This is a genomic window from Pseudovibrio denitrificans JCM 12308 (assembly GCF_001310815.1).
Classification (GTDB): Bacteria; Pseudomonadota; Alphaproteobacteria; order Rhizobiales; family Stappiaceae; genus Pseudovibrio; species Pseudovibrio denitrificans.
Genome location: NZ_BAZK01000002.1, coordinates 346029 through 389342, shown reverse-complemented (window position 1 = coordinate 389342; position 43314 = coordinate 346029). Strand labels below are relative to the sequence as shown.

Sequence of the window (43314 nt, the reverse complement as noted above, 5' to 3'; positions counted from 1 at the left end):
CACCACAGCAGCACATTCTCACACTCGCAAGACTGGAGCCGCCCCGCTGCAACTCCCCCACAACTACAAGACATGCGCCAACCACCACAGCGCCGCACTTAAATCCGAAAGACTTGATCCGACCATCACAGCAACGCCCCAACTCCAATCAAACGATACTCCCTACCAAACGACGACCTCACCCAAACGCTGTTCCCAGCTAAACGGCAGTCTCATCTGAACGACAATCTCATCTAAACGACAATCTTGTCTAAGCGGCAATCTTGTCTAAGCGGCAATCTCACTTAATCGATCCGGCAGTGCGATGTCGCATATGCATGCTTCCTGCTCTTCAGAGGCAATAGTCGGCACCGATCACTGACACCGCTCCACTTGCACCACAGGGGGATAAGTGCACAGCTCCCCTCAAGCAAACTACTCCCTCCAGCCTCAGCCGAACACACACCAAAATTCAGAGATCTCTCACACACGAACGCAGAAAAATCGCAATCAACGCAAACAAACGCACAAAACAACGCAAACGCGTATCCCACTAATTTTTCTATCAATATCAATAGGCTGCACCCGCCACATGTGGAAAAGAACCCTCAAAACCACCAGATCAAGCCCAAATTGACCCGAAAAATTCCCTCCCCTGTGAATTCTTCCAAATTTTTGCATTTTTGGGATTTACAAACCCCGCCAGCGCCCGTAAATACCCCTCCAACGAAGGCGACGCCGGTATAGCTCAGATGGTAGAGCACCTGACTTGTAATCAGGGGGTCGCGGGTTCGATCCCTGCTGCCGGCACCACCTTCGGTTCAATTCTTTCAAGCGCTTAGCTCACTTCCCTTACAGAACGCATTAAGAACGTACGATGCTTTGCGATAGTCGCAAATCGCACGTGCGATTTTTTCTGTTCTCCTCCCGTTCACTCAGGCTTTGTTCGTTCGATTCGCTCGATTGCATTCCTGAGGTATTTTATGTCTGAGCGGATCTCGGCAACAAAACGCACAGTTTCAATTTTGTCATTGTCGGCCTTCAGGCTTTTTGCCTCCAGCGCCACGATCCTCCGCCCATGATCTTCCTGGCTTGAACGCAGCTCTTGCCAGCCTATGGCCAAACTCACAATCAATCCAATGATCGTGACTATATTTCCAACGGAGATCTCTGAGCGGATCCACTTATTGCGAACTTCTTGAGCCATAGCCGCGCCCTTAAGTTACCTGCCGGATCTTCTCATCCGTGCGCTTCCACACGTAGACCCCAAGCACAGATGCACCCGTCAGTAGGTAGGTTACCAGGAAGCCAGATAGAACGCCAAGCACAGCCAAAGGATCTGCAGCTGTTACCAGAACGTAGATCAAAGCAAGCCCGAGTAAGAAATACACGACAGAGAAGAGAATGCCGAATATTGGCCGCCAGATCCGCGTGAGCAAACCTCTGGCCTTTGCTTCAGCTCGCATAGTGGTGTTGATGCTGCTCAGCATTTCAACCAGGTACGATTTATCTTCCTCTTCAACTGCCCGGATCACTGGGGCAACACCCTCCGGATCTCGTTCAAACTCAGTGACGATCGCTTCAGGCGTTGGATCAACGCCGATGCCTTCAGCGATTTTGCTCACAACATTGGTTGCAATCTTGCCGGCAGGATCTCCGGCAACCTGAGAAACGAGCTCACCCAGAAGTGGAGCACCAACGCTTATCAGGATTGGAACAAGTGCATGTAGAGCCATAGTGCCCCCTTATAGAGTTTCTGCGATGGAATGGAGTTTGCGGCGATACGCCTCCAAGCGCTCCCCGGAAACATGTCGTTTGTAGAGATAGAACAGAGCCCCACAGACCAGGACACCAGCAACGAGCCAGAGGAGCTCGGGCTGCAGAGCAAAGGACGGATCTAACTGATCGGCACTTACACCAGAGGCGGCACCTGCAGATCCAGTTGCTTTCGCAGCTTTGTCCTGGCGCTTCTTCTCCTGGTTCGCCGCATCAGCAGTGGCGCTTAGTTTCTTGCTCTGATCTTCTGGCTGGTATCCCAAATTCTCCAAAGCCATCTGAGTTGCATCCACCTCGACCTCTGCGACACGCCGCGTCCAACCGCGACCAAACGTGGAGAAGGTCCGGAGCCGCTGCAGGAAGCCCAGGCGATAAGCACACATACGGCGAATAACGGCTGTACGCTCCACTGAGCGCCGCGCTTTATCAACGGTCTCATTACCAGCAACACCATCAACACCCGCGCCGATCGCCTTCTGCAGCCACTTCACACCCCGCTTAGGGCCAGAGTTCACTGCACCGTCAAAGGTTGCGTAGTCGATACCCCATGGCAGGTCATCAGCGCGGCATTTATTCCAATACTGCTCGCGGTAGATCTCAGCCACTTCAGCATCAGTAATGTGCCGCACAGACCGGCGCGGAAGACCCGCAAGTTTTAACCACCAGTCATAGGTTGCTTGAGTGATGCCTTTGTTGGTTGCACCACCTGGATCATCTGGGTGGTTTACAAAGCCGCCCTCGTGCCGGCGCAGCTTGGGATAGCAGTTCTTAAAATTCGCTTGGGCCATAAAGAAACCTCCAGCCATTTCACATGACTGGAGGTTAAAGCCGTTCAGGCCCTGTCAACTGAGCTGAGCAAATCCCCGCGATTTATTGAGGCGAGGAGTTCATGATAGCCCAAGCGAAAAAAGGCCAACCAATGAGGAACATCAAGAAACGCCCGATCGCTTTTAGCCAGGCAAAGACAATGATGTGAAAGGGCGCATTCAGGGGCTTTTCAACACGAGCAGTCCAGCAGCCGGCAATCAGTCCAACAATCAGATAAAGGCCGGCAGCTATCCAGAGTAGCCAATACAACCAATCCATAAGAAAACCTCCAGTCATTTCCACAACTAGAGGCTAACCCTGTTTAAGCTTGGTCAACTACGTACTCACTGGTTTAATCTAAGACAGTTGATTTCCATTCGTGTCATAACAAGCAAAAAATTCCGATATGGCTTCAGGCTCTATCACTTGAATCTTTGCAGCATCTCCATATTGAACCCCCAAACTTACAACAACAGAAGAGGAACCATTGATGTCTAGATGCTTATCCGTGATCCCATCAGCATCACCTATTTTTCCACCAATAATCGTGACGTTACTATTGTCTATAACGACATCATAGTTAGTCGGCCCCTCAATAAATCCAGTTCCTGCTATCCTCGGGTTCTTAATGGTAACAATGCTATCACTCAAATTGATCCCATATCTGCTAGCATCCAGGATCAAAGCATTTTCAAATCCAACATGTCCATTCACCACGCGAACGCCGGTGGTTGCCCCCTCAACAAAAGGCGATACCTCAACATTAACAGCCCGCAAATCGTGCATTACTTCGACACCACTCACTATCGTTTTCCTGCTAGCTATGATTGGAATTGTGGTAACCCCACTTTCTACAAACTCACTCGCCGTAAAAGCAAAGCTACCTATTAGAAAACGATCTCCACGAAGAATATCATAAGGAAAACCCTGAACTACAGAAATAGATGTGTCACCAAAGGATATATCTGCGCTCAATGTGGACGTTGGCATCTCACCATAAATATAAAACCCATACGATCCATCACCACTCTCTGAAATTTTACCACTAAACTTACAATTTGCAGACCTTAATGCCCTAACTTCCCCAATATGGTCCATGTTTAGGAAACGCGTGGTTGCAAGCGATCTGAGTAAAAAAACCGAATATCGCTTAAATCCGCGAATAACGCTGTTCTCTACAACTATTGAACCAGTTGCATTAAGTGTTTCAAAACAATCATTTATGTTATCTGACCCATGAACAATGAGATTTCCAATTTTTAAGCCTATGGGCAGGTTTTTTTGTAATGGGTTGCCCAAGCCATCAACTCTAAACTTAGAAGCCCCATGTCCAAGACATTCGATAAAATAGCTTTGGCCTGCTGAAGTTCCCTCAAAAACGGCATGGCCAATTTCGACACCACGTCCAACTAGGCCGCTCTGCTCAACATCAAAGTCGTTTGTCTCATCACCAGCAAGCCAATAGAAACCTTTTTCTAACTGTTCACCATAAATCTTATCAATTGTGATGTTATAAACACTTGAGAGAACAACCCCAAAATTACAACTGCTGAGTGCTTCGATTTTGCGGATATGAATGTCATGCGGATGATAGCTTTCAGTAACAGCCTGCCCCACTTCTGTGATGTTCCCTGACCAATGGGCCTGAAAGGCTAATGAAACATTCCCTGAAACAGTTACATCCCCAGCCGAAACGCTCGACACCCGTCCAAATATCGTAAGTCCTTGTCCCTGCTCCGATCCATCAACACTGACCAAGTTAAGATTTCCAAACCTAAGGTTTTGCATGGGCTCTTGAGCTCCATCCAGGTAATTTCCTAGTCTAACAATATTTCCAAAGTTCCCCGCATTCTTCCCTACAATTGGTTCTTTGAGATTTCGGCTAATCGTTAAATCTCCAATGATTACATTCGAGCTTTCAACAACTAGCCCACTCTCCTCATTACCAATTTCGATAACAAACCCATTCTCTTGCGCACTATCTGTTTTGATTTCTATATTAGAGGGGATACTTAACTGCCCAACATACTTATACTTACCGTCCAACCGACAAACACCACTAGTCAATGAGGTAAAGGCAAGCCATTGATCAATCGCTGCTGTGCTGTCGGTCCCTTCTCCCGTTTTAAAGTTTGCGTCAGAAACCGCTCCAAACTGCTTGGGTGTTGCGAGCGCGTCAGACAACTCCCACCACCGCCCATCTTTCGACAAGAACTTTCCTGCATGTGGCGGCTCATGAGTGGCGCATTTGTATAAGGATTTACCACCATCACCTGCTTCCCTAAATCCTGTGAGTTTCACAGACTGAATAGCCATGTGTAATTCAGCCGCTGCAGCACCTGCCAACGAGTTGTAACGGCCAACCACAACGGTCTCAGCAGCTCCTTCCGCCGCATCTTGAGCATTTCTTGCTGCTTGCATCGCGTCGACAGCAAACGAGGCTGATGATTGGGCAGCCTCAGCATTTGCTTGTGCATTAGAAATTTCGACAAATCTTGGCCCGCTAATTGGGTTTCCATCGCCATCAAATGCGCTCACCCGCCCTGCTCGTTCTTCTGCAGATGGAAGAGGCCCAATCTCCTCATCGAACGGAACTTGCATCGATCGCCGTGTAGTGTCCTGATTATCGCGCTGAAGCTCCTGCAAGGTCATCCAGGCGCGATCTAGCTCAGTATCTAAGTTCCGGGAGTTAAGCCTGCCTGATTGAACAACACTTAATTTTCGCGCTAGAACCGTGGTTCCCTTCACACGCAAGACCGTAGCAGCTGCCAGGCCAACATTGAGGATCACTTGTTGCTCATTCAGGGAGTAATCAGCTCCAAGGCTCAGCTTTCGGAAGTCATCCCCCTCCAAAACCAGCACGGAAACATCAGCATCCTCCTGATACGGAAAGGCAACCGGGAAATGCTTTTGGCCAGCTGCAGCGGAGTAATCATATATTCGCGGATTGTATGGGAGCCGATCAGTCATAAAAAAACCCGTCAGGATAGAATTTTGCTGCTCTATCCTGACGGGTTCAAACAAAGGTCAACCGTGCTTATCCCTTGCCTTTGGCTACGCCCTTGACCTTAGGTTTCTCTTTGCGCGGGATCTTGAAACCTCCGAGCTCATAGCCTGCAGCTTCTGCGCTAGCTTCCAGATCGACAGTTACCGCGCCAGATCCATCCATCAACACACGCTCTCGCAGCTCTGGCCATCTCTCAAGAACAACGCCAAGCGGCAACACTTTGCGCGTTGCAAATCGATCCGCCAAAGCTTGAGCCAGGACTGGCGACAGCTCCTGCAGCTCATGATGATACGTGCGAGTATCAATCGCTTTTTGATGAGCCCAGCCAGGCGCACCAAGAGCAATCAAAGCATTGCGGGTTTCCGCCATAGCAAGATCTGAAAGAATATCATCTGCAGATCCACGATCGCTGGCCGAGATCTCGCGCATGTTCTTTTGAGCAAAAGCATTCGTGATGTACGGCCCTGTAAGCTCTCGACGCAGAGCACCGATCGCCCGCACAGCTGAACGGGCACGCTCTAAAGGATGCAGCCTGCGAGTGCTTGCAGGCATCATGGCAAGCGTGACATAAGCCCGCCGCTCACTATCCAGGGAGTTCAGGTACTCATCTGCAGCAACGTCGTCTCCCCCGTCTGCAAGGGCGCGATAACTCAGAGCAGCTCGCTCAAACTGCCCTGTACTTGGAGAAACCAGTTTCCAGAAACTGGAGATCGACCTGGAGCCCTTGCTGGCGTCTTTAACAAACCGGCGCAAAAACGGCGCATCATCCGGGCTCTGTCCCAAGGCCGCCTCATCCGTGTAATCGTAAAGCGCTGCCAGGTTGCGCCCCCATCCACCAGCAAAGTTGGAAAAGACTTTCTCTGTTACCAGCGGCGAAATGTTGAGAGCGTCTCCAAGCTGCTTGGAAAAGGCCCGGGTTCTGGCAGTGTACTGCAAAGCAGGCTCCAGCGCCTGCAGATGATCAGGCACAATCTGTTGCCCCGTGAAGAAATCCTGATTGCTCTTCAGCTCAAAGTAAGTCTTCACGATCGGGTTGCCTTCCATCACAGAAGGCGGCATCAGAACAGTTGAGAGGTTAGCCAGGTATCGCTCTGCAGAAAGCGGATCTCCCTTAGCAAAAGCATCGTAGGCCGCCTCTCCGATATTGACAAACACCGCGAGCTCGTAAGGCTTGGGGACCGCCAACCACTTATCGCCGGTCTTCACCATCCAGTGAGTTGCTCTGGTAGTGTCGCTAATCTCCTCATATTCGGAGTGTTGGCTCATTAAGGCATGCAGCCCCATACCAGCCAGGACAACACCGGAAAGTTTCATCCAGGCCTTTTGGGCAGTTCCCAGGGCAGCTTCATCGGCAGATGTTAAAACATCGCCCTGCAGTTTTTTGACGTAGGGCAACACCATGTGCCGGCTGAACTTATCAAGCCCCTGCAAGGACGCATTGAAAAACGGGATCAAGCGATTGAGCGCCACCATCTGAGAGCCACGCCGATCAAAGTTGATATGGTCCCGCGAACGCCAAACAGCCTCATAGGCCGCCTCGATCTCTGAAAGCCCCCGCGCTTGCGCCTGGTCTTTAAAGGTTCGCATCAAGCCCACACGCACGCCCGTTTCTGACAGCTCAGTAAACTCCAAGACGCTCTGCAATCTGAGGACGCGCCGCCCCTTCCAGCCCTTTTTTCTGAGCGCTTCAAGATCGCGCTTCAGCGCCCCTTCGCGCACAGAAGCAGCGTTAGCCCCTCCCATGATACCGCCCAGGCTGTTGTACTCTTTTGCAGCCTGGCGGTTGAAGATCTCATCATTGATACCCTTGCCGATATTCTTCAAAGCCTTAAACGGTTCGTCGTAATAAACAAACGAGGTCATGAGATCGCGGGCACCGTTGGCCAGAATAAACTCAGGCGTTGTCGTGATGCCGGCACGCAGCACAGAAGCAGAAGCCCCCATCATCCGGATAAGCATGTGATGCTCTACAGGAGCAAGCATGCCAAAGCTGGCCATCAGCTGATTACCAAACTCTCCATCAGCAAGGCGCAGCGCTTGGATCTGCCCACCACTACGGAAAAACAGAATCGGCTCGCCCTTGGTGTTCGTCACCGTAGGACGGAAAAGCGTGGCCTTTGTGTCTCCAAGCAATCCCTCAAAATTATCCATCATCAATGTCAATTCTTCAGGCATCAATCCAACGCTACGCCCCGCACTCTTCAAAGCTTCCAGCGGATCGATGATCATTGCTTTCAGGTCATGCGCCGGCACAATCTCAGCGATCCGGCCTGCACCATTCCCAACGCGCCGCGCCAGTTTCGCCAGCGCTTTAATCGGCTCATTACGTGCTATAGCTGCATTGGTTTCATAGGCATCTGCCATCAACGTTTCCAGCGGATTGATCACGTCTCGCGTAGAGCCCTTAAAATGCTGGCTCCCCATGGAGTTCCCTGCTGCAGACTTTCCGCCTCGTGCATTCGCTTTAGCTGCAGGATCTCCGTCATAATCAAAGGCGCGAAGACCAGGAACATAATCACGGATCTTCAAGCCGGCCTGATAAGTTTCCTGAGCAATCAATCCAGCATCGAGCTTCTTTTTCCATAGAGCCTGGTTAAATTCATAAACCTTCGCTGCAGCTGAAGGCCATTGCGGATTAGCCGCCTCGGCTTCCTGAATGTTCTGCAGGTGATCACCATGGCTCAGCTTGTCCGGAGGATTGGGGATCTCGCCTTTTTTGTAGCGCTCCCATTCAAAGACAGCGCGGCGGCTCCACAGGTAAGCGCCAAACTTTTTCATCACAGCTTCATCAAAGGATGAAAAAGCATTACGGCCAGGCCCATGAGCTTCAACGATCGCATCTCGCAAGCTTACGCTTTCAGGCCTCAGGCTCTCATAACCATGCACGCCGTACATGAGATCCATGTGGCCAGACTGCTGAGAACCTCGCGCCATGTCGGCAAGCTTGCCAGCATCATCCTTCACTTTCAGATCCAGAACCTGGCCAGTACGCGCCTTGTGAATTTTCGCAAGCTCTCGTACAGCTCTATGGATAGGGTGAAAATCGTCTAGGAGCGCCGTGTAAGCGTTGTGCAGCTTGTCGGCTATCGTTGCACCCAAACCATGCCGTTTGGCGTCACTGGCGAACTTCTGGCCCGTCCCGAGCGCTTTATTGGAGACTATCGTGCTTTCTACAGCCAGTTGTGATGGCAGCTGCAGATATTCGCCGTATGCGTCAATAACTTCATCCAGGCCTTTCAGGAGTTCTGGATCATCTTTCTGGAGCAATCCCCGAAAGGCCCTAAAGAACTTGGGAGCCTTGCTTTCCGCATAGAGCGGGTTCGTCATAGCCAGGCGAAAAAACTCTGCAAAGCCCTCGGTGAGTTTGTTGTCTGGGGCAACACCTGGATAAGCAAGCGCCTCAACCTCAACAAAATGGCGTTTCATCAAAGCGACGACAGGCTTTCCCAAACGCTCCTCGATGTGGTGGCCAACCTCATGCGAGAACGTGTCGAAGTCGTCTTGTGATCTAATGCGAACAACACCGGATCGCACACCATACGTCCCCATAATGCGGGAGTTCTTGGAGCCTTTCAGAGAAAACCGCTTCTGCCGTGCTGCCGCAATCCCGGCAAGATCCGCCAGGCGATTAGAAACGTCACGCAAACGCGTAAACGGTGCAGCTTCTTTTCCGGGTTGAGGTTGAGCGATGCCATTTGCCGGCCTTGCACGTTGCCCCGTTGCACCTTGCAATCTGGCTTCACATCATCGCCAGCGCTCCCCTCAATATCCGGCTGTTCTTTCTGAGAGCCTGAAGAGATTTCATCTTGCTGCTCAGAGAGATTTCCCTTCCTGCCTTGCTCCGCCCGTTTTTCCTGAAGTAAGCCCGCATCTCGCGAAAGCCTATCACCTAACGCTTCAACCTCTTCGGTAACATTAGAAACCAAGTCAGACTTTGCAGCATCTTCGAGCGGCTCAGCTCCGTCAGTTCGGCTCACCATTCCTTTGACTTCATCACCGGAAGCTAGCGGCAAGTTGCTCGCGATCTCCTCAGAGCCTGGCTCTCGATCAAAAACCTCAAACGCTTGAGAGATCCGCTGCTCTGCAGACTGCTCCACAAGCGCCTCAGAGGCTTCCATATTGACGCCTCGCGAAACTGGTTTTGCAGGAGCTTCATTCTTTTCAAATGCTGAAAATCCACCCTCAATACGCTCATTCGCGACTTCAGCACCTTCAGCTGCAGGCTGGTTGTCAATAACATCTTGCCTGTAAATCGTGAGCTCCAAAGGCTCCTGCCCGCTTGGGTTATCACCAACGGGCTCTCGGATCGCATTATCAAGCGGCGCTTGAGGTTTGAGCTCTGCAGTCTCAACACCTTCCTCTAATGTCCGTGCAAGATCGGCCCCGCGGTCTGCGTGCGTCAAAGGACCAGCAGCACCACCAACCGCGGCTCCAAGTGCCGTGGACGCTGCCAGCTGAACAGGATCAAACTGCTCTCGAAAGCCAGCCCCCATCTCAATCCCTTGGATCGCACTATCTACCACCAGGTTAGAAGCACCAGCATCAACAGCACCCGCAAAGACTTTTGCGCGAACCCCTGTAAGTCCGAGCTGCTGGATAGCTTTGGCACCAATCCCCAATCCAATAAAGTTCTCGACTGCGACTGCCGTTCCAGCAAGCTGCCCGGTTAATGCGGTCGCCCCATGCAAGAACCCATCCCACTCCTCAAAATCTTCATATTCCTGATTGAACGCCATGCGATCTGCAGGCCGCGTCGTATCTTTCAGCGCCCCGTGCAAAGTGTTGTAACGCTGTGCGGCTTCATAGTTGATAGAAAAGCGCTCAGACAAAGACCGTCCTGGACCTTGCATCAAAGCAGAGCCATCAACTCCAGGAGCATCAGCCAGGGCCGCAAAGGGGTTTTCTGTAACGGTTTCAGGGGAAACGTTTTCATCGGCCACGGCGATACTCCCTGGCAAGTTCTGAGGTAGGAATGAAGCTTTCCAGCCCGTTGGCATCTTTTGTCGTGATGCCATCAGCTGGCTTTCTGCGGTTGTCCAGGATCTGCGCGGCTGAACCTTTTCCAAAGTACTCATCAAACTGAGGAGCCAAAGACGGATCAGACAAAAGGAGATCGACCTGCTTTTTGTTCATGGGCAGAGGGTTTTGTTCCATCGCTCTTTGAGCCGCTCCCTCTCCAAAGACCTCATCAAACATCGCTGCCTTTTGCGGATCACGCCGCATCATTTCAATTGTAGCCGGATTGGTGTCTCTAAAATCAAACAGCTCAGGCATGTTGACCGGCGTGAAGGCCTTATCCGCCTTAGTTGTTTCGAGAGCCTTGTTCATGGCTTCAACGTCACTGCGAAGGGGAGCGCCACCCTCTTTCACATGCCGCATAATACCCTGAGCGAACTTTCGAGCAGTCGTATCCAGGCCCTGGCTTTCCATCATTTGTTCCAGGACATCCTCAGCATGTTCGCCATACTGCTCATGGAGTGTTTCAGCGTAGCCTTTCAGATCAGGTTGATCTGAAGCGACAAAATCAACGAACCCGTAGAGCACGCTTTTGACCTCTGCCTTAGTCAGCGGCGCTCTAGCAGCCTCGGGCAATCCCATGGCCTCTTGAGCATTCATCCGCTCTGAGATCAGGTTCTGAACACTTCCAGGATCATCCTCGATCACACTGGCTTTAAGATCTTGCAGCTCCTCAAAAGCTTGCTCAGCAGCAAGTGCAGGATCAGTGGATCGCAGTTTCACAAGTGCCTTGGCCGCCTTGGCAACAGATCCGTAGAGCGCTTCCTGGCGAGCATAATCAGCAGCACCGGCAACAGGCTCAAGATCCTCAAGTCGTCCCATGATATCGGAGGTAGGAAGCTGAGCCATGCCCGTTGTGGCTTCAAAATACTTGCGGGCATCTTCGCGGCCATTCAGCCATTTTTCAGCAGCAACCTCGCCAACCACAGAAGAGACTTGCTCCAAAGACAGCTCCTCTCCCCCGTATTGGATACCAACGCCCTCAGCCTCCATGCTTGCCAGATCACTTTTGATCAGGCCTTTAAACTTCGCCTTCTCAACGGAGCTCTCACTATTAAGCTTTGCGGCCTCGGATCTGGCAGCACCGCCAATCTCTCTGGAAAGCGCCTGGACGGTTTTGTAATCCAGATCCGCAAGCGGCCCTTCTCCGGAGCCCCACGCATCAACCAGGCCATTTGCATATTCTTCACGGGATTTGGCATCCGGTAGATCTGCAGCGATACCACGCACACGAGAGATCGCGGTTGTCTCGACAATTCTTTCACGGTGGCGAGAGGCAACTTTTGCACTTAACGCGCCATTGGCCTCCGCGCTATCGATGATCCCTGCAAGCGCAACAACCCGCTCCTGCAGGTTCTTATCAGCTTCCTCATCGTCACCCGCGATGTAAGCTTGGCGCTCTAATGATCGGAAACCCTCTGCAATACCATCCTCTGCAGCCGTTGCTCGTTGTGTGAGCTCTCTCTTAGCTTGCTCCTTGTTGGCCTTTCGCTCATAAATCGCCCGCCTGGTCAAAAAGGTTTTTTGCGCGAGCTCCTGAACCTCTTCCGGAAGCGCGGCCAGCGTTTGCTTTTGGATCTCATCAATCTCAGTCGTGAGAGCTGCAGGATCATTCTCATGCTCATCATAGGCGGCATTTAGAGATTGATCGATCTCAGCTGATAGGCGCCAGGAAAACGCAGAAAGAGCAGCGCGATCATGGGCGTCACCTTTCCGCGTTCCATTCCGTTTAAGCTCTAATGCTGGCCCCTGCTCTGTTTTGGTCTGCAGGCCCATTTTCTTCCAGGCCCACTGGCGCACCTGTCCAGCAGTCTTGCCAGGCAAAACACTCGGATTTGCCTGCAGCATTGCATTAGCTTTTTTCTCACCAACTACGCTGGTAAGCACATCAAGGATCGGAGCATCTGGCGAAGCACCAAGAACCCCCTTTGCACCTGCAGGTCCAAGAAAGTATCCAAGATAAACATCGCCATCGGTGGGGCTAAACCCTGCAGCCTTTAAACCGTTCTGGATCTTGGAGAGATACCCGCCAGCCAGTTGCCGGCTCAAGTTTCCATCAGTGCGGAGCTCCAGCAGCTGCGCATCGGTTTTCCCTGCAGCAAGATCCGGCCTCTGGCTTTTGATCTCTTCAAGCCAGGTTCCCTCAATGAACTGGCCGGCACCGGTTGCAGTAGAAAGCTTGTTTTTGGCGTTTGGATTGCCGCCGCTTTCACGGCCAATCACGCGATCAATCAGAGAAGCATTGACAATCGCCTCCGGACTATCAGGAAGCGCAACACTTGTTCCAGCGCTCAGGCCAGCTTTGCGCCCTTCCTCAGTCCCCTCCCTGATCTGTGCTTTGGCTTTGATCTCTCCAAGCGCGCCGGCCAAACTGGCAGCACTGCTCGCCGCCCGTAGCCAGGCTTTTTCGTTGCCAGGAACAGCAGAGCCAGGCTTCATCGAAACCCGGCCTCGACCTTCCAGATCCTGCAAACGTCCTACGGATTGTCCTCGCCTATTCGTCATAGCTTAACTCGCCAGTTTCAAACCAAGATTTGCGCCTTGAGCAAACGCCGCCAGCCTGCCAGCTTTGCGCGTAGATTTTGCAAGGCTTCGATAACCAGCAGCACGAGATCTATGCAGCCCCATCCTCGCGCTGGTATCAGCCCGATCAATGGAGATCTCTTGTGCTGAATCGCTCTCCAGGTTTTGCCTGGTGTCTTCTGCAACACCGCCAGAAAGATCGATGCCAGCTGCAGCAAACTTCACATCATTCTCACCAAGTGCGGCGGCCAGTTCTTTTTTAAGAGCCGTGGTTCTCGCCATGCCTTGTGAGCGTTCATCGACCTCCGCAAAATCTGCATCAGCCGCTTTCATCTCATAAGCATCTGCCTGAGAGTTGCTTGCCGCTAATCCCGAGAGGATCGACGTTGCACCGGCAATCCCTTGCAAAATCATTGCAGCGGGAGATCCAAGGCCAGCAATGGCCGCACCGCCAGCCGCGCCAGCTGCAGCAGCTCCAGCGCCGGCACCTGCTGCAGCTCCACCACCTCCCAACAAGCTGCTAAATGCAGCAACTGCCATTTGCATTTGAGTATCTCCTTAAAGATCTGCTTCAATGGTGATAGAGCGCACGGTTAGCCGTCCTGGACGAACTTGCGTAATCGTCACCGTTGGTTCATCGAAATATCCGGTAAAGCCCTGCAGCGGGATCACACCCGTAAAACCTTGCTCAAGCTCAGGCAGGTCAACCCGAGCTCCAAAGTGCTGCAGAGGCACATCGTAGACTTTGCCGCACACAGACACGGCAAGCGAAGTTGTATCGACCACGGAGATCCGGACGGTATGAATACGAGCCGGACGCTTGAGAACAACATCCGGCCCAATGTCACGAGGTGGAGGCAATGTCTCAACGACCGGAGGTGTCCAGCGCCCCACCGTGATCTCAGTGGCCTCAATTGGAAGGGTGATCGCATTGTTTTCAACGGCAAACGGCCCAAGCACATCACCATCAGCAAGCGCCCAGACCTCCGCTCCCTCATGAACATCAAGGCCACCAACAACGCTGATCGGCTGAGCAGACTGCACCTGGATCGCACCATCCAGGATCAAATCAGGCTCAAACTTCTCAAGAGAACGACGCGCTTGTCCGCCAACCTCACGCTCGACAATAGCAACCAGCTCATTGCGCCCATTGCAGGATACAGCCTTGTATCGTGATCCCATGATCCGGGTGAAAGCTGTTACATCCTGCTCTCGGAGCAAATGACCAAACCGCAGATCTCCATCGTCCTCGACCACGGCCAGCAGGTTTGCATCAGAGGAGTACCGTTGCTTGCGCAGAGCAATATCCTTGATGCTCTCGAACATGTGAGCAGCGAGCAACGAAATAGGCAGGGCAACAAAGTTGCCCTCAACATCCGTATATCGAAACTCGGAGATAACCCCGCGATCCTTATGCACGAAGATCGCAGCGCCCTCATTCTCAACGATCGGCACGCCTGCAGCGCAGCCATGGCTTGACGACTTCACATGGATTGGCGGTTTCTTCTTGGAGATCTCACGATCAGAAAGCCAATACTCACCCTCACTCGTGAAAACGAGGACGTTACGCCCTTCAACTATTCGCTCAATGCGCTCACCACCAGGAACATCCATCGGCACAACAAACGCGCCGTTTGCTTCGTCCTGGTCCTCATCAAAATTGAAGTAATCGCCAGAGACAGAAGCCATCCAAACGTTGGGCAGTTTCGCCAGGCCACCAGGAATAAGCCGCTGCTGAATGAAAACACCGCAACCAGGCCAGCCGCGCTCTGCAGAAACAATGTCCTCACCAGGCGCAACACCAACGGTTGTTTTGTAAGCAACGATCGCAGCATCAGCTTTGTTGATCACCGTTCCGGAAACGGCCCACCCGTCCCCCTCGTTCCCCTCACCAGAGAACTTGATTGAGATCTTGTTGCTTCCTGGAGAGGAAACCTGAATGCCATCTCGAATCGTGCTCAGTTCCAGGATAGCTGACTGGATCTCGTTCACGGCTGCAGCTGTACTCGTATACGTCATGGAGCGCGTTTCCTGGCCAGAAACAACCAGCTGGAAAACAGTAGTCGCAGCCAAGCCAACAAACTCCAGCTCCCAAACTGCCGGTTTATTGTTGGTGTATTCAGCGCCATAATCCCAGGTTGCGTATTCTCGTAGGCCAGCTCCTCAATCCGCCAGTCATCATCAGCAAACTGGCGAATGCGCCGCGTTGGCACATTTCGGTGAAACAGCAAAAGCGTATCCAGCGATTGAACGTGGTTGAGCTCTGAGATCTGCTGCAGAGAATGAGGCAGCTGCAGATCCTTAAAGTGAGCTCCATCTTTCCAAATGCTCAAAAGCCCTGCAGCAATCACCAGATCAAAGGACTTTCCGTCCGAGTTCACAAAGGAAATCATACGTTCAGCATCATCACGAACAACGCTGAGATGCCGCATACGTCCAGCAACGGAAAATCCACCCTGAGGGTGGATATGAACGTTTTCCATCCGCTTCGCGCCGGAAGAGAAGTATTTCAGCTGAGTTCGATCGATGAGCATCACATCGAGTTCACCGCTCGTAAACGTGGCCTGCATCTTCCCAGGTGAGGAAACCATGGCTTAGCCCCCCTGAAAATGTTGCGTGAGCGGATTGCCCTTAAGCTTCAGCTTTTTGCTTGGAGTTCCCTGAGCCTCTGCCTGGATCGCCGCACCGATCAAACCACCGCGCATGTTTTCCTGAGGCGTGCCGTAAACATCCCGGCGCAAGGCTTCACGCTTTTTCTCTCTGGAGCGATCGCCATAACCAGCTCAGCAGAAAGCGCCAGCGTTGCAGCTTCCATAAAGGCTGAAGACCACATGTCCGGACGAGCAGAATAAGGAATGAGCGCATAAAGCTCAGGCACATCAGCGTGAACCTTATCCTCCTCAGGCGTAAAATCTGTGAAGGTGCTTTCAGGATCTCGCGGCGATGTGGTGAGTTTTTTTGGTGGCCCAAGGCGATCCGGAGGAAGTTGGAAAACATTGCTGTAGCCGGCAAAGGCTTGAACACCATGCAAAATGGAAAGCTGCCTGGTTGTCAGCGCAAAACTCCAGGGATAGTGGCCGAGCAAGAAACTGATCACACCCTGATAAACCAGGTTTGCACTTTGGCCACCAGGAAGATCATCAGTGAGGCTCTGCAGCGGCTCTAAACCGACACGCGCACAAGCGCGGTTGATAATAGCTTCAGGGGAATAATAGCTCATGAGGACACCGGAAGAGAAACAAAGAGCGGCCCGGAGCCGCCAGCACTCCGAGCCGTGAACAGCGAGACAGGCTTAAGCCGTTGTCTGCGCTGCAATCTGCACAACACCGCCAGTAACCGAAGTCACCACGTAGCATTTGAGACTAGCAGTCGCGTCTACATCCAATGACGCGTCAATCTGATCACCTACGCTTAGGCGGTCTGCAACAGAATTGAAGTAACCATTGGCCTCAACTGCAGCTGCATCATCAACAGTTACATACCCGTACTTGTTTCGCACGGAGCCTTTGCCAAAGCCGACAGAACCAATCTCATTGATCTTGTTAAGGCCGTTCGATTTAAAGGACATTTCATCACCCTGATGTGGTCGGAAAGATTAATCCGGCGCCGAAGCGCCAGATCAGACTTGCAATGCGTTATGGAGAAACTGTCAGATCACTGAGCGCCTTAAAGCGCCCACGAACGAGACCTTCTTGAAGAATGCCTGCCGCAGCACCTTCACTTTCAAGACGCATGGAGTGAGCGCCCTTCTTGTTCTCCCAATCCCACCAGCTTTTGAGGGTTTCATTGTTTGCCCAGCCAACGGCAGCCTTGTGCCACATGATGATATCTAGGGAAGTGCCGCCGCCTGGCTGGCGGAAGTAACTGGCAGGAGCACGGAACCAATTCACATCGTTCCAGAACTTGCCCTTTTTCTTACCTTTGGCAGTGAATGAAAGATCTGCGCCCACCCATTCAGCAGAGTTAAACTGCTTGTAGGTCATCAGAATATTCCAGAACAACGGAGGCACTGCGCAGTAAATCTCACCATCTGCAGGCACATCAGCCTCCATAAGACCAGTGGTCATTTTCATAGCAGCGCCGAGATCGAAGTTCACATTCGCGCCACCAACCATTCCAGGTCGCCCCTCAGCGTCCAGGTGTGGTGTAAGCGCAGAACCTGTGGCTGCAGCAGAGGATGCTGTGGCATGGAACATATCAACGATCTCGCCATCAGTCGCACGGCCCAGAGCTTTCGCTCCGATCATTGCGATGTTCTCACGCTCGTTCACGTTCGTGCGTGAAAGATCCTGATGGTAGATGTAGTCAAATGCTTCCCAGGTTTCCAAGCTCGCTTCAGGGCGGCTTCTGTCCGGTTCATAGGGGTTGCATCATGTCCCCGGCGCTTCTTATTCGCCTCCCCTTTTCCAAACACAGGGAAGTAAGCTTTTGTACCTTCGATCCGCTCGGCAGCGGACACGCAATCACGGAGAAGGAAACCTTCAGCCTGGTACTTGTGATGTGCTCGGGAGTTAAACTGCTCAATAAAATGAGCGTCTGCAGATTGCGACATTGTCGGCGGTCCTTTCTAATCTCCAATGAGAAAACAAACAAACGCCATCTCATCTGAAGGGCCGCCAGGGAGCACAGGTCTTTTGAAAAGAGGGCCGCACTCCAAATGGCAGGTTCTGATTTCTGGCTGAGCTTACGCTAAACCCAGCCAGCAACCGTCAACCGTTAAGGATAGTGCCGCTTGTATCCTTCGTCGTACTCGGCTCTCAGCTTTGGATCATACTTTGGCGAGCTCGGATCAATCCGATCATCACTGTCCAGCTTCTTCAGATCTTCTTTGGTAAGTGATCCATTAGAACGCCCGCCATCATTTTCGGAAATAGTAATGCCGCGACTACTCAGCAGATTGGAAATGCCATTCAAGAAGGCATTGCCGCCAGCAAGATCGGTCAGGCTTTCAACAAACTCGGCTGCAGGTTCTGGGAGCTTCATCTGCGCAGCAAGGTTTTTAGCAAAGGCCTCATTGTCAACGACAACCTGGCTCACCGCCTTGCTATCGGTAATCCCTAGGAATTCACCGGTTTTCTTAAGCTCCACTTCTGGATCATAAGGCGGTTCGATCTGACCTGACTTAACCAGCTCAGTGAAGGTTTTGTCGATCAGAGAGCCGAACTGTTCATTCGACATTCCAGCATCATGGGCTGCAACGGTAGCCGCCTGATAAACCGGATCTTCTGCGGTGTTCTTAAAATAGGGAGCCAGGGTTTCATTAGGCTCAAACGAATAGCCCGATGGATCTTCCGGAGCTTGCGGCTTTTCTTCAGACCGTAACCCCTTATAGGCACCATAAATCTTGTCGATTGTGCCCTGGTTGTTCTCGCCTAGAAAGTGCTCCGGAAACCCCTCAGGAACATAGCGCTCCGTATTGTTGCCATCACCAGAACCACCATCTCCGTTTCCTTGGTTTTCTGAGTTGTTCTGATCCTGCTCGAACTCTTGATCTCCAGCCATCGTCATTCTCCTTTTCTGGCGCGACCCCGCCACCAACTTCGGCAAGGTCTTTTAAAATCATTGCAACCACGCTGTTTTGCCCTTCGCGATAACAGCCGTAGGCGTGGGATTGCCAAGGATCGATCCCCAGCTGAGTGTGAAATTTGATCCGGCGAACTGTGCCATTCAGCAGCTCATCAAGAACAAGCTGCCCCTCCTCGCTAGAAAACACCGTGGCAAGCGCGGCCAGGTACTGAGTACGGCGGCGCTGGTTCTCTCTGTTTTCCTGACTGGCTTTTTCTTTCGCTTTGGGATCTGCAGAAAACTTGTTCATCAAGCCATCGACAGAACCCCAATCATCACCTTGCAGATTGCCCATGAGCTCTGCGATCGATTGTCCATTCATGATCAACCTGCCTCTGCTTCTGTTGGAACTGCAGCTGCAGCACCAGGCACGAGCCCGGATTGAGCAGCCATCTGCGCGGCGAGCATTGCTCGATCGTCCTCTTCCATCTTCTTCCGTTCGTCCGCATTCACTTTGAGGCTCTCTGGAACTCCCATCTCGCTGCCGATATGCAAAAGAGCTTCAACCATCTTGACCACCTTGCGGGCGTCTTGCGCCAGCAAGGCCTGGCACATTTCAATCCATTGGATGATTTTCTGCATTTTCTCAGCAGCTCTGGCGGTTGCCATTGGAGAGGAAACTTGAATTTTCACGAGGATCTGATCGATATCTGGCGCATCCGTGATCATGCCCTTGTCATAGGCGATCTCAATCAGTCGCTCGGCAAGCGGAACAATGATCTCTTTAACCAGGCGGCCAAATGCACCAACGTGATCCTCTGCAAGCCGCTTCATGCGCTCAAGGATCTCTGTCGCGGAACGCACCGCGCCACTGTCCGGAGGCAAGGCTTGATCCATCATGGTTGTTTTCACACCCATACGCAGATCATTCAAAACGATATTGTTGAGATCCAGGCGAGGCTCAGGGAACTTTTGAACAGAAGGCCCCAGCACGCCACCATTTCGCGCGACCTTCCAAAACTCACCAGGCTCAACTGAGGCCATGTCAGGGTTAAACACCCCATCATCAACAGCCGTATAGATCCCCAAAAGAGAGATTGCAGCTGCTTGCAATGTCAGCCGTTGCGCTGTGTTGAGCGTCTTGATTGAGGGCATTGCCAGGTTAATCGGACCACGGCCATAAACTTCGCCAGGCACGCGGAAATAGCGAGGCGTGAGCAGGGGCATGTCCGGCTACTTTTCGTCTTAATGATCGTCTCATCATCTTCAGGCGACCAGGCGATAAAGTCCCATCGATCTGTTTTGGAGTTGTAGATACAGTCCTGGTTGAGAACCACTTCCTTTTCAGGATCTTTCTCCTCCAGATCGCGTAGGGTTTTACCAAACTTGCCATCTGGGAACATTTCGCGAATAGCCCGGACGGTCCACTTACGACCCCAAAAAATCCCGGTTATGTCACCATAAGCACCTGCCTCAAGCAAAACCTCATCAATAGGAACGCAAACAAACCGTGCAGGCTTTTTCCGGTTGCCTTCCAAGATCAGCATGGCCCCGGTGCCGGCACCAAGTTCCAGGCCCATCTCAACAAAGGCCATATCAAACTCACCGTTTGACATCATGCCAGTGCTTACTTTTGAGATCCCCTCAAGCGGCCCTGCCAGTTCATCCTTTTCCTTTTGCGGGAGAATATCGCCAGCCTTGATCTGAAAGGGTTCATCACCGATCAGATCTTTCCAGAGCTTACCTGCAAAGCGGAAGTTTGAGACGATCGCGGTTTGATCAAACGCCTTATCAACGCGGCTTGCACCCTTACTCGTTGAGCCAGTGTTAGCACTCCGGCGATAAGGAATTGCATAATCAAACGCGTCATCGCGCAAAGGCTTATGAGAGTCATACTCAGACTGAGCCTTTTTGCGTCGCGATTGAATGCTTTTTAGGTTTGGTTCAGCCAAGGCCAACCTCCATCACCTGAGATTAGCCGAGAGAAGACTGGCCAGAAGACGAACCAATAAAGGTGAGAAGTCTGCGCCCGCGCTTGCGAGTGCCCCCGCCACCTGGCGAGGCCTTGGACTGATCAACTTCTGCCTGCTGGCTTGCCAATGCAGCCAACTGCCGGCGCTGAGCTTCATCCGCTTGTCGTTGCGCCAGCCTCCGCGCCTTCTTGTCCCCGCCTCCGCCTACCAGACCGCCCATATTGCCAGATCTCCAAGTTCTCAGTGGTCCCAACAAGCTCAAATCCAGCCAGGCGAGCCACGCGCCCGCCGGCTTTGGATTGAACCAATGTGTAGATCTCACCGTACTCGGAAGCCTCAAGGGTCAACCGTATGGCGCGGACAATCTGGAGCATGCTGTTTTCAGCTTTGGGCGTCACCATCCACCAGGCCTCTAAGTCACCATTGGGCCACGGAAACAGGCCGGCAACAGAGACGAGCTCTCCAGTATCATCATGAAGCGCCCAGGATCGGCCCTGCTTCAGCTGCAGCTTGGCAACCTTCCAGGCTAGGTGGGGGCACTTGCCCATGCACTGAGCAACATCCATCAAGTTCGCGGGAGTAGATAAAGTAAAAGCCATGACACGAGAGTGCCATGGCTTAAACACTGTCAAACGAGCTCGGCTGTTAATCTGGATTATGACGCGCTAAAACTCTCGCTTTTTGCCTCATAATGATCTGAGATCTGGGCCGAACATTTATCGCCGCTTCATATGCCGCACGAGCCAGGATCGAGTTGTAATTCATGGACAAAATCTCATGACACTGACCTCCAACCCACTCCTCGACAACAAACGGCAGCTCATCAATTGATCGCATATTGCTTCGGTAGGACATGCCCACCCAATAGCATAAGAACAAAAAGAGAACAACACTATGTGTTGTGAGGATCAAAACTCCCCTTCTTAGGCGGCGGTCCACGCCGATCATTTTGCTGATCACCACGATCTCGACGAGATCCTGCAGCATCACTCACAACAGCTGGCCGGCCACGATACCCGAGTACAAGGTACTGCAGGGCGTCATGAGGGTGAGAGTATTCATTTTTTGATGGCTCAGGGTCATACGCTGGCCCCGCATCTTTTGGCCGTTTTTTGTACTTGTAGCCACTAGCAAAGCCACGATTGAGCTTCTTGCAATGTCTGGAAATCAAGAGCCTTGGCGCATGCCCATCAATCAGTTTTGTGAGTTCTGCGCGTACAGCAGCCAACCTTAAGCCCAGTTCGTTCGAACCATTTGCCGGAATTAGAACTGGCTCTGAAAGAGCCTTACTTACTGTTTCAATCCAAGAGAGCTCACCACCCTCTTTATCAGCACCATACTGAGCCGCTGGATCTGCCCAGATCCGAATACTTGGCACCTGGTAATATCTACGGGCAATCAGATCATTCAGAAGTTCCGAAAGCCGATCTGCGCCATACCCCTGCCCCGGAACCAATTCATCTGTAATGATCAGCTGGCCATTAGGTCGAGGTTGCCCCAAAATTGCTGAAGGGTTCAATCCAGCATCCAACCCGATCAGCAATGGTAATGACTGATCGGGTTTCAAGTCCCTAGCAGACGTATGAAAACTGCCATTGTAATCTGAATAAACAGGTTTTCCGTCACGACTAAAACCGAACTCATTTCGCACAAACCGACGGATATACCATTCTTCCTCGTTTTCTACGATCTTGAGATAATAATCCGGCTCCAAGTTTCTTAGGTTTTCAGCCTTGGGCGACAACCCAGAAGGCTGCTGATAGAGCACACGGTTAGGGCTAGGGTTTTCAACAAAGGTATCATATGTCCAGTTATCAACGTCCGGAGCATTGAAATCTCCAATCACTTGCCGAAAACGCTTCGCATTTGGATCTTTCAGATCTGATTTTTTAGGATATCGCCCCGTGCGCTGCTCCAGGTACTTCAGGCCATGCTCATCAATGGTATCCATCTCATTGAGCCAGGCTCCAGAGATCTCCATCCCTCGCAGCTTCTCAGCAACAGTCGAGTTTTGAAGACCCAAAAAAATCGTTTCCGCTTCAACCCTTGTTCCATCAGGCAACCGCCACTTCAAAATGTGAGTAACAGGCCGATCATTACCACCAGTCCAGGAGCTTCCTGGATAATCTTTTGGGAACCACTGCTGCCAACTGGCTAGAACCGTTTTTTCGGCATCACGAAAACTAGTTCGAACCACAACCCACTTATCTCGGATAACGCCATCCTTACACGGTGGCATGAGAGTTGCGGCCACAACGCGGGCCATTGCACAGGCAACAGTTTTACCACCGCCTACCGGCCCCATAATCGCCTTGGTCAAAATGCTATTTCGAATGAAGTTTCGGGCCACCGGCCCTGGAGGCACGTATCGATAAGGATCAAACTCCTCATCAAGCTCATACTCCGCAATCAACTCAGCAGTCGAAAAGCCTTCAGGAGAGTGAAACGACATTAAATCCCCCACGCCCCCTGAGCTGGATTAAAAGGCTCCACGCCCCCACACCCCGGCCCAAATGCAAAGGGTTCCACCCGCGCCCCACCAGCCGAGATCAAGGCTCCCGCCTCGTTTTCAAATCCGGATCGGTGTGAGAGCGAGCACCCCTGTATGGGGGCGCAAAGTCGATTTCCGGAAAGCCTCGCAGAATTCCGCCATTCCTGACGCCATTGGAACCCGCCAGCCACCATCGCGCCACGAAAATTTGAAATGAACCGAGGCACCTTCAAAATCACCGGGACGCCTCTTTTAACACCCTGCCCGATGGCATCACGAAAGCTGGCTACCTGATTTTTTATCAGGGCGATCAATGGCTGATTTCCTTTTAGTTTCATGCACATACGTACACCGTGCGACTTGCGCTCCGTACGACTTCTATTCATCATCACCGCTAACCCTTTGATTTCGTTGGGTCTGGTCATCTGAGCTCTGCTCTTGCGCTCCGATGCTCATTGGCTCCTCGTCGGCGTCCAGATACTTGCCCTCGTTCACCTGGTCTGTACCCAGATCGATCATGAGCACCGGCAATCGCTCGTCATCGTCGCTCTCTTCACGAACTGGCATCTTGCCATGGAGGTACGGAGCGACATGATCTGCGGTCTTCAGCTGCATGGCCACGATCTCTGGGATCGTTGGTATGCCGTCCAGCTTCCCCTTGAGTGCTTTGATGATGGCATCAGCAAGCGTTAGCCCGTCTACCTTTGCCTGCTCTTCAACAAACCACTTCCACAAATCTGCTGGATGGCTTGAGAGGAACTCTCCCTGAAACATCAACGGATCTTTGAAGCCTCTAGCACTCCACATCTTCTGCAGCTGCTCCGTCTTCTTGTTCTTCGCGCCTTTCGGGCGGCCTCTCCCCCGGCTTTCACGAGATCCGGAGCGACGAGCAGAAGGGAAGACGTCATCTGGGCCGCTCTCCTCCTCATGCGGGATCAATTCAAATTGCTCGTCGGTGTGGCTCATTTCCCCCGTATCCCTTCGATAAAACCGAATATTTTATTGGCCTCAGAAATGCCCGAGATTATCGGTGTCCCGAAAGTGTCTCTTTTGGTGTCTCCAAAATAAATAAACAAAATCATATAGTTAGATAATAGTTCCACTAGGGACACTAGGGACACCAATATATTTATATGTGTGGGCGCGTGTGTAAGAGCTCTAATCTGGTGTCCCTAGTGTCCCCGCTGTCTAACTCACTGACTTTACTTGCCATTATCGGAGACACTTGGTGTCCCTGAGGTGTCCCCGAGGTGTCCCCCGAACCCGTTCGGAGCGAGAAACCCCGCGACTGGAGCCACGGTAGATCTTTTTTCAATTGGTCAACTGTCCGCAGACGCGCAGTAGCCAAAAACTCAGAGCTCTCGGTTGGGCCGCGCGGCGGCGGGCCGTTTAGGCCTGTAGGGTCCGGGTGTGGGTAAACACACGCGGATCTATGCCTCCGCCTAGGGTCGGGGTGCATCAGCTCTCCTCAGTTAGTCTCTGGAACTCATCGAGCACGATCAGCGTGCAGCGCTTAGAAAATCCGCCAATCTTCACCTTGTTGAAATTCTTGTCATGGCAGACAATGGAGCCAGGGCCTTGTCTTAGGGCGCTCTGCCACACGCCTAGGCCACCCTGCCCTCCCCAGGCTGTGTCTTTAAACAGCTGAGACAAAGCTGGTCCTGAGTTTGGTATGGCCAGGCAGTAACCAGGAAGGATCTTATCTTTCTGAATGATCCCGAGATCCACCTGAGCCAACTGAGTACGAGCAATATCAAAGCCAAGGACACCACTCTGCAGATCTTCCAGAAGCCCGCCTATGTTGTGTCGCAGGCCGTTGCGCCATGCATCAACACGCGAAGACAACAGATGTTCCAGGCACGCTCGCCAGTTTTCTTTTGCGTTCTCATGTTCTGGCAGGAGGGTCGGGGCGAGCCTTTGCCCCCAATCACTCAGGTTCTCCATGGGATAGTCATTCTCTTCCAGCCAATCATCCCCGAGCATCAAGTGCGCACAGGTCAAGAATGTGCCGTAAGTGTCCTGGCCTCGGCTATCGTGGCCGCCTTCCCTCAATGCAGTTCGATACTCTTCATAGAGCTTAGAAAACTGCGGCCAACCATTCACCAGCCGCCGCAATAGCTTTGGCCCTATCTTCTCAGGGTCGAGGATCGTAGGAGCCTGGGAAACCTTCTGAGGATCTAGCTTGCCAATGGAGATCACCGCCAAGCGCGAGAGATCCTGAGGCGGGAGAGGTGGAGGTTGATAGCAGAGAACAGGAACGTAGATCGAGCCTGGAACGCAACGCCAGCGTGATCAGATCCACCACGCAGCATCAAACCACCGGAAGCAGCCAGACGAGCAAGCTTTACAACGCCCATGACTTTCCGGTTATCTGCTTCAGCTTCCAGCTCATCCACCGCGATCGGCAATGCGTCAGCACCGATCCGCTGATAAATACCTGCAGGTGTTGTGTCGGGCGTAGACACCAGCGCAGAGCCGAAAACAGTCTGCACAATGCCCTGCAGCGTTGATTTACCAACTGCCTTATCACCGATTAGGAACATGGAAGGACGCCAGGGCAGAGCTCCACCCAAGAAGCCGGCCCCAATCCAGCCCAAGAATAGGTAAGGATCGATGCTTGGCCTCTGCCAGTTCCAGGTCTGGAGGATCTGGTAAAGCATGGGTGCGGGATTATGTATCCCTTCCACGTCCCCATCATGAGGACGCGGAGACGCTGGCCGGCGTGGATAGAAATGGCCTTTGATCTCACCAGTCCGGCGTAACTTGCCATCCATCAACAGCACATCGCCCAGATGAAGGATCAAGCCGCCTTCCTTATCTGTCCAGGCTCCAAGGCCTCTCACCTTCTCAACGCTATTCCAAACGCCCTTTTTAGCACCAGCTGAATACAAGCATTCACGAACCTTCTCAGCTCGCCAGTTATCGACTGCAGCGTGTTTGTCAAACCGAGGCCAGGCCCAATAAAGATAGTTCTGGCGATCGCCAAACAATCGCTGAATAAAGCTTTGACCAAATTGGCTCGGCGTTGCTGCAGCCAGCTGCCCGATCGCATCGATCAGGAACAGCACATCCCCATCCATTCCGAGAACCTGCACAGGACAATCCGGAGGCAAACCATTTGCATCCGGCACCCATTCACCAGGCTTCACATCTCCCCGAGGCTCACCTGGCAGCGGATCAATCACCTCTTGAGGTTGATCCAGTTGTGTTGCAATTTTCCTTGCAGCAGATCCAACAAGTGCGCGGATCTGCTGCTCCCCTTGTACAGTCATGTTGCCCCTTAGCTCAGCGCCACTGGCCGCTCGCCAACACTCATCACCTCGTTAGCGTGGCTCGTTTCATCTTCGTTGGATGTTTCGATCTTCTCGGGCTCTGCAGGTAGCTCGCGCACCTTCTGAGCTGCAGTCAGTGCAACAACCAGCTCCGGATCTCGTGCGCCGATATCATCTTCCTGCTCAAAGATGCTCTCAGAGATGGGAAGCGCAATCGGATCACTAGGAATGGCTTTTGCAGCTTGAAGCTTCTTGATAGCCTTGAGCTCGGAGCCAATCTCAGAGATCGCACGAGCAAACCGGTTGTAAGCGAACTTCAACCAGGCTGGCTGTTCATTCCATTTGCCGCAATCCAGCTTGTGAATGCGCAGCTCTCCAGCTTTCCGGAACAGTGTTTCACCAGAGGCTGGAGATCCCCGATCGTCTCTTTCTAAAACGTAAGAGGTCAACGCGATCACAGCAGCTTCGCCGGTGTCGTCCTGGTCAAATGGAACAATCTCACCAGCGCTCGCCCAAAGGACTGGATCAAAACCGTCCAGGCCACTAGGGCCAAAAATCATCGCAATTTCACTTGCAACGGTCTGGCCAACACGAGCGCAAAAGCTGAGCACTTCAACAGTTTCAAGAGCGACACCAGCCGGAGCCAGCCCCTCCTCAGGTGGAGGAACCTGAGCCTCCGAGCTCGTAACCTCAAAGCCTTCACCCTTGAGCAAACCAAAGAGGCCTGCAGCAAGCATCGCTTGCCGCTTCTGATCGTTAGCCTCAACAAACTCCCGGCGATACTCCTCAGGCCAGATCTGGCCAGGATTGCAGCAAGAAAAATCAGGGCAGCACTCACCATCATTAGGATTGAGCCATATGATCCATCCGGAGCGTATGGATTATGTAAGGAGCTACCGCTCAACCAATGCTCAAGCTGAAACTGTTGAGCTTCTGCATAATCTTTGCAGTCTTCAATGTATTTAGGTTTTTCCATCTCTCACCCCAAGCATCATTCAACTCCACGCAACTGATCATTAAAGTCCTTGCCCTTGGTGCTCGAAACTTCGATCACGGGCTTACCCGTTGCCGCCAGTCGCTCTACGGCACGGTTAAACTGCTCCTGAGCTTGAGGCTTGCCCCAGTCGTTGTCTTTCAGGAGGATGTATCCCGTGAGCCACGGGAAATCGGGTAAATGCAGAAGGTTGGGAAGCGAGCCGGCTGCAGCGTGGCGAATTTCGGGATTGGCAAGGGCAGAGGAGCCAGCGTCCTCAATGCCCTCACCAACCACCACAGGCCCACGGTATGTGTCAGGCCCGCCGCTCTTCGATTCCCCTTGTGAGATCCAAATCATTGAGCCAGCTGTTTCCGGCCACATCAGTTTCGGTTTTTCTACCGGAGCTTTGCCAGATCCATCAGCTGCCAAAAACGTAAAATGCAGCGCCTGGAGCGAACCATCAGGCGCACTCATGCGGCTCATCATGGCCGGATATTCTGGCCCGCGCTGCACCTTTATGCCGTTCTCATAAACGGCATCCATCCAGTATTCCTGAGCAGGCAGGAACCGACAGAAGTTTAAACGCCCCTGCAGGCGGCTGAGTGGAATGGCGCGGCTCTCCAGGTAACGTTCAATCAGCGTTCCCTCAACAGCTAGGCCACTATGCCACCAGCGCAAGGCGCGGCGTATCCGATCCTTGCGCCTCTTTTCTTCTTGCGCATTCTGCTGTTTGGCTTTCTTCTTCACCTGGCGGCGCAGTTTTTCCTTTTCTTCAGGGCTCATATGCCGCCAGCCAAGCCGATCCTCCGCCCAGGCTAAAGCCTCAGTTCTGGAAAGCCGCTTGCTTAAGCAAACCAGATCAATGAGATCACCTTTGACCGTTCCGTCAGCATAATCCTTGAAAGAACCACGCGCCGGACCAGTCAGCCAAACAACGAAAGAGCCCGCGTTTTTGTCCTGGCGCACAGGACTTTTCGCAGACCAGATTTTTCCGTTCCTCCGCCCTTCAGGCACAAGCTCCCGAACCAACTCTAAAAGAGCGAGCTCTGAAGGCATGAGCGCCTGCTTGATCTCTTTGATCCGGCTACTCATGCAGCAACCCCCAAAAGCAGCAACACGAAACAACTAAAACTTGAAATTGCAAAGACGTGCAGATAAACCCAGCAACAGTGCTAAGAGGTGCATTTTGAGTATTCTCACGCGAATTAATATTTTCGGCGCTCGTTTGCAGGAGCCGATAAAGTCCACAGACCGTCGCGGTTTGCGACGCCGCACAATCGGACTTGCTCTGCTTGTAGTTACAGCTGCTGTTGTTCCCGTTTACGACTGGATCTACGCAAACTTTGATTTTCCGTGGGACTACTGGGTAGTTGATAGTAAGGCAGAGAGCCTCAGAAATCTTACGTTGGTCGCATCTGCTTTTTTGGGACTTATCTTGCTTCTTTGGAGAAGCACATCTGCGCACATCCAATCGTCTGTATCGCAAAAAACACTTCACGCTGATCGATTCAAGAATGCAGCAAGCATGATCAGCGAGGAGGAAATACCTGCTCGAATAGGCGGCATTCGCACTATCTCTGAACTCGCAGAGGTAGATGAAGAGTACTACTACCTTCATTGCCAAAAGCTTTTGACAACGTTTATACGCGAACGCTCTCGAGACTACTGGCTTCTCCAAGATGGAGAAAAAACTCCACCTGTCGGAGAGATACATCCAGAGGGCAAAACAAGCTTCAAAGGGACTATAAAAATTGGCGCATACTATGGGCAAGAGCATCTCAGGTTCTGATCGAAGCTGCTGAAGTGTTCTTCCAGATAAGAACTCCTAAGAGGATGCGGTTTTATGAAGAAAATCGCTACGTTGATTTTGAGCATTGCAAGCTCAGCAACATAAGAGTTCGTTTCAACAAAGTTATAAATGTTATTTTTGATGGAGCCGATCTTAGTAGATCTATATTTTATTGCTGTACTTTCAAATCTACCTTCTTTGCAGCCACAAATATTAAACTTACTATTTTTCAAAACTGCATTTTTGATGGAATTGACTTCACAAATACAGATGTAAGCTTGGCTGTCTTTCAAGATTGCACATTTAAACGATGTACGAATCCCCCAAGTATCTTTAACGAGCAACTCATTGATGTAATCAACGGCGAGCATACCTCTGCCAGATTTCTGTGAGAGCTTAGTTTGATTAGTTCTCATACCGACACACCCTGACCGCGCACCAACCCCTCAAACTCATCAAGCATCCGATCGATAGCTGGATCATCCCGGCTGTCTTCAACGCTTCTGAGTGCTTTTGAGACGGCTTGCTTACTGATGTTTGCGGCGACTGCTGCTGCAGATCCAGGAACATCGAGCGTTGTAACCGTGAGATAAATGGCTTGGTGACGGACCGTGGCCGCAATGAGCCAAGCTTCATCACCCTTCAGGTTTGCATGCGGATCAGCCTGGACGACATCCAATGGCGACAGTCCTTTGGCTTGAGCCAGCAACCCGACAAACATCTGATAGACCGAACTGATAAGATCCCCAGTTCGTTCACTGAGCTCTTTCTGACGCTTTATCTGAACCAACGCAGCCTTGAGCTTCCTAAAAGTCGAAGCTCTCATGTTTCCCGATCGCCGCGCTCGATGCCATGTGGTGTGAGCTACACCGGCAGTGGCGCAAAGTTGCGCCACACTGATCCCGAGCCGTTGTGCGTCACGCTCGACCTTCTCCAGGCCCTGTGGATTTCTGGAGACGGTTGACAAACGCACGTGCGTTTCGTTTTGGCTGGAGCAGGAAAAACCCATGATGCATTCCTAAAGCAGTGTCGAAGAATGGGGAGCCGCCGCACCAGCGGGGAGACTTGGTGCGGCGGCAGGCGAGCCAGGGTTTAAGGGTTGTGGGAGGGCTCCCTGGCTGTTGCTGGACTGGTGAAACAGCGAATACAGCGCCATAAGCGTGACGCTTGTAATAAGCTGGCCTTTTTCGTGGTTGATCGCGGACGGATGACCGGCAAGCACATTTTCAGCAAAGAGAATGCCGCGCTCAAAAGAAAATGGCCCTGTAAGAACACGAGCCGCCCGATCGCGTTGAGGCTCAACCAGCACAAGCCGGTCATCATCCAGCCGGCCAACAATCCGAAAACCCGAGCCGCTTGCTTTCTCAATCTTGCAGATCTGATCAGCTTCCATCGAGCTCACCTCTCTGGAGTTTCTGCGCAGTGGCGATCACCTCTTCAAAGCGCACTGTAAGATCTCGGCGCTCGATGGCAGTTCGAACATCTTTCAGGAAGGGCAGCCCATCAGGATCAACAGCGTCCAGGAACGGCAGGCCATAAGCATTCACCAGCTTCATGAAGTGCGGAGCCTTAGGGGCTGCACGCTTATCCAGCCAGTTCTTGACCGTCTTCCAGGGGATACCGGTTTCCTTGCCAACAATCTTGGCAGTGCTATCGGGATACTTCTGACGGAGGAACATGGAGATACGCTCAGCCATCTCAGCATCCTCAGACCGAGCGCAACTTTGCGCCGTTTGCAGCGTGGAAAAACGACGCCGGCCAATGATATTGGGGAGAGTGGCTGAAGAAGAGCTCATGATAAAATTGCTCCTGAGGTTTCTGAACCAGAGCCCTGGCCTGCTGGCTTCAAAATGCGTTGAGGAGGAGAAACCGTTAGAAAGTCATCAGCTGAAACAGCAAAGCCAGTCGCCACCACGATCCGTTCAATCAGATCCAGCTTGACGTTTTGCTTTCGGTTGATGATGCGAGACAGGCTAGGCACACCAATGCCGATCGCCTCAGCAAAGTCGGCGCGCTTCTGTCCGGTACGGTCCAGATAAGATTGGAGTGGGTGCAAATCAGTCATGTCGCCCAACTTGCATCTCATGCAATTGCACGTCAAGCAATTTTTAATCTAGTTGCATCGAAACAAACTGAGCATTGGATAGAATATCCGCATGGTATCTATTTCAAAATCTGAGAAATCCCTGGGCCACACCTATATCCAAAAGTGGCGCAATCACGTTGGATTAACTCAAGCTCAAGCCGGAGAGCTGCTTGAGCTTTCAGCTCCTCTCATTTCTCGCGTTGAAGCCGGAAAAACACAATACACACAAAGCTTTATCGAGAAAGCAGCCAAAGCATATGGCTGCACACCAGGCCAGCTACTCGACACTGACCCAACAACATTACCAACACGCGCAAAGATTGATCAGCTTTTGGCAGACGCATCACCAGAGGATCTATCTAAGTGCTTGAAAATAATGGAAACAATCTTAGTCAAAGATTGAAATTCGCCCTGGCCTTTCTTGGCGATTACGCCGCGCTATACCGCGAAAAACTTGCAATACCACTAGGCTTAGCAGGCATAGCCCTAGGCCTTTTCTTTGCAATCCGCGCAGCTGAAACTCCCCTACATTTTATCTCCATCTGGTTCGCAACCCTAGCCGGAACACTAATTCTCCCAATTCTTCCAATAGTTTGCTTCCTATTCTTCATTGCAGCACCAATATGGCTAATCGTGCAAATTGTTGACTTGCAGGACAACAACAAGAAACACTAACTTGCATCACATGCAATTTTTCTCTTGACGTAAATTTGCATCTCATGCAACTTCATGCCGTTACCAATCTGAGGAAACGGCACTATGACCACACAAACACCCTCACAAATACCCACACCAACGCCACCGAAAACCTATACTCGGCGTGAACTCTGCGAGGTACTCGGCCTTAAAGAGAACAACTTCGATCGCGTCCGCAAAGACCTTGAGGGCTCTGGGTTCCCGACACGCCTGCCAGGCTTGGCCCGTTGGTCCCGCCCTGCAGTCCATGCCTGGATTGCATCAAACGGCGATGAGCATCTCATGCGCCAGATCTTAGTTGGCCCTGAACCAGAAACCCCAAGCATAGAGCCAAGCGCTTCCCTGCTGCAAAAGTACGCAGGAGCCGCAGCATGAGCTATTTTTCAGTTTCCATTGATCACGCCACGATCGCGAGCGATCTGGCTTCATCATCCGATGATTGCGCGAATTTCATCGCAGAGCTCGGCTACCAGCTAAGTGAGAAAGACCCTGAAATCCTAAAAGGATTTTGTGAAAGCCTTGTAGAAGATTTGGAGGAGTCCGAGGACGGCAAAACCCTCATGCGCGCCCTCGTGGAAGCATGGCAGGAGGCATCCTCATGAGTGCCACCTTCGACGCAGCAAAAGAACACCTCCAAATCCTGCAGGATCACTGGTTCAAACGTGGTTACAGGGTGAGCGGCGAGATTCAGTCTGAACGCATCAATGAGCATGACTACGTTTACAACGTCCGCACAGATCTCGTGAATGGCCAGCCGAAAAACTACCGGCCAACTCTGGAGGATCTGCAGCTATGACAGCACTTGCACAAGCTGATCTCTTCCTGCCTAGCCTGAAGGACCTGAGCAGAGCCCAAAAGCAGCATCTCATTGCCCTGCAGCGTAAGCCACTCTTGCGCGTCCGCAATGGCTGGTGGAGGCAAGGAGATCTCCGCCGCATCAACTTCAAGACAGCCGATCGGCTGATTGCTTTGGGCGTTGCCCGCCAACGCGAGGGGCAACTGGTAATCACCGCACTTGGCCGCAAGCTAGCCGCCGAAGCAATCCGCATCAGGAGCAAAGCATCATGAAAAACATTATCAAACCTGTTCTCATGATCGAGGCTGGCTATCTGCTTCAAAAGAAAGCACCTGGGCAACAACCTTCCTACCTCCACTTGAGCGCTGAAGGCTACACCGACCGCAGTAAATACGCATGGCGCGGAACAGCTGAACAAGCCAGCAACCTGCAGCAACAGTCAGAGATTGCACGTTCCTGCATCTTTGCAGAACGGCTTTTTGATCGAGGAATTGCAGCATGAACCTCTCAGAGCATTTGGTAAATCTACCTGAAGCCAATTTCCCTATGGACCAGGTTGCGGAAGATATCTCTAACAACGGCGAGCTACTCCCGGAACTATTAAACCAGTTAGGCGCCTTCTTCTCTGACATTGAGCCAGGCGAGTTGATCCCGGCCCTGGTGTCCACCTATGCCAACCTGAATGACTCCGGCCAAACCTTCCTCGACTGCATGAGCACAGCGTGGGAGGCACGAGCAACATGAGCACTCTAACCGCTACCGCAATAGCTGCAGCCCTGCTCGCTGCAGCCCTTTGCCTCGTCATCCTCAAAGTTGAAGCAAACCAACCAAAACCATTGGATTTTCACGATGATTAGCATGAGCCCCCAACAAGTCATCGCTCAACTGAAGGAGCTCTCAGAGCAGACCTCGGCAGGCCAATGGCTTCCACCAGAACCACACAGCAGCCAACCAGCTGTTACCGTTGGTGTGCTAGATCCAATCGAGGTGGCAAGGTTTTACGGCGAGTACCCCATGAACATCCCACCGGGAACCTTCCCGTTAGAAAACCAGCACATCAATGCAAAGTGGGTTGCACTCGCAAATCCAGAAAACATCATCAGAGTGATTGAGTTCCTGGAACTAAAAGCCTCCTACGAGCCACCCAAAAACTAAACCGACCACACGCCAGGAGCGCCTCATGGCAAAACTACAAATCAAAATCCCTCACATCGCTTGGCGTGATGGTCGCCCCCGCTTCAATCCAGGCCCAGGCTTGCGCCGGCTCGGCTACAAGGGCGAAGATCTGAAAGACAGCGCCGGCAACTGGCTCGGCCTGGAAGCTTCGATCCAATGGGCAAACAAACGCTCAGAAGAGATCGCAGCGCGGCGGGATGCAGTCAAGATGGGAGCTAAGATCCAGCAGCCAAAGCGCCGCGCTCCCATCTTTGCAGTATCCAGCCTGATTGCAAACTGGCAGCAAAGCCCAAAGTTTCAGAACCTCGCACCCAAAACACAAGAATGGTATCGCCAGATGGGCAATGCCTTGGCTAACTTTGATGAGGAATTTTGGGCCGCCCCTGCAGCTGGCATCTCAACACCAATCGCATACGGCCTTTATGAAGCGCTCGAAGTAGAAAAAGGCTTAACTACTGCACGCGGCATAATCGCCACCTGCAGGAGTGCGTGGAGTTACGGTAAACTCAAGGGCTTAGTTGGCGACAACCCATTCAGAGAGCTAAAAATGAACGTGCCTCGCCCTCGCGTGCGTGTGGGCACCATCCACGAAATGAAACAGCTCATCGCTGCAGCTGATGCTTTTGGTCGCCCAGAGATCGGAGATGCAATTATGATCGGCTTATGCACCGGCCAACGCCAGGGCGATCGGCTCTCCCTGGTCGAAGACAGCCGCAAAGACGGACGCATAAACCTTCGCCAAAACAAGACAGGCGCACTCGTATCAATGCCAGAGCTCAACGAAGTAACCAGACGACTGAACGCAGCAAAGGTCCGGAGAGCAAACTGGAAAGTAAAATACCCGCATCTCATCCAGGACGAAAAAGATCAGAAGCCTTTCAGCATCACATCAAAGCACTACAGCAGAAAGTTTCGGGAGATCCGGGAGTATGCAGTTTCAGGAGATCCAGCCAAAGGCCTGAAACCTACCCCTTCACTGGTAGACTTCACAGATCAGGATCTCAGAGATACCGCAGTAACCTGGCTTGCAAATGCAAGGTGCCATATCCCTGAGATCTGTTCGATCACCGGCCACTCACTGGAGAGCGCCCAGAAGATCCTCAAGCACTACCTGGCTACCACACCAGAGCAGGCAGATAACGCAATGGCAAAACTGAAAGAATGGATCGAAGCAAAGGGCGGCCTATAGTCGCCCTTAAATGCATGCAGGCCGAATATCACCAGTATTCACAAGCCCCTAGCTCCCAATACCAAGCAAAACAGACATTTCTAGTCAGAGTTGCACAAGAAAATTAAAACAATTTTCATGTAAAAAGAGCATCTTTTTAAGTTAGTCAACGCAGCAATTTGAAGCACAAAAACATAGTTGCAATTACCCCAAAGTCATTACTAAATATATCTGGCAAAATATAAAATTATTATATTCCATGCGCCCAATTTGCATGAGGAAATACTATGTCAGATCAAGAAACAATGAATGACCTCGACACAGAAGAAACTCTCTCACTTATTGATGGCTTCAGTAAACTAGCGGAGCTCGCGTTTCAGGCGGGGCTGAATGAAAAACAGCACTCATCTGCTATGGCCAGTTACCTGATTATTTTGACGCAGTTGTGCAATCATCTTACTCACAACTCAGGATAAAGCACTGACGCAAAACACGTTCTGAAAACGTAAGACAACCCCCTGATTATGTAAGTAAATCGCACGCCATTTTCTCCTAACTCATTGAAAGATATAGCATTGCGTATTTACTTGTAATCAGGGGGTCGCGGGTTCGATCCCTGCTGCCGGCACCATCGTTACTCTCTTGATTTTCAAGAGTTTTTCAAAGCCTCCTTCGGGAGGCTTTTTGCTTTTCTAGCTCTCTTTCCTCTCCGTGTAAGCAATATGTAAGCAAATGCGCGAAATCCTCAGCAGGATCTGCACCTTACAGATACCCCTCAGCACACTTTCAATTTAATTCTGGAAAAGCTGTGAATGCCGTCACTAGCCGTCAGACGCTAGGCATTCTGTCTGGTTTGGCGAAGTTACAGCTGACAGAAAGTCGTCAAGGCTTGTAACTGTCTATTACCTATCTCCATCAGCCTACCAAGCTTGACATCTATCATTTTCACGCACCACATTGCGAGCAGATTGCTTTTGCGAGAATTTACATGAGTAAAAAGAAATTTAGCCCAGCAGAGAGATACGCGGTCTGGACAGTGCATGGTGAGAAGTGTTGGCTATGCGGCGAACCACTACCTTATACAGACATGCACATAGATCATATAATTCCAGAAAAACTTGAAGGCACTGAAGCTCTCAAAGGCATATTAGAAGAGTTTGCACTTCCACTAGATTTTGAGCTGAATACTTGGGCAAATTGGATGCCTGCCCATGCAACTTGCAACACAAAAAAATTGGATCATGTTTTTAGACCTGCCCCAATCATTCTTAGACAGATCGAACATGCAATCGCTAAATCCAAAACGACTCAAGAGATACACGACAAGTACCTTTCGAGGCGCTCATTAAGCATTGCATTGGATCGCGTTATTGAGGGGATCGAGAATGGCAGACTGACACCCGAGCAAAGAGATCGGTTTATTGCGAAACTATCCGTCGAGCATGAGCGCAATCGCTCTCCTGAGATGCATCATCAACCGATTTTCTTGTCACCTAACTTAACAATTTTAAATGAAGATAAGTATCGTTACACCTTGAAAGGCCCTAGTGGCCTCATAGGCACTCGCCCCAAAGGTAGTCGCATTGATCCTTCATGGGATTGCCCTAACTGTGGCCCGACGATGGAATGGAACACGATGCATCCAATGTGGGCATCTTATTGACCCAGACTAGATGCCTCCAAAAGTATAACCTTAAACGTTAATCAAAAAGGCCCGAGAAGCACTCCGCTTCTCAGACCCAGATGTCATTCCATCAGAGGCTCTTGGCCCCTTCACTCCGCTTATTTGGAAGCAGGTGCTTCCGGCGCGCAGATCTCTACAAACTCAGAGATTGCGTTTGCGCTGGTTTCCACGTTTTCGACTTGATTGCGCACAGTATCAAACAGCGTTAGCAGCGCTTCATATTCCTGTGTGTGCTCCATGCGCTCGCTCATCACCACGCTCATGGAGTACATCAAATTTTTGAGGTGGTTGCTGGAGAGGCGAAGCTGATCCACTTCATTGCGAAGGGACGTATGGGCACATTTCTCTTTACCAGTATCAGTCATTTCAAAGCCCTCTTCGTTGGCTTGTTGAACAAACCACTCAGCAGAAAGCTTCTGACGGCCCACTGGTGAGCGGGAGGTTCAGAACCTGACGAAGACAGGCGGGTTTATTCCCCCCGCGAGAGGTATTGTATTCACCGCCCTCCCGCCCATAAGCGAGAGTTTGCGTTTGGAGATCTAACCCCAGACACAAAAAGACCGCGATTTTACGGCTGCGGTGACCGCTTCGACGAGGTTCTGACGCCTCAAGCTGACCATGCGATGAACAACACAAGGTGTCAATGCAGGGAAACTGAATTCCTCCACAAACCCATGGGATTAACTGGGCCAAACTAGACGATGTAAAGGGAGAACAACAACACGAACATAAACACCAAGCCCTCGCGAAAACCACGTAGGCGCTTGCGCCGTGGTCTCGAACTACCCGTAGGCAGGCAAACGCCTGAGAAGGACCCGTATAACCTATGAGCTCGGTAAATGGAGAAATGTGCGCCTGTTGCAAAGCATTTTCACGTTCATGCAATAACTTACTTGCTCAACCTATTTCTTGGATCGATCAGGTGAGACACAAAAGAAAATCAGCCCACCTATACAAGCTCCCACAAAATGTTGGTAAAGATCTCATCTCAATCTCAAAAGCAAAGTGTTCATTCATAAAAGAAGACACGAGTGGCGGTAAGAACAAGAAACCAAAGGCAGCGCAACCTGCTTTGAGCCGATCCGAATGCGATGGCGACAATCGCAAAACACGAGCGGCCAGAAAACCGCCCGTATGAGCTCCAACGGAAAGACCCGCATACAAACTTCCAAGCAAAGCCAGCAACCCTAAAACTCCTTTGATCTCCCCCTTGAGAATTCCGAATACCAAAAAAGTCCCCAATATCGATAGACCGATCCTGCGCGGCCACTTTGATCTTTCTAGCTTTCCGAAAAAGTCTTTGATCATATCGCGATTATACGATTGCAACCTCGCCGGTAACAATACATAGGATCTCAGCACTTCGATCAGAGGAACACTCGCGAAAAAACGTCATATCACATCCAGATAAATCAACCGCTTTGACCCAGTCGCCTTCTTAGTCACCTGTATCCGTTTCGATCTCAATAAAGGTGCAGCCCGGTCCACTGCATTGCCAAATGCATTCACCTTTTGCGGCCAGAAGCGCGATGATCTGATTTGATCACTCACGAGCTTAATGAGTTCACCATAAAGCTCAGTAGCTGTCCCCATCCAGTTTTCACCACCATGCTGCCCCATCACAAACTCGTGGATCGCGACGGCTACAGGATCACCTTCAAACACGGCTTCTATCGTTCCGCGCCGGTTGCTTTCATAGGCCTCCAGAAACTCCATATCTTCCCAGCCAAGCCCGGAAGATGCAGCCACCATGAGCCGTGCGAAGTCCGCCATGCGTGGATGACGCTCCAGATGCACCTGATCGATGTTGCGGATCGCAGCACTCAAGCCATCCAGCAAAGCTCCCAGCATTCCCGGTTTGAGACGCTCCCACTCGTGCCAGAACAAGTCCTCTGGTTGACGACCCTCCTCATCAATCCTCTTGAGGCGAACAGAAAGGGCGCGCTCAGCTAAGTCAGCTCGCTCAGTAAGCGTGGGAATACCATTCAAGAGAACAGGCCGTGAGCCATGAAACCAGTAAGCATCCCCATCCGTGTGCAGCTTGCGAGAGATAAACCCGCTTCCTGTCGCCATCCGGCAGATCGCATCAGAAAGCCAGTTTTCCATTTTGGAGACATTATCGAAGTTGAGCACATGACCGTTCTGCGCCATCACCATCAGGTCCCTCTCATCCTTAGGCAAGGACGATGCAGCCACCGCACAAGGATCACTCAGAGAACGCAGCAACCGAGCCATGGTGCTCTTACCACTGCCCTGCTCTCCCCCAAGTGCCAGAACCGGATAGCTGTTACTCCGCCCCCACAGCGAGGCAATCAACCAGGCAATGATAAGCTTGTAATCCTCATCCTCTGCATTGATGAGATGTCGCATCTCTTCAATCATCTGCCTTTGCACGGCTCTGGGAGAGCAGTCATGGTTGGTTTGCGAACAAACTTCACCGGCGGACTATCCACGACCTCCCAACCATCTCGCGTGATACAAACTGCCCGCCAGCTTTCGTCGCCTAAATCCAGCCAGCTCGCATCTTGCGTCTTACCCGTTCGTAAGAAGTTCATAACAAGCCCCCTGCTCTATGGCGCGAACTTCAAACACCCGCAGCGCATCACTGAGCACTTGAGAAGAAACAGCAGCACCGGTTTCCTCATAGTATCGCCCAACAAGCCAATGTTTGAAGCGCGTGCTGCTAACAGCCCAATGTTCTTGGTGGCCGTTGATGTTCAGCGTGGCAAAAGCTTCCTTCTGCGGTGAATGCCAAAGCTCAATCCCATCCGCGGCAGCAAGTAAGCTTGAACGAGGTGCAGGCCGCTTTGACTCTGCTTCCTCTTGAGCTTCACCATCTGAAGGTTTGGCCTCACTCACGGAGCAAACAAAGGCGTCGGCTTGCTCACAGGTCCAGCCATCATGCAAAGCATCAGCAGCATCCCAACCTTTGAAAACATCCTCCGGTACATCCAGCACCACAACAGATGCAACGCCCACCTCGTCAAGGCAGGCCTTCACCTCTCCCGCAAACTTCTCTCCCGCTTCATCAGCATCCGGCCAGATAACTACATCTCGCCCATGAAGGGCTGACCAATCCGCTTTCTTAGCTGCATTGGAACCGCCAGATGAACTGATACAAACATGTTGCAGTAGTAATTGCCGTGCAGCATCTGCAGCCTTCTCCCCTTCTACGATGACAACAGATGCATCTGGAGCATTAGCTAGAAGATCCAAACCATAAAGCGGCCTCGGCTGCGGCCAGCTCTCCCACCGCCACCGAAGCTTCTTCTCAACTCGAAACAGACACAAAGGACGAAAACTTTTGCCCTCACCTTCGATATCAAACCGGCAGATATAGCCAAGCACTGCACCGCTCAGGTCTCGGTAAGTCCATCGATATGATGGTACTCCAAGCTTAGGATGAAAGGCAGGTGGTTCCGGTGCCTCATCTGGCACCGGGTTTACAATCACCTTGCACGGTTGCGTTCGTTTAGATTTGGTTGCTTGATCCTTTTTGATTCGAGCAAACGGATCACTCATAAGCGTCCACTCCAATCATATCTGCCAGATTACAGGCCGCTTGCTTTTGAGAGAGCGAGAACAGATAAGCCCCAAGGCTTATAAAGTCGCGCCCACCCTCGCCGGTGGCAAAGTCACACCACAAGCCTGTATCGATGTTGATCTTGAAGGAGCCCGCCCGCCGATCCATCCGGCGCGGGTTTTTGACCGAGTACTCAGAGCCTGAAAGCTTGCCTCCAGGCAACCACTGCCGACAGATTGTGTCACCATGCAGCAAAGCTGATCTGGCAACGCGTTGAAAAGCAATCCGGGGCTTTGGCTTATAGCGCCGTCTCATAACCGTGCCTCCGCGTCACTCGTGGAGCTGGTCAAATGAGCTTCAATCCATGCCTGAATATCGGAAGGCCGATACCTCACCGCCTTGCCAAGCTTGACGTAGTTTGGTCCACCGCCACGCACCCGCCAAGCCTGAATGGTTCGAATAGAAATCCCGAGATAGTCCGCTGCAGCCGCTTCCGTAATCAAAGCGTTCTCAGCGCTGTTCAGTTCCGTCCTCATTGCGTTCCCTTTCGCTCAATTGCGATGAGGAAAGGATGAGGTGAATGGAGATTTTTTATACCGAAAAGGGTTGAAAAGGGTTTTCGACTCTATTGCTTTGAAGCTGCCCAAAGGCGAGGGTAGTTGTTGCGAAGCCATTCAGATACTTGGCTTTTGTTCGGCAGGTTAGTCACTCCAGCATCTGACATACAGTCCAAGAAACGATCTGAAAGTTCTGAGCCCTTTTCGCTATGTCCCTCGTTCCCGAGGCATACGACGAGTCGATCAAAAGCCTCTTGCCACGGATACTTTTGGGGGCGTCCTCCCGGCGACACTTTGCAGTCTTTCTCTTCAGTCACAAAGCTATCAGCGCTATGAACTCTCAGGTCTTCTGCAACCACTTTCCAAACCTCCCCATCAACATGTAACAACTCATTTCTTCGCAAAGAAACAAAGGAAAACTCAGAAAACCAAAGTGAGGTTGGCACCTCGATAGCTGTCCCCAAAGCACTCTCACGTCCTTTGGCTATCAACTCACCACTCTGCAAACCAGAGATCAGACAAAGATACCTCTGAAAGATCAGCTTTGTGGCTAGTTCTTCTTCGGCTTTTCGGGGAGCTTTGCCACTCTCAAGAAGTTCCATCAACCATGCATCATTGAAACACTCTGATCGGATAGGCTTTTTGTGGCTCTTAGTAAGGGCTTTAAGATTAGCCGTAACAGGCCAGCACCCAGGTGACGGTTTTGCGAAGTAGGAGCAAATGCCATCAAATGTCCAATCAAACACAGAGGCAACTTCACTGGCGCGATAGATTGCATCGCTTACTTCATCACGATCAAACAAAAACCTGCAGAAAGCATCTTTGAAGCCAAGCTCACCCAGAAGCGCCAGATCACAATCCATAATCTCCCCCATTAGATCTCAGAGCCTCATAATTACGGATATCTCTTTAGCCTACCGCAAACCGGGGAGAGGTTCTGCTGAAAATAACTTTGCTTTAGCACCGCACGACGTGACTGAGAGAGTTAAACCTCGGGGAACAGTCTTCACAGTCATCGTAGCACCACTAGCCAAGTTTGAGAGAGACACGCATTGAGGCATCTACACTCGCCTTTGTGAGCGATCTAGCTTCACCTAAGACCAGAAGCAAACCTTAACACTCCCTCCGAGCAATCTTGTTTTCAGCTTCAAGTGGATTTCATCGAGCTACTATTAAAGATAGCAAGTACTAGTTTTGGGAAGTCGCAAAACGCCTCACCGACAACGCGAATTTTCGATGCATTTCAAAAAGTAGGAGTAACATTCAGCCCACACAAACATCTCCGATCGAGAAGCAACGGTTCACACAGTAGAGTTTTTCACTTGTCCTGGGACACTCAGTTCCGCAAAAGCAGCCAGAAGGCGTTTGGTTGGTAATACCAACGCTCCACCGAAAGATCCACGCAGGCTAAACTCAGTTGCACTAAAGCTCTGCGCTAGCGAGAAGTGAGTAATGCTGGACTCTCAATATCTGGCCCGAAACTGTTCGCAACTTAGAGTTTTATGTTTGGTGCGCTAGTAGTAAGTGATAAAAAAATTACAACTTGACGGTATGTATTGCGGGTTCGGGAACTTGACATTTTTTTCAAGATTTAAAGCACTATTACAATCAATCTCACATACTAGAGATAACGCACATCCGACCTACGTACACTTAGCTCCTATTGACGATGCAGATGCGTCAGGAATCTATTCTGACGCTTTGGCCTACGCTACTAATGAACCAAACGTATCAAACATTGCGCTTACTGGGCCGTACGGCTCCGGAAAGAGCAGTATAATCAAAACATTTCTGAAGAAGTACAAAAGGCCTGCTCTGACAATATCGCTGGCTGCGTTCTTGCCGGAGGCAGATAGTTCCGTCTCATTATTAAGTCTTGACGAGCGGAAGCTCCCCAAAAGTCCTGTCAGTAAGCAGGAAATAGAGCGGAGCATCCTTCAGCAGATGCTTTACGGTGCAGATGCCAATAGCCTGCCACTATCAAGATTTAAAAGGATTCAATCGCCCAAATGGTGGTCTAAGTTCATTTCCCTCTTCATTATCATTGGCCTTTTTGCCTGTTGGCACCTAGTCCAAAAAAGAAATGAAATTGTTAGTGGAGCCTTTTTTATACCTTTCGATTTTTCTAACTGGTTTAACCTTTTAAGCTTTGGAGTGGGTTTCTTATTTCTTTGGTTCCTCTTGCACCACATATACGTCAAGAGCTTCGGCGTCTCGTTAAAAAGCATTTCTTTGAAGGATATTGAAATCTCACCGGAGGCTGCAGAGGAGGAATCTATTCTAAATCGGCACTTGGACGAAATTATCTATTTCTTTCAGTCAACAAAATACGATCTGGTCATTATTGAGGATTTGGATAGGTTCAATAATCCAGATATTTTCGTGACCTTACGTGAGATCAATAGTCTCATCAATGCAAACGCCGGCGTAAAAAGACAAATACGCTTTCTCTACGCACTTCGAGACAACATGTTCGTGAATACAGATCGAACCAAGTTCTTTGAATTTATCGTT

50 protein-coding genes, 1 tRNA gene and 2 pseudogenes (1 of these 53 cut by a window edge) are annotated in these 43314 nt (G+C 51.3%); 15 read left to right on the top strand and 38 right to left on the bottom strand.

Features of this window, described 5'->3' with window-relative positions; translation table 11 throughout:
* Positions 1-716: 716 nt before the first annotated feature.
* Positions 717-792 (top strand) — tRNA-Thr (locus JCM12308_RS03485).
* A gap of 118 nt (positions 793-910) precedes the next feature.
* On the opposite strand, the gene JCM12308_RS03480 is transcribed toward JCM12308_RS03485, so the two are convergent.
* From JCM12308_RS03480 to JCM12308_RS03355, 25 genes and pseudogenes are all read right to left on the bottom strand, one after another.
* Complete coding sequence (locus JCM12308_RS03480) at positions 911-1186, bottom strand: hypothetical protein (RefSeq protein WP_054782875.1); 276 nt, start codon at positions 1184-1186, stop codon at positions 911-913.
* A 10-nt stretch (positions 1187-1196) separates the two neighbouring features.
* Complete coding sequence (locus JCM12308_RS03475; protein ID WP_054782874.1) at positions 1197-1715, bottom strand: 3TM-type holin; 519 nt, start codon at positions 1713-1715, stop codon at positions 1197-1199.
* A 9-nt stretch (positions 1716-1724) separates the two neighbouring features.
* Positions 1725-2543, bottom strand: coding sequence for a glycoside hydrolase family 108 protein (locus tag JCM12308_RS03470; protein WP_054782873.1), 819 nt, complete (start codon positions 2541-2543; stop codon positions 1725-1727).
* Between the two features lie 82 nt (positions 2544-2625).
* A complete protein-coding gene (locus JCM12308_RS03465; RefSeq protein ID WP_054782872.1) occupies positions 2626-2841 on the bottom strand; it encodes a hypothetical protein in 216 nt (71 codons plus the stop codon).
* 78 nt (positions 2842-2919) lie between these two features.
* Positions 2920-5586 (bottom strand): hypothetical protein, encoded by a 2667-nt coding sequence (locus tag JCM12308_RS03460; protein WP_054782871.1) that lies wholly within the window; start codon positions 5584-5586, stop codon positions 2920-2922.
* A gap of 13 nt (positions 5587-5599) precedes the next feature.
* On the bottom strand, positions 5600-9214 hold the full coding sequence (locus JCM12308_RS03455) for an LPD38 domain-containing protein (protein WP_054782870.1): 3615 nt from the start codon (positions 9212-9214) through the stop codon (positions 5600-5602).
* Positions 9142-10509, bottom strand: a complete 1368-nt coding sequence (locus tag JCM12308_RS28195) for a hypothetical protein (protein WP_054782869.1) — start codon at positions 10507-10509, stop codon at positions 9142-9144. Before JCM12308_RS28195 ends, JCM12308_RS03455 begins: the two co-directional genes overlap by 73 nt.
* Complete coding sequence (locus JCM12308_RS03445) at positions 10499-13090, bottom strand: lysozyme family protein (RefSeq protein WP_128647324.1); 2592 nt, start codon at positions 13088-13090, stop codon at positions 10499-10501. The genes JCM12308_RS28195 and JCM12308_RS03445 overlap by 11 nt, the downstream gene beginning before the upstream one ends.
* 3 nt (positions 13091-13093) lie before the next feature.
* Positions 13094-13654 (bottom strand): hypothetical protein, encoded by a 561-nt coding sequence (locus JCM12308_RS03440; RefSeq protein WP_054782867.1) that lies wholly within the window; start codon positions 13652-13654, stop codon positions 13094-13096.
* A gap of 12 nt (positions 13655-13666) precedes the next feature.
* The gene (locus tag JCM12308_RS03435; RefSeq protein WP_054782866.1) at positions 13667-15127 is read right to left on the bottom strand and encodes a phage tail protein; all 1461 of its coding nucleotides are present in this window, start codon (positions 15125-15127) and stop codon (positions 13667-13669) included.
* Complete coding sequence (locus JCM12308_RS03430) at positions 15124-15699, bottom strand: phage tail protein (RefSeq protein WP_054782865.1); 576 nt, start codon at positions 15697-15699, stop codon at positions 15124-15126. The genes JCM12308_RS03435 and JCM12308_RS03430 overlap by 4 nt, the downstream gene beginning before the upstream one ends.
* Positions 15700-15797: 98 nt before the next feature.
* The gene (locus JCM12308_RS03425) at positions 15798-16328 is read right to left on the bottom strand and encodes a hypothetical protein (protein WP_054782864.1); all 531 of its coding nucleotides are present in this window, start codon (positions 16326-16328) and stop codon (positions 15798-15800) included.
* A gap of 72 nt (positions 16329-16400) precedes the next feature.
* A complete protein-coding gene (locus JCM12308_RS03420; RefSeq protein ID WP_054782863.1) occupies positions 16401-16676 on the bottom strand; it encodes a hypothetical protein in 276 nt (91 codons plus the stop codon).
* A gap of 67 nt (positions 16677-16743) precedes the next feature.
* Positions 16744-17660 (bottom strand): annotated as a pseudogene (locus tag JCM12308_RS03415) (phage capsid protein).
* Positions 17661-17824: 164 nt separating this feature from the next.
* Positions 17825-18610 (bottom strand): hypothetical protein, encoded by a 786-nt coding sequence (locus tag JCM12308_RS03410; protein WP_054782861.1) that lies wholly within the window; start codon positions 18608-18610, stop codon positions 17825-17827.
* The gene (locus JCM12308_RS03405) at positions 18534-18995 is read right to left on the bottom strand and encodes a Bbp19 family protein (protein ID WP_054782860.1); all 462 of its coding nucleotides are present in this window, start codon (positions 18993-18995) and stop codon (positions 18534-18536) included. Before JCM12308_RS03405 ends, JCM12308_RS03410 begins: the two co-directional genes overlap by 77 nt.
* 2 nt (positions 18996-18997) lie before the next feature.
* Positions 18998-20490: pseudogene (locus JCM12308_RS31295) on the bottom strand (portal protein).
* A gap of 97 nt (positions 20491-20587) precedes the next feature.
* Positions 20588-20722 carry a hypothetical protein gene (locus JCM12308_RS32105; RefSeq protein ID WP_280138354.1) on the bottom strand — a complete coding sequence of 45 codons (135 nt, stop codon included), beginning with the start codon at positions 20720-20722 and terminating at the stop codon, positions 20588-20590.
* A 16-nt stretch (positions 20723-20738) separates the two neighbouring features.
* Positions 20739-21152: a hypothetical protein gene (locus JCM12308_RS03390; RefSeq protein ID WP_054782857.1), complete on the bottom strand. Its 414-nt coding sequence runs from the start codon at positions 21150-21152 to the stop codon at positions 20739-20741.
* Between the two features lie 326 nt (positions 21153-21478).
* Positions 21479-23038, bottom strand: a complete 1560-nt coding sequence (locus tag JCM12308_RS03385) for a terminase large subunit domain-containing protein (protein WP_054782856.1) — start codon at positions 23036-23038, stop codon at positions 21479-21481.
* A gap of 417 nt (positions 23039-23455) precedes the next feature.
* The gene (locus JCM12308_RS03375) at positions 23456-24043 is read right to left on the bottom strand and encodes a hypothetical protein (protein ID WP_054782854.1); all 588 of its coding nucleotides are present in this window, start codon (positions 24041-24043) and stop codon (positions 23456-23458) included.
* 492 nt (positions 24044-24535) lie between these two features.
* Positions 24536-25276: a hypothetical protein gene (locus tag JCM12308_RS03370; protein ID WP_164845253.1), complete on the bottom strand. Its 741-nt coding sequence runs from the start codon at positions 25274-25276 to the stop codon at positions 24536-24538.
* Positions 25273-26349 carry a hypothetical protein gene (locus tag JCM12308_RS03365; RefSeq protein WP_054782852.1) on the bottom strand — a complete coding sequence of 359 codons (1077 nt, stop codon included), beginning with the start codon at positions 26347-26349 and terminating at the stop codon, positions 25273-25275. The genes JCM12308_RS03370 and JCM12308_RS03365 overlap by 4 nt, the downstream gene beginning before the upstream one ends.
* 8 nt (positions 26350-26357) lie before the next feature.
* Positions 26358-27086 carry a hypothetical protein gene (locus JCM12308_RS03360; RefSeq protein WP_054782851.1) on the bottom strand — a complete coding sequence of 243 codons (729 nt, stop codon included), beginning with the start codon at positions 27084-27086 and terminating at the stop codon, positions 26358-26360.
* 254 nt (positions 27087-27340) lie between these two features.
* Positions 27341-28417 (bottom strand): DUF7146 domain-containing protein, encoded by a 1077-nt coding sequence (locus JCM12308_RS03355; protein WP_054782850.1) that lies wholly within the window; start codon positions 28415-28417, stop codon positions 27341-27343.
* A gap of 94 nt (positions 28418-28511) precedes the next feature.
* On the opposite strand from JCM12308_RS03355, the gene JCM12308_RS03350 reads away from it, so the two are divergent.
* Entirely contained in the window at positions 28512-29114 is a 603-nt protein-coding gene (locus JCM12308_RS03350) for a hypothetical protein (protein ID WP_054782849.1), read from the top strand.
* Here the strand turns inward: JCM12308_RS03350 and JCM12308_RS31290 are convergent.
* The 5 genes from JCM12308_RS31290 to JCM12308_RS03325 form a co-directional block, all read right to left on the bottom strand.
* A complete protein-coding gene (locus JCM12308_RS31290; protein WP_244271822.1) occupies positions 29087-29485 on the bottom strand; it encodes a hypothetical protein in 399 nt (132 codons plus the stop codon). The genes JCM12308_RS03350 and JCM12308_RS31290 overlap by 28 nt on opposite strands.
* Before the next feature lie 41 nt (positions 29486-29526).
* Positions 29527-29940 (bottom strand): hypothetical protein, encoded by a 414-nt coding sequence (locus JCM12308_RS27660; RefSeq protein ID WP_143111095.1) that lies wholly within the window; start codon positions 29938-29940, stop codon positions 29527-29529.
* A gap of 192 nt (positions 29941-30132) precedes the next feature.
* Positions 30133-30507 carry a hypothetical protein gene (locus JCM12308_RS03335; protein ID WP_054782846.1) on the bottom strand — a complete coding sequence of 125 codons (375 nt, stop codon included), beginning with the start codon at positions 30505-30507 and terminating at the stop codon, positions 30133-30135.
* Positions 30497-30811 carry a hypothetical protein gene (locus JCM12308_RS03330; protein WP_128647319.1) on the bottom strand — a complete coding sequence of 105 codons (315 nt, stop codon included), beginning with the start codon at positions 30809-30811 and terminating at the stop codon, positions 30497-30499. The genes JCM12308_RS03335 and JCM12308_RS03330 overlap by 11 nt, the downstream gene beginning before the upstream one ends.
* Positions 30812-30906: 95 nt before the next feature.
* Positions 30907-31179 carry a helix-turn-helix domain-containing protein gene (locus tag JCM12308_RS03325; protein ID WP_083416717.1) on the bottom strand — a complete coding sequence of 91 codons (273 nt, stop codon included), beginning with the start codon at positions 31177-31179 and terminating at the stop codon, positions 30907-30909.
* Between the two features lie 91 nt (positions 31180-31270).
* Between JCM12308_RS03325 and JCM12308_RS03320 the strand changes: the two genes are divergently transcribed.
* From JCM12308_RS03320 to JCM12308_RS03265, 12 genes are all read left to right on the top strand, one after another.
* Positions 31271-31603: a helix-turn-helix domain-containing protein gene (locus JCM12308_RS03320; RefSeq protein ID WP_054782843.1), complete on the top strand. Its 333-nt coding sequence runs from the start codon at positions 31271-31273 to the stop codon at positions 31601-31603.
* Entirely contained in the window at positions 31600-31875 is a 276-nt protein-coding gene (locus JCM12308_RS03315) for a hypothetical protein (protein WP_054782842.1), read from the top strand. The genes JCM12308_RS03320 and JCM12308_RS03315 overlap by 4 nt, the downstream gene beginning before the upstream one ends.
* 84 nt (positions 31876-31959) lie before the next feature.
* Positions 31960-32271 (top strand): hypothetical protein, encoded by a 312-nt coding sequence (locus JCM12308_RS03310; protein ID WP_054782841.1) that lies wholly within the window; start codon positions 31960-31962, stop codon positions 32269-32271.
* Positions 32268-32498 carry a hypothetical protein gene (locus tag JCM12308_RS03305; RefSeq protein WP_054782840.1) on the top strand — a complete coding sequence of 77 codons (231 nt, stop codon included), beginning with the start codon at positions 32268-32270 and terminating at the stop codon, positions 32496-32498. Before JCM12308_RS03310 ends, JCM12308_RS03305 begins: the two co-directional genes overlap by 4 nt.
* Positions 32495-32692, top strand: a complete 198-nt coding sequence (locus JCM12308_RS03300) for a hypothetical protein (RefSeq protein WP_054782839.1) — start codon at positions 32495-32497, stop codon at positions 32690-32692. Before JCM12308_RS03305 ends, JCM12308_RS03300 begins: the two co-directional genes overlap by 4 nt.
* Entirely contained in the window at positions 32689-32964 is a 276-nt protein-coding gene (locus tag JCM12308_RS03295) for a hypothetical protein (RefSeq protein WP_054782838.1), read from the top strand. The genes JCM12308_RS03300 and JCM12308_RS03295 overlap by 4 nt, the downstream gene beginning before the upstream one ends.
* Positions 32961-33194, top strand: coding sequence for a hypothetical protein (locus JCM12308_RS03290; protein ID WP_054782837.1), 234 nt, complete (start codon positions 32961-32963; stop codon positions 33192-33194). Before JCM12308_RS03295 ends, JCM12308_RS03290 begins: the two co-directional genes overlap by 4 nt.
* A 44-nt stretch (positions 33195-33238) precedes the next feature.
* Positions 33239-33436: a hypothetical protein gene (locus JCM12308_RS03285; RefSeq protein WP_164845252.1), complete on the top strand. Its 198-nt coding sequence runs from the start codon at positions 33239-33241 to the stop codon at positions 33434-33436.
* A 114-nt stretch (positions 33437-33550) separates the two neighbouring features.
* On the top strand, positions 33551-33847 hold the full coding sequence (locus tag JCM12308_RS03280) for a hypothetical protein (RefSeq protein ID WP_054782835.1): 297 nt from the start codon (positions 33551-33553) through the stop codon (positions 33845-33847).
* A 25-nt stretch (positions 33848-33872) separates the two neighbouring features.
* A complete protein-coding gene (locus JCM12308_RS03275) occupies positions 33873-35057 on the top strand; it encodes a tyrosine-type recombinase/integrase (RefSeq protein ID WP_054782834.1) in 1185 nt (394 codons plus the stop codon).
* 266 nt (positions 35058-35323) lie between these two features.
* Positions 35324-35512, top strand: coding sequence for a hypothetical protein (locus JCM12308_RS03270; protein WP_054782833.1), 189 nt, complete (start codon positions 35324-35326; stop codon positions 35510-35512).
* 512 nt (positions 35513-36024) lie between these two features.
* Positions 36025-36699 carry an HNH endonuclease gene (locus tag JCM12308_RS03265; RefSeq protein ID WP_054782832.1) on the top strand — a complete coding sequence of 225 codons (675 nt, stop codon included), beginning with the start codon at positions 36025-36027 and terminating at the stop codon, positions 36697-36699.
* A gap of 119 nt (positions 36700-36818) precedes the next feature.
* On the opposite strand, the gene JCM12308_RS03260 is transcribed toward JCM12308_RS03265, so the two are convergent.
* From JCM12308_RS03260 to JCM12308_RS03230, 8 genes are all read right to left on the bottom strand, one after another.
* Positions 36819-37148 (bottom strand): hypothetical protein, encoded by a 330-nt coding sequence (locus JCM12308_RS03260; RefSeq protein ID WP_208978220.1) that lies wholly within the window; start codon positions 37146-37148, stop codon positions 36819-36821.
* A gap of 490 nt (positions 37149-37638) precedes the next feature.
* On the bottom strand, positions 37639-38028 hold the full coding sequence (locus JCM12308_RS28190) for a hypothetical protein (protein ID WP_164845251.1): 390 nt from the start codon (positions 38026-38028) through the stop codon (positions 37639-37641).
* Positions 38029-38112: 84 nt separating this feature from the next.
* Positions 38113-39102, bottom strand: coding sequence for an AICE element replication initiation protein (locus tag JCM12308_RS28895; protein ID WP_054782830.1), 990 nt, complete (start codon positions 39100-39102; stop codon positions 38113-38115).
* Complete coding sequence (locus tag JCM12308_RS28890) at positions 39099-39275, bottom strand: hypothetical protein (RefSeq protein ID WP_208978219.1); 177 nt, start codon at positions 39273-39275, stop codon at positions 39099-39101. The genes JCM12308_RS28895 and JCM12308_RS28890 overlap by 4 nt, the downstream gene beginning before the upstream one ends.
* Entirely contained in the window at positions 39253-40173 is a 921-nt protein-coding gene (locus tag JCM12308_RS28885) for a DUF6371 domain-containing protein (RefSeq protein ID WP_208978218.1), read from the bottom strand. Before JCM12308_RS28885 ends, JCM12308_RS28890 begins: the two co-directional genes overlap by 23 nt.
* Positions 40174-40234: 61 nt before the next feature.
* Complete coding sequence (locus JCM12308_RS03240) at positions 40235-40558, bottom strand: hypothetical protein (RefSeq protein ID WP_054782828.1); 324 nt, start codon at positions 40556-40558, stop codon at positions 40235-40237.
* Positions 40555-40779 carry a helix-turn-helix transcriptional regulator gene (locus JCM12308_RS03235; RefSeq protein WP_014286313.1) on the bottom strand — a complete coding sequence of 75 codons (225 nt, stop codon included), beginning with the start codon at positions 40777-40779 and terminating at the stop codon, positions 40555-40557. Before JCM12308_RS03235 ends, JCM12308_RS03240 begins: the two co-directional genes overlap by 4 nt.
* Before the next feature lie 89 nt (positions 40780-40868).
* Entirely contained in the window at positions 40869-41663 is a 795-nt protein-coding gene (locus tag JCM12308_RS03230) for a hypothetical protein (protein WP_083416713.1), read from the bottom strand.
* Between the two features lie 709 nt (positions 41664-42372).
* On the opposite strand from JCM12308_RS03230, the gene JCM12308_RS03225 reads away from it, so the two are divergent.
* Positions 42373-43314: the beginning of a YobI family P-loop NTPase gene (locus tag JCM12308_RS03225; RefSeq protein ID WP_244271821.1), read on the top strand. 2694 nt of this gene lie beyond the right edge of the window; only the first 942 of its 3636 coding nucleotides appear in the window; it begins with the start codon at positions 42373-42375; its stop codon lies beyond the right edge, outside the window.

What these genes read in the sequence shown, in the direction of transcription:
- JCM12308_RS03420 (WP_054782863.1), bottom strand. Translation starts at nt 16,676, where the DNA reads ATGTCCTTTAAATCGAACGGCCTTAACAAGATCAATGAGATTGGTTCT.
- JCM12308_RS03310 (WP_054782841.1), top strand. Translation starts at nt 31,960, where the DNA reads ATGACCACACAAACACCCTCACAAATACCCACACCAACGCCACCGAAA.
- JCM12308_RS03290 (WP_054782837.1), top strand. Translation starts at nt 32,961, where the DNA reads ATGAAAAACATTATCAAACCTGTTCTCATGATCGAGGCTGGCTATCTG.
- JCM12308_RS03425 (WP_054782864.1), bottom strand. Translation starts at nt 16,328, where the DNA reads ATGAGCTATTATTCCCCTGAAGCTATTATCAACCGCGCTTGTGCGCGT.
- JCM12308_RS03320 (WP_054782843.1), top strand. Translation starts at nt 31,271, where the DNA reads ATGGTATCTATTTCAAAATCTGAGAAATCCCTGGGCCACACCTATATC.
- JCM12308_RS03365 (WP_054782852.1), bottom strand. Translation starts at nt 26,349, where the DNA reads ATGACTGTACAAGGGGAGCAGCAGATCCGCGCACTTGTTGGATCTGCT.
- JCM12308_RS28895 (WP_054782830.1), bottom strand. Translation starts at nt 39,102, where the DNA reads ATGATTGAAGAGATGCGACATCTCATCAATGCAGAGGATGAGGATTAC.
- JCM12308_RS03405 (WP_054782860.1), bottom strand. Translation starts at nt 18,995, where the DNA reads ATGAATGGACAATCGATCGCAGAGCTCATGGGCAATCTGCAAGGTGAT.
- JCM12308_RS28190 (WP_164845251.1), bottom strand. Translation starts at nt 38,028, where the DNA reads ATGATCAAAGACTTTTTCGGAAAGCTAGAAAGATCAAAGTGGCCGCGC.
- JCM12308_RS03300 (WP_054782839.1), top strand. Translation starts at nt 32,495, where the DNA reads ATGAGTGCCACCTTCGACGCAGCAAAAGAACACCTCCAAATCCTGCAG.
- JCM12308_RS03280 (WP_054782835.1), top strand. Translation starts at nt 33,551, where the DNA reads ATGAGCCCCCAACAAGTCATCGCTCAACTGAAGGAGCTCTCAGAGCAG.
- JCM12308_RS03360 (WP_054782851.1), bottom strand. Translation starts at nt 27,086, where the DNA reads ATGCTTGCTGCAGGCCTCTTTGGTTTGCTCAAGGGTGAAGGCTTTGAG.
- JCM12308_RS03325 (WP_083416717.1), bottom strand. Translation starts at nt 31,179, where the DNA reads ATGACTGATTTGCACCCACTCCAATCTTATCTGGACCGTACCGGACAG.
- JCM12308_RS03390 (WP_054782857.1), bottom strand. Translation starts at nt 21,152, where the DNA reads ATGGATGTTGCTCAGTGCATGGGCAAGTGCCCCCACCTAGCCTGGAAG.
- JCM12308_RS03330 (WP_128647319.1), bottom strand. Translation starts at nt 30,811, where the DNA reads ATGGCTGAGCGTATCTCCATGTTCCTCCGTCAGAAGTATCCCGATAGC.
- JCM12308_RS03335 (WP_054782846.1), bottom strand. Translation starts at nt 30,507, where the DNA reads ATGGAAGCTGATCAGATCTGCAAGATTGAGAAAGCAAGCGGCTCGGGT.
- JCM12308_RS03375 (WP_054782854.1), bottom strand. Translation starts at nt 24,043, where the DNA reads ATGAGCCACACCGACGAGCAATTTGAATTGATCCCGCATGAGGAGGAG.
- JCM12308_RS28890 (WP_208978219.1), bottom strand. Translation starts at nt 39,275, where the DNA reads ATGAACTTCTTACGAACGGGTAAGACGCAAGATGCGAGCTGGCTGGAT.
- JCM12308_RS03430 (WP_054782865.1), bottom strand. Translation starts at nt 15,699, where the DNA reads ATGGTTTCCTCACCTGGGAAGATGCAGGCCACGTTTACGAGCGGTGAA.
- JCM12308_RS03445 (WP_128647324.1), bottom strand. Translation starts at nt 13,090, where the DNA reads ATGACGAATAGGCGAGGACAATCCGTAGGACGTTTGCAGGATCTGGAA.
- JCM12308_RS03230 (WP_083416713.1), bottom strand. Translation starts at nt 41,663, where the DNA reads ATGGATTGTGATCTGGCGCTTCTGGGTGAGCTTGGCTTCAAAGATGCT.
- JCM12308_RS03465 (WP_054782872.1), bottom strand. Translation starts at nt 2,841, where the DNA reads ATGGATTGGTTGTATTGGCTACTCTGGATAGCTGCCGGCCTTTATCTG.
- JCM12308_RS03305 (WP_054782840.1), top strand. Translation starts at nt 32,268, where the DNA reads ATGAGCTATTTTTCAGTTTCCATTGATCACGCCACGATCGCGAGCGAT.
- JCM12308_RS03470 (WP_054782873.1), bottom strand. Translation starts at nt 2,543, where the DNA reads ATGGCCCAAGCGAATTTTAAGAACTGCTATCCCAAGCTGCGCCGGCAC.
- JCM12308_RS03270 (WP_054782833.1), top strand. Translation starts at nt 35,324, where the DNA reads ATGTCAGATCAAGAAACAATGAATGACCTCGACACAGAAGAAACTCTC.
- JCM12308_RS03475 (WP_054782874.1), bottom strand. Translation starts at nt 1,715, where the DNA reads ATGGCTCTACATGCACTTGTTCCAATCCTGATAAGCGTTGGTGCTCCA.
- JCM12308_RS03435 (WP_054782866.1), bottom strand. Translation starts at nt 15,127, where the DNA reads ATGACGTATACGAGTACAGCTGCAGCCGTGAACGAGATCCAGTCAGCT.
- JCM12308_RS03285 (WP_164845252.1), top strand. Translation starts at nt 33,239, where the DNA reads ATGGACCAGGTTGCGGAAGATATCTCTAACAACGGCGAGCTACTCCCG.
- JCM12308_RS03240 (WP_054782828.1), bottom strand. Translation starts at nt 40,558, where the DNA reads ATGAGACGGCGCTATAAGCCAAAGCCCCGGATTGCTTTTCAACGCGTT.
- JCM12308_RS03440 (WP_054782867.1), bottom strand. Translation starts at nt 13,654, where the DNA reads ATGCAAATGGCAGTTGCTGCATTTAGCAGCTTGTTGGGAGGTGGTGGA.
- JCM12308_RS03410 (WP_054782861.1), bottom strand. Translation starts at nt 18,610, where the DNA reads ATGGCTGGAGATCAAGAGTTCGAGCAGGATCAGAACAACTCAGAAAAC.
- JCM12308_RS03295 (WP_054782838.1), top strand. Translation starts at nt 32,689, where the DNA reads ATGACAGCACTTGCACAAGCTGATCTCTTCCTGCCTAGCCTGAAGGAC.
- JCM12308_RS03385 (WP_054782856.1), bottom strand. Translation starts at nt 23,038, where the DNA reads ATGTCGTTTCACTCTCCTGAAGGCTTTTCGACTGCTGAGTTGATTGCG.
- JCM12308_RS03480 (WP_054782875.1), bottom strand. Translation starts at nt 1,186, where the DNA reads ATGGCTCAAGAAGTTCGCAATAAGTGGATCCGCTCAGAGATCTCCGTT.
- JCM12308_RS03275 (WP_054782834.1), top strand. Translation starts at nt 33,873, where the DNA reads ATGGCAAAACTACAAATCAAAATCCCTCACATCGCTTGGCGTGATGGT.
- JCM12308_RS03355 (WP_054782850.1), bottom strand. Translation starts at nt 28,417, where the DNA reads ATGAGTAGCCGGATCAAAGAGATCAAGCAGGCGCTCATGCCTTCAGAG.
- JCM12308_RS03235 (WP_014286313.1), bottom strand. Translation starts at nt 40,779, where the DNA reads ATGAGGACGGAACTGAACAGCGCTGAGAACGCTTTGATTACGGAAGCG.
- JCM12308_RS03265 (WP_054782832.1), top strand. Translation starts at nt 36,025, where the DNA reads ATGAGTAAAAAGAAATTTAGCCCAGCAGAGAGATACGCGGTCTGGACA.
- JCM12308_RS27660 (WP_143111095.1), bottom strand. Translation starts at nt 29,940, where the DNA reads ATGAGAGCTTCGACTTTTAGGAAGCTCAAGGCTGCGTTGGTTCAGATA.
- JCM12308_RS31290 (WP_244271822.1), bottom strand. Translation starts at nt 29,485, where the DNA reads ATGCTCGCCGTTGATTACATCAATGAGTTGCTCGTTAAAGATACTTGG.